Origin of the sequence: Pseudomonas fluvialis (assembly GCF_002234375.1) — a bacterium.
Taxonomy (GTDB): Bacteria; Pseudomonadota; Gammaproteobacteria; order Pseudomonadales; family Pseudomonadaceae; genus Aquipseudomonas; species Aquipseudomonas fluvialis.
In genome coordinates, this window is sequence record NZ_NMQV01000002.1 from 1 (window position 1) to 56,340 (window position 56,340).

At 64.1% G+C, this 56,340-nt stretch carries 50 protein-coding genes and 1 pseudogene (1 of these 51 only partly in view); 29 read left to right on the forward strand and 22 right to left on the reverse strand.

The window, feature by feature from the left end:
• Positions 1–35: 35 nt before the first annotated feature.
• On the reverse strand, positions 36–1,460 hold the full coding sequence (locus CFY91_RS00665) for an aspartate ammonia-lyase (RefSeq protein ID WP_093984414.1): 1,425 nt from the start codon (positions 1,458–1,460) through the stop codon (positions 36–38).
• A 228-nt stretch (positions 1,461–1,688) separates the two neighbouring features.
• Between CFY91_RS00665 and glsB the strand changes: the two genes are divergently transcribed.
• Positions 1,689–2,597: a glutaminase B gene (gene glsB / locus CFY91_RS00670; protein WP_093984415.1), complete on the forward strand. Its 909-nt coding sequence runs from the start codon at positions 1,689–1,691 to the stop codon at positions 2,595–2,597.
• Here the strand turns inward: glsB and CFY91_RS00675 are convergent.
• On the reverse strand, positions 2,594–3,592 hold the full coding sequence (locus CFY91_RS00675) for an asparaginase (RefSeq protein ID WP_093984416.1): 999 nt from the start codon (positions 3,590–3,592) through the stop codon (positions 2,594–2,596). The genes glsB and CFY91_RS00675 overlap by 4 nt on opposite strands.
• An 81-nt stretch (positions 3,593–3,673) precedes the next feature.
• A complete protein-coding gene (locus tag CFY91_RS00680) occupies positions 3,674–5,071 on the reverse strand; it encodes an alanine/glycine:cation symporter family protein (RefSeq protein ID WP_093984417.1) in 1,398 nt (465 codons plus the stop codon).
• A gap of 172 nt (positions 5,072–5,243) precedes the next feature.
• On the opposite strand from CFY91_RS00680, the gene CFY91_RS00685 reads away from it, so the two are divergent.
• A complete protein-coding gene (locus tag CFY91_RS00685) occupies positions 5,244–6,059 on the forward strand; it encodes a helix-turn-helix domain-containing protein (RefSeq protein WP_093984418.1) in 816 nt (271 codons plus the stop codon).
• 53 nt (positions 6,060–6,112) lie between these two features.
• On the opposite strand, the gene CFY91_RS00690 is transcribed toward CFY91_RS00685, so the two are convergent.
• From CFY91_RS00690 to CFY91_RS00705, 4 genes are all read right to left on the reverse strand, one after another.
• Positions 6,113–7,453, reverse strand: a complete 1,341-nt coding sequence (locus tag CFY91_RS00690) for an MATE family efflux transporter (RefSeq protein WP_093984419.1) — start codon at positions 7,451–7,453, stop codon at positions 6,113–6,115.
• A gap of 7 nt (positions 7,454–7,460) precedes the next feature.
• The gene (locus tag CFY91_RS00695) at positions 7,461–7,886 is read right to left on the reverse strand and encodes a MarR family winged helix-turn-helix transcriptional regulator (protein ID WP_188390259.1); all 426 of its coding nucleotides are present in this window, start codon (positions 7,884–7,886) and stop codon (positions 7,461–7,463) included.
• A 125-nt stretch (positions 7,887–8,011) separates the two neighbouring features.
• On the reverse strand, positions 8,012–9,340 hold the full coding sequence (locus tag CFY91_RS00700; RefSeq protein WP_093984420.1) for an NAD(P)/FAD-dependent oxidoreductase: 1,329 nt from the start codon (positions 9,338–9,340) through the stop codon (positions 8,012–8,014).
• Between the two features lie 101 nt (positions 9,341–9,441).
• Positions 9,442–9,930 (reverse strand): winged helix-turn-helix transcriptional regulator, encoded by a 489-nt coding sequence (locus tag CFY91_RS00705; RefSeq protein WP_093984421.1) that lies wholly within the window; start codon positions 9,928–9,930, stop codon positions 9,442–9,444.
• A 248-nt stretch (positions 9,931–10,178) separates the two neighbouring features.
• Here CFY91_RS00705 and dadA point away from each other — a divergent pair, with 248 nt between their 5' ends.
• The 5 genes from dadA to CFY91_RS00730 all read left to right on the forward strand — a co-directional run bounded on the left by dadA (position 10,179) and on the right by CFY91_RS00730 (position 14,098).
• Positions 10,179–11,477, forward strand: a complete 1,299-nt coding sequence (gene dadA, locus CFY91_RS00710; RefSeq protein WP_093984422.1) for a D-amino acid dehydrogenase — start codon at positions 10,179–10,181, stop codon at positions 11,475–11,477.
• On the forward strand, positions 11,452–11,799 hold the full coding sequence (locus CFY91_RS00715; RefSeq protein ID WP_093984423.1) for a RidA family protein: 348 nt from the start codon (positions 11,452–11,454) through the stop codon (positions 11,797–11,799). Before dadA ends, CFY91_RS00715 begins: the two co-directional genes overlap by 26 nt.
• Positions 11,800–11,827: 28 nt before the next feature.
• Positions 11,828–12,901, forward strand: a complete 1,074-nt coding sequence (gene alr, locus CFY91_RS00720; RefSeq protein ID WP_093984424.1) for an alanine racemase — start codon at positions 11,828–11,830, stop codon at positions 12,899–12,901.
• Positions 12,902–13,015: 114 nt separating this feature from the next.
• Entirely contained in the window at positions 13,016–13,564 is a 549-nt protein-coding gene (locus CFY91_RS00725; RefSeq protein ID WP_093984425.1) for a cupin domain-containing protein, read from the forward strand.
• A 108-nt stretch (positions 13,565–13,672) separates the two neighbouring features.
• Complete coding sequence (locus CFY91_RS00730) at positions 13,673–14,098, forward strand: c-type cytochrome (protein WP_093984426.1); 426 nt, start codon at positions 13,673–13,675, stop codon at positions 14,096–14,098.
• 75 nt (positions 14,099–14,173) lie between these two features.
• Here CFY91_RS00730 and CFY91_RS00735 read toward each other — a convergent pair whose 3' ends face one another.
• Together CFY91_RS00735 and rep are read right to left on the reverse strand one after the other, a co-directional pair.
• Positions 14,174–16,723: an SEL1-like repeat protein gene (locus tag CFY91_RS00735; RefSeq protein ID WP_093984427.1), complete on the reverse strand. Its 2,550-nt coding sequence runs from the start codon at positions 16,721–16,723 to the stop codon at positions 14,174–14,176.
• Positions 16,724–16,794: 71 nt separating this feature from the next.
• Positions 16,795–18,804 carry a DNA helicase Rep gene (gene rep, locus CFY91_RS00740; protein WP_093984428.1) on the reverse strand — a complete coding sequence of 670 codons (2,010 nt, stop codon included), beginning with the start codon at positions 18,802–18,804 and terminating at the stop codon, positions 16,795–16,797.
• Positions 18,805–19,039: 235 nt separating this feature from the next.
• Between rep and CFY91_RS00745 the strand changes: the two genes are divergently transcribed.
• Positions 19,040–20,707 carry a putative bifunctional diguanylate cyclase/phosphodiesterase gene (locus tag CFY91_RS00745; RefSeq protein ID WP_371870512.1) on the forward strand — a complete coding sequence of 556 codons (1,668 nt, stop codon included), beginning with the start codon at positions 19,040–19,042 and terminating at the stop codon, positions 20,705–20,707.
• Here CFY91_RS00745 and CFY91_RS00750 read toward each other — a convergent pair.
• Positions 20,699–21,343: a TetR/AcrR family transcriptional regulator gene (locus tag CFY91_RS00750; RefSeq protein ID WP_093984429.1), complete on the reverse strand. Its 645-nt coding sequence runs from the start codon at positions 21,341–21,343 to the stop codon at positions 20,699–20,701. The two genes, CFY91_RS00745 and CFY91_RS00750, sit on opposite strands and share 9 nt — an antisense overlap.
• A gap of 62 nt (positions 21,344–21,405) precedes the next feature.
• Positions 21,406–22,785: a glutamine synthetase family protein gene (locus CFY91_RS00755; RefSeq protein WP_093984430.1), complete on the reverse strand. Its 1,380-nt coding sequence runs from the start codon at positions 22,783–22,785 to the stop codon at positions 21,406–21,408.
• Between the two features lie 267 nt (positions 22,786–23,052).
• Here CFY91_RS00755 and CFY91_RS00760 point away from each other — a divergent pair, with 267 nt between their 5' ends.
• From CFY91_RS00760 to CFY91_RS00800, 9 genes are all read left to right on the forward strand, one after another.
• Positions 23,053–23,802, forward strand: coding sequence for a gamma-glutamyl-gamma-aminobutyrate hydrolase family protein (locus tag CFY91_RS00760; protein ID WP_093984431.1), 750 nt, complete (start codon positions 23,053–23,055; stop codon positions 23,800–23,802).
• A gap of 41 nt (positions 23,803–23,843) precedes the next feature.
• On the forward strand, positions 23,844–25,202 hold the full coding sequence (locus CFY91_RS00765; RefSeq protein WP_093984432.1) for a glutamine synthetase family protein: 1,359 nt from the start codon (positions 23,844–23,846) through the stop codon (positions 25,200–25,202).
• A 57-nt stretch (positions 25,203–25,259) separates the two neighbouring features.
• The gene (locus CFY91_RS00770; RefSeq protein WP_093984433.1) at positions 25,260–26,636 is read left to right on the forward strand and encodes an aspartate aminotransferase family protein; all 1,377 of its coding nucleotides are present in this window, start codon (positions 25,260–25,262) and stop codon (positions 26,634–26,636) included.
• A gap of 114 nt (positions 26,637–26,750) precedes the next feature.
• On the forward strand, positions 26,751–27,851 hold the full coding sequence (locus tag CFY91_RS00775) for a polyamine ABC transporter substrate-binding protein (RefSeq protein ID WP_093984434.1): 1,101 nt from the start codon (positions 26,751–26,753) through the stop codon (positions 27,849–27,851).
• 176 nt (positions 27,852–28,027) lie between these two features.
• Positions 28,028–29,122 carry a polyamine ABC transporter substrate-binding protein gene (locus CFY91_RS00780; RefSeq protein ID WP_093984435.1) on the forward strand — a complete coding sequence of 365 codons (1,095 nt, stop codon included), beginning with the start codon at positions 28,028–28,030 and terminating at the stop codon, positions 29,120–29,122.
• A gap of 50 nt (positions 29,123–29,172) precedes the next feature.
• Positions 29,173–30,327: a polyamine ABC transporter ATP-binding protein gene (gene potA, locus CFY91_RS00785; RefSeq protein ID WP_093984436.1), complete on the forward strand. Its 1,155-nt coding sequence runs from the start codon at positions 29,173–29,175 to the stop codon at positions 30,325–30,327.
• Between the two features lie 23 nt (positions 30,328–30,350).
• A complete protein-coding gene (locus tag CFY91_RS00790) occupies positions 30,351–31,232 on the forward strand; it encodes an ABC transporter permease subunit (RefSeq protein WP_165765286.1) in 882 nt (293 codons plus the stop codon).
• A gap of 82 nt (positions 31,233–31,314) precedes the next feature.
• Complete coding sequence (locus tag CFY91_RS00795) at positions 31,315–32,154, forward strand: ABC transporter permease subunit (protein WP_093984438.1); 840 nt, start codon at positions 31,315–31,317, stop codon at positions 32,152–32,154.
• A gap of 636 nt (positions 32,155–32,790) precedes the next feature.
• Complete coding sequence (locus CFY91_RS00800; protein ID WP_423812478.1) at positions 32,791–33,897, forward strand: methyl-accepting chemotaxis protein; 1,107 nt, start codon at positions 32,791–32,793, stop codon at positions 33,895–33,897.
• Here CFY91_RS00800 and CFY91_RS00805 read toward each other — a convergent pair whose 3' ends face one another.
• Together CFY91_RS00805 and CFY91_RS00810 are read right to left on the reverse strand one after the other, a co-directional pair.
• Positions 33,898–34,851: a homoserine kinase gene (locus CFY91_RS00805; RefSeq protein ID WP_093984439.1), complete on the reverse strand. Its 954-nt coding sequence runs from the start codon at positions 34,849–34,851 to the stop codon at positions 33,898–33,900.
• Between the two features lie 6 nt (positions 34,852–34,857).
• Positions 34,858–35,139, reverse strand: a complete 282-nt coding sequence (locus tag CFY91_RS00810; RefSeq protein WP_093984440.1) for a DUF2782 domain-containing protein — start codon at positions 35,137–35,139, stop codon at positions 34,858–34,860.
• A 74-nt stretch (positions 35,140–35,213) separates the two neighbouring features.
• Between CFY91_RS00810 and polA the strand changes: the two genes are divergently transcribed.
• Positions 35,214–38,006 (forward strand): DNA polymerase I, encoded by a 2,793-nt coding sequence (gene polA / locus CFY91_RS00815; protein WP_093984441.1) that lies wholly within the window; start codon positions 35,214–35,216, stop codon positions 38,004–38,006.
• Between the two features lie 286 nt (positions 38,007–38,292).
• On the opposite strand, the gene CFY91_RS00820 is transcribed toward polA, so the two are convergent.
• Both CFY91_RS00820 and CFY91_RS00825 read right to left on the reverse strand, forming a co-directional pair.
• Positions 38,293–39,060 (reverse strand): hypothetical protein, encoded by a 768-nt coding sequence (locus CFY91_RS00820; RefSeq protein WP_165765281.1) that lies wholly within the window; start codon positions 39,058–39,060, stop codon positions 38,293–38,295.
• A gap of 204 nt (positions 39,061–39,264) precedes the next feature.
• Entirely contained in the window at positions 39,265–41,547 is a 2,283-nt protein-coding gene (locus CFY91_RS00825) for a putative bifunctional diguanylate cyclase/phosphodiesterase (protein ID WP_093984442.1), read from the reverse strand.
• A 224-nt stretch (positions 41,548–41,771) separates the two neighbouring features.
• On the opposite strand from CFY91_RS00825, the gene CFY91_RS00830 reads away from it, so the two are divergent.
• The 7 genes from CFY91_RS00830 to CFY91_RS00860 all read left to right on the forward strand — a co-directional run bounded on the left by CFY91_RS00830 (position 41,772) and on the right by CFY91_RS00860 (position 46,894).
• Positions 41,772–42,104: an ArsR/SmtB family transcription factor gene (locus tag CFY91_RS00830; RefSeq protein ID WP_093984443.1), complete on the forward strand. Its 333-nt coding sequence runs from the start codon at positions 41,772–41,774 to the stop codon at positions 42,102–42,104.
• On the forward strand, positions 42,105–42,536 hold the full coding sequence (locus CFY91_RS00835; RefSeq protein WP_093984444.1) for a YeeE/YedE family protein: 432 nt from the start codon (positions 42,105–42,107) through the stop codon (positions 42,534–42,536).
• Positions 42,537–42,538: 2 nt separating this feature from the next.
• Positions 42,539–42,955 (forward strand): DUF6691 family protein, encoded by a 417-nt coding sequence (locus CFY91_RS00840; RefSeq protein ID WP_093984445.1) that lies wholly within the window; start codon positions 42,539–42,541, stop codon positions 42,953–42,955.
• Positions 42,956–42,968: 13 nt separating this feature from the next.
• On the forward strand, positions 42,969–43,190 hold the full coding sequence (locus CFY91_RS00845; protein ID WP_093984446.1) for a YgaP family membrane protein: 222 nt from the start codon (positions 42,969–42,971) through the stop codon (positions 43,188–43,190).
• A gap of 30 nt (positions 43,191–43,220) precedes the next feature.
• On the forward strand, positions 43,221–44,084 hold the full coding sequence (locus CFY91_RS00850) for an MBL fold metallo-hydrolase (protein ID WP_093984447.1): 864 nt from the start codon (positions 43,221–43,223) through the stop codon (positions 44,082–44,084).
• Positions 44,084–45,814, forward strand: a complete 1,731-nt coding sequence (locus CFY91_RS00855; protein ID WP_093984448.1) for a SulP family inorganic anion transporter — start codon at positions 44,084–44,086, stop codon at positions 45,812–45,814. The genes CFY91_RS00850 and CFY91_RS00855 overlap by 1 nt, the downstream gene beginning before the upstream one ends.
• 87 nt (positions 45,815–45,901) lie before the next feature.
• Entirely contained in the window at positions 45,902–46,894 is a 993-nt protein-coding gene (locus tag CFY91_RS00860) for a cytochrome-c peroxidase (RefSeq protein ID WP_093984449.1), read from the forward strand.
• 248 nt (positions 46,895–47,142) lie between these two features.
• Here the strand turns inward: CFY91_RS00860 and CFY91_RS16335 are convergent, their stop codons facing one another.
• The 5 genes and pseudogenes from CFY91_RS16335 to CFY91_RS00880 form a co-directional block, all read right to left on the reverse strand.
• Positions 47,143–47,688: a methyl-accepting chemotaxis protein gene (locus CFY91_RS16335; protein ID WP_268237295.1), complete on the reverse strand. Its 546-nt coding sequence runs from the start codon at positions 47,686–47,688 to the stop codon at positions 47,143–47,145.
• A pseudogene (locus CFY91_RS16340) lies at positions 47,686–48,459 on the reverse strand (PAS domain-containing protein); the annotation flags it as partial. The pseudogene CFY91_RS16340 and the gene CFY91_RS16335, both read right to left, overlap by 3 nt.
• Positions 48,460–48,660: 201 nt before the next feature.
• The gene (aguA, locus tag CFY91_RS00870) at positions 48,661–49,761 is read right to left on the reverse strand and encodes an agmatine deiminase (protein WP_093984451.1); all 1,101 of its coding nucleotides are present in this window, start codon (positions 49,759–49,761) and stop codon (positions 48,661–48,663) included.
• Between the two features lie 59 nt (positions 49,762–49,820).
• Complete coding sequence (gene aguB, locus CFY91_RS00875; RefSeq protein WP_093984452.1) at positions 49,821–50,702, reverse strand: N-carbamoylputrescine amidase; 882 nt, start codon at positions 50,700–50,702, stop codon at positions 49,821–49,823.
• Positions 50,703–50,799: 97 nt separating this feature from the next.
• A complete protein-coding gene (locus CFY91_RS00880) occupies positions 50,800–52,218 on the reverse strand; it encodes a NorM family multidrug efflux MATE transporter (RefSeq protein ID WP_093984453.1) in 1,419 nt (472 codons plus the stop codon).
• A 115-nt stretch (positions 52,219–52,333) separates the two neighbouring features.
• Here CFY91_RS00880 and CFY91_RS00885 point away from each other — a divergent pair, with 115 nt between their 5' ends.
• Positions 52,334–53,254, forward strand: coding sequence for a LysR substrate-binding domain-containing protein (locus CFY91_RS00885; RefSeq protein WP_093984454.1), 921 nt, complete (start codon positions 52,334–52,336; stop codon positions 53,252–53,254).
• A gap of 11 nt (positions 53,255–53,265) precedes the next feature.
• Here the strand turns inward: CFY91_RS00885 and CFY91_RS00890 are convergent, their stop codons facing one another.
• Both CFY91_RS00890 and CFY91_RS00895 read right to left on the reverse strand, forming a co-directional pair.
• Positions 53,266–54,750, reverse strand: coding sequence for a YifB family Mg chelatase-like AAA ATPase (locus CFY91_RS00890; protein ID WP_093984455.1), 1,485 nt, complete (start codon positions 54,748–54,750; stop codon positions 53,266–53,268).
• A 57-nt stretch (positions 54,751–54,807) separates the two neighbouring features.
• A complete protein-coding gene (locus tag CFY91_RS00895; RefSeq protein ID WP_093984580.1) occupies positions 54,808–55,068 on the reverse strand; it encodes an accessory factor UbiK family protein in 261 nt (86 codons plus the stop codon).
• 380 nt (positions 55,069–55,448) lie between these two features.
• On the opposite strand from CFY91_RS00895, the gene glnK reads away from it, so the two are divergent.
• The 3 genes from glnK to CFY91_RS00910 all read left to right on the forward strand — a co-directional run.
• Complete coding sequence (gene glnK / locus CFY91_RS00900) at positions 55,449–55,787, forward strand: P-II family nitrogen regulator (RefSeq protein WP_093984456.1); 339 nt, start codon at positions 55,449–55,451, stop codon at positions 55,785–55,787.
• A 40-nt stretch (positions 55,788–55,827) separates the two neighbouring features.
• Entirely contained in the window at positions 55,828–56,010 is a 183-nt protein-coding gene (locus CFY91_RS00905; protein WP_093984457.1) for a hypothetical protein, read from the forward strand.
• A 67-nt stretch (positions 56,011–56,077) separates the two neighbouring features.
• Positions 56,078–56,340: the 5' portion of an ammonium transporter gene (locus CFY91_RS00910; protein ID WP_093984458.1), read on the forward strand. The gene runs 988 nt beyond the window's last position; only the first 263 of its 1,251 coding nucleotides appear in the window; its start codon is at positions 56,078–56,080; its stop codon lies off the right edge, out of view.

Consider the following 56,340-nt stretch of genomic DNA (forward strand, 5'->3'; position numbering starts at 1 on the left):
GGGTGCTGGGTTGCGTACATGGGGGTTCTCCTCGATCAGGCCTGCAGGGGTACCAGGCGTGGCGCGATCATGTTTTCCGGGCGCAGGATGTCGGCCAGGGTGGTGTCGTCCAGCAGTTGTTCTGCACGGACCAGTTCCAGTACGCCACGCCCGCTGTCCAGCGCGGCCTTGGCGATACGTGTGGCGTTTTCATAGCCAATGTAGGGGTTCAGCGCGGTGACCAGGCCGATGGAGTTCTCCATCAGCTCGCGGCAGCGCTGCTCGTTGGCGCTGATGCCGTCGATGCACAGCTCGCGCAGCATGTCCATGGCGCGGGTCAGCAGGCGGATCGAGTCGAGCACCTTGTAGGCGATCAGCGGCTCCATCACGTTCAGCTGCAGCTGGCCGCCCTCGGCGGCCATGGTCAGCGCCAGGTCGTTGCCGATCACTTCGAAGGCGACCATGTTCACCGCCTCGGGGATCACCGGGTTGACCTTGCCGGGCATGATCGAGCTGCCCGGCTGGCGCGCCGGCAGGTTGATTTCGTTGATGCCGGTGCGCGGCCCGCTGGACAGCAGGCGCAGGTCGTTGCAGATCTTCGACAGCTTGACCGCGGTGCGCTTGAGCATGCCGGAGAACAGCACGAAGGCGCCCATGTCGCTGGTGGCTTCGATCAGGTCGGCGGCTGGCTTGACCGGGTGGCCGCTGATCACCGCGAGGCGTTCTACGGCGAGCTTCTGGTAGGCCGGGTCGGCGTTGATGCCGGTGCCGATGGCGGTGCCGCCGAGGTTGACCTCGTGGAGCAGGGTGGGGGCCAGCATCTTCAGGTGCTGCAGGTCTTCGCCAAGGGTGGTGGCAAAGGCGCGGAACTCTTGGCCGAGGGTCATCGGCACGGCATCCTGCAGCTGGGTGCGGCCCATCTTCAGTACATGGGCGAATTCCAGGCCCTTGGCGGCCAGTGCCTGGATCAGCTTGTCCAGTGCGTTGAGCAGGCTGTCGTGGCCGAGCAGCAGGCCGACACGAATGGCCGTGGGGTAGGCGTCGTTGGTCGACTGCGCCATGTTCACGTCGTTGTTCGGGTGCAGGTACTGGTATTCGCCCTTGTCATGGCCCATGGCTTCCAGGGCGATGTTGGCGATGACCTCGTTGGCGTTCATGTTGGTCGAGGTGCCGGCGCCGCCCTGGATCATGTCGACCACGAACTGTTCGTGGAACTCGCCCTGGATGATGCGCGCGCAGGCCGTGCTGATTGCCGTGTGCTTGGCCGCCGAAAGGTGGCCAAGGCTGCGGTTGGCGTCAGCGGCGGCCTGCTTGACCATGGCCAGGCCGACCACCAGTTTCGGGTAGTGCGACAGCGGCACGCCGGTCAGGCGGAAGTTGTGCAGGGCGCGCAGGGTCTGGATGCCGTAGTAGGCGTCGGCGGGTACTTCGAGGGTGCCGAGCAGGTCTTTTTCAACCCGGCAGGATGCAGCAGAGGACATGATGAGCAAGGCTCTTGAGGGAACGGCAAATGCCGCGATGCCCCATAGGCTAGGGCCTGCAGCGATGCAGGGCCAATGCCGTTATCCGCTGACCCATGCCGAATCGGCATAACGCTGTTGTGACTTGCCGGTTCCCTGTAGCGTGCGCGCCCTGCCCGTGCCGCCCGGCCGCAGACGGGCGTCTACCAGTCACTATCCGGGCCAGCCGGCCGCCGTTGCGAGTGCTGCATGCAAGAGCTGCTCAATGACATTCTCGAGGAAGTCCGTCCGCTGCTTGGCCAGGGACGGGTTGCCGACTACATTCCGGCGCTGGCGGCGGTCGCACCCGGCCAGCTGGGGATTGCCGTGTACAGCAATGACGGCCAGCTGACGTATGCCGGTGATGCGCAGACGCGCTTTTCCATCCAGAGCATTTCCAAGGTGTTCAGTCTGGTGCAGGCCATCCAGCACAGCGGCGAGGCGATCTGGCAGCGCCTCGGCCACGAACCGTCGGGGCAGCCCTTCAATTCGCTGGTGCAGCTGGAGTTCGAGCGCGGCAAGCCGCGCAACCCGTTCATCAATGCCGGCGCGCTGGTGATCTGCGACATCAACCAGTCGCGCTTTGCTGCGCCGGCGCTGTCCATGCGCGACTTCGTGCGGCGCCTGGCCGGTAACCCACTGGTGCAAGTCGACCCGCGCGTGGCCGAGTCGGAGTACCAGCATCGGGCCCGTAACGCCGCGGCGGCCTACCTGATGCAATCCTTCGGCAATTTTCACAACGAGGTCGAGGCGGTGCTGCGCAGTTACTTCAGCTGCTGTGCGCTGAGCATGAGCTGTGTCGATCTGGCCCGGGCCTTCTGCTTCCTGGCCAACCAGGGGTTCTGCAAACACAGCGGCGAGCAGATCCTCAGTGCCCGCCAGGCACGCCAGGTCAATGCACTGATGGCCACCAGCGGGCTGTACGACGAGGCTGGTAACTTTGCCTACCGCGTCGGCCTGCCCGGCAAGAGTGGGGTGGGTGGCGGTATCGTGGCGGTGGTGCCGGGGCGCTTCAGCGTGTGCGTGTGGTCGCCGGAGCTGAATGCAGCCGGCAACTCGCTGGCCGGCATGCGGGCGCTGGAGTTGCTCAGTGAGCGCATCGGCTGGTCGGTGTTCTAACTGGCCGTGTCGTCGCGGCGTTCGCCGCACAGGTCGAGGCTCAGCCAGTGCTCCACGTCGGCCTGGCCGAGGCCGGCGCCGAGCAGGGCGAATAGCTTGCCGAGCGCCGCTTCACGGGTCATGCCGCCACCGCTGAGCAGGCCGCAGGCGGCCAGCTGGCTGCCGGCGGCATACACGGCGAAGTCGATATGTCCGTGCAGGCACTGGCTGATGGCCAGCAGCACCACGCCGCGAGCGTGGGCTTCGCGCAGCACCTCTAGCAGCAGCGGATCGTCGGCCGGGCCGGTGCCGCTGCCATAGCACTCCAGCACCACGCCGCGCACGCCATTCTCGAGCAGGGCGCGCAGCAGGCTGGCGTCGAAGCCGGGATGCAGCGGCAATACGGCCAGGCGCACCGGCTGGCGCGGCTGGCGATAACTCAGGCTGGCTGGCCAGGCACTGGCGTGTGCACCCTGGCGCAGGCGTGGCAGTTCGGCAAAGGCATCGAAGGCGTCACTGCTCAGTTTGCTGGCGCGTGCGCCATGCAGCAGGCGATCGTGGAAGTACAGGTAGACCCCTGGGGCGATACCTGCCTGCAGGCGGCGCAGCGCACCAAACAGATTGCCCCAGGCATCGCTGCCGCTGCTGCTGACCGGCAGCATGGCGCCAGTCAACAGCAGCGGTACGGGTAGGCCGAGCAGCAGGAAACTCAGGGCTGCCGCACTGTAGGCTAGGGTGTCGGTGCCGTGCAGCAGCAGCACGCCGTCGCAGCCGTCCTCATCCACCGCCTGGCGCACCGCGTCCGCCAGGGCCAGCCAGTTCGCCTGGGTCATGTTGGCGCTGTCCAGCAGCGGTTGCAGCTCGCGAAAGCGCCAGTGCGGCAACCCGTCATGCTGCTCGGCCTGCCGAGCGCGCAGCAGCGCTTCCAGGCCTGAGGCCGGGGCCAGCCCTTCGGCGGTCATCTGCATGCCGATCGTACCGCCGCTATACAGGACCATGAGATTGTTGCAGGCCATGCTGGATACTCTCTTGCCTTGGGTAATGAACGAAGGGGCCGCAGCCCCTTCGTGATCGCATCGTTTCAGTGTACTGCGCTATCAGTCGGCCTGCCGTGCCGGCCATGCCTGCGGATCGAGATCGAGGTCAGCGAACTGCCGGGGATCCAGCACGGGAGACGGGATGCCGGCACGGATCTGCTGGTCGTAGTCGCGCATCAGGCGCAGGCCGACCTTGAACAGCAGGGCCAGGGCCACCAGGTTGGCGATGGCCAACAGGCCCATGGTCACGTCGGCAAAGGCGAAGACTGTGCCGAGGTCCTGTACCGAGCCCCATAGCACCAGCAGCACGACCAGCACGCGATAAACGATGATGGGTGTGCGCTGCTGGCTGAAGAAACCCAGCGCGTTCTCGCCCAGATAGTAGTTGTAGATCAGCGTGGTGAAGACGAACAGCAGCAGCGCCAGGCTGACGAATACCCGGCCCCACTCGCCGACCACGCTGGCCATGGCGGTCTGCGTCAGGACCACGCCGGCGACCTCGGTGCCTGGCTGGAACACCCCGGAGAGCAGGATGATCAGCGCCGTGCAGCTGCACAGCACGATGGTGTCGATGAAGACGCTGAGCGATTGCACGATGCCCTGGGCGACCGGGTGCTTGACCTCGGCCACGGCCGCCACGTTGGGCGCACTGCCCAGCCCGGCCTCATTGGAGAACAGCCCGCGCTTGACGCCCATCAGGATGGCCGCGCCAATGCCGCCGGCAAATGCCGGCTCCAGGCCAAAGGCACTGTTGAAGATCAGCGCGAAGGCCTGCGGAATGGCATCAAAGCGGCTGACGATGACGAACAGGGCCATGCCCAGGTAGGACAGTGCCATCAGCGGGACCAGTACGTCCGCCCATTTGGCGATGCGGCGAATGCCGCCGAAGATGATCAGACCGATCACGGCGGTCAGCGCCAGGCCGCTGGCCAGGGTCGGTACGCCGAAGGTGTCGTGCAGCGAGGTAGCCACGGTATAGGACTGTACGGCGTTGAAGCCGAAGCCGAAGGTCACCAGCAGCAGGATCGACACCAGGATGCCCAGCCAGCGCTGACCCAGGCCGTGCTGGATGTAGAAAGCCGGGCCGCCGCGATAGGTGCCGTCTGCTTCGCGGCGCTTGTACAGCTGGGCCAGCGAACATTCGAAGTAGCTGGTGGCCATGCCCACCAGGGCGACCACCCACATCCAGAAGATGGCGCCCGGGCCGCCAAGCATGATGGCCACGGAAACGCCGGCAATGTTGCCGGCACCTACCCGTCCGGCGACCGAGAGCATCAGCGCCTGGAACGAGCTGAGCTGGCCACGCTGGCGCTGAAAGGCTTCGGCGAAGATATGAAACATGCTGCCGAAGTAGCGGAACTGTACGAAGCGTGAGGCGAGGGTGAAATACAGACCAAGGCCGATCAGCATGACGATCAGCAGCTTGCTCCAGATCAGGTCGTTGAGAATGTCGAGCATGGCGGGTGAGTCTCTCTTGTTGTTGTGTGGTAGGGCGTACGGCGCCAACCGCAATGGTTGGCCAGGCGGTGGGCGCCCGGCAATTTCGCGGGTTGCGGCGCGATGATGCGAGTTGATGCTAGAGTCGCATCATATGCATCACTTTTCTGCCGCATGCCACGGGAGCCACGCCATGTCCGAATACCTGGGCAGCAATCTCAAGCTGTTGTGCAGCCACTACCGCTCGATTGCCGAGGTGTGCCGCAAGCTGGCCATCAATCGCGCCCAGTTCAATCGCTACCTGGCCGGACACAGCCAGCCGACGGCGCACAACCTCAAGCGTATCTGCGATTTCTTCGGCGTCGAGCCTTACGAGCTGGGTCTGCCGGGCGAGCAGTTCGCGGCGCTGCTCGGCGTGCGCCATGGCCAGGTCGGCAAGGCACCGCGCGACCCCCTGCTGGAGCTGCTGCAACCGTTGAGCGAACTGGGCGGCGATCTGTCGCGCTACTGTGGCTACTACTTCGAATACGCCCACTGCATGTCGGTGCCGGGTCGCATCCTGCTGTCGCTGGTGCAGCTGCGCGAGGAGCGTGGGCGTTTCCTGTTCGAGCGCCAGGAGCGCCAGGCACCCTCGCGGGCCAGCGATGAGCAGAACGACGAGTGGGTGCGTTGTCGCTACCTGGGTGCCGCGTTCTACCTGCAGGACCGCCTGTTTCTCATGGACTACGAATCGCTGACTGGCAACGAAATGAGCCAGACCATCCTCATCCCCAGCTTCAAGAGTCGGATCACCCGGCTCAATGGCCTGAAAACCGGTGTGTCCAGCGGCGACCGGCGTACCCCAGCCTGCACCCGGGTGGTCTGGGAGTACCTTGGGCCGCAGATCAACCGGGTCAATGCCTACCGCCAGGTGATGCTCTATGCGCCGGACGATCCACGCATCGACGACGACATCCGTCAGCGCCTGGCCGGTGCGCAGATCCGCCACGGGCTGTTCGAGATCGAATAGCGCGCAGGCGTTGTATCCATGGTCCTGCGTTATGTGCCTTGTGCACCGATGCGTTAAGTAGGGTCTGCTGTTCCCGGTGGTTGCTGGAGGGCGTGTAGTTGCTGTTTGAGCATCCAGATCACTATCAGGCTCAGGCAAATGTTAGACAGCGGCAGGGCCAGCCACACGCCATTGAGCCCCCAGAGGAGTGGCAGTAGCGCCAAAAAGGGCAGCTGGATCAGCATATTGCCTGCCGTGACCAGTGTGGCGTATCGAGCCTGGCCCATGGCCTGGAAGAAACTGGCAGCGAGGATGATAAAACCATCGAGAAACATGGCGAACAGATGCAGGCGAATGCCTAGCGCGCTGGCCTCAAGCAGGGCCTGGTCGTTGCCGCTGAAGATGCTGGCAAACAGCCTGGGCAGCATGAGCAGCGCCGCAGTCATCAGTACACCGCTACCCACAGCGGTAAGCAGCCCCAGGCGCAGTACTCGGCGAACCTTGTCTGGCTCGCGGGCGCCGTGGAAGTAGCTGACCAGCGGCTGCATGCCGCCACATACGCCTTCGGCAAACAGGTAGTAGAAGGCCATCAGATAGCCGGCAATGGCGTAGGCGGCTACCTGAAGAGGACTTCCGTAATGCATGAATAGCAGGTTGTGCAGTACCACTACCAGGCTCATGTACAGATACATCAGCATGCTCGAGAAGCCGGTGGCGAGTAGCTGCAGGCTTTTGGCTGGGTTGAAGACAGCGTGTCGCCAACGCATAGGCAAAGGGTTGTGTCGGCTCAGAATAAAGCCCAGGCAGATGAGCACAGACAAGCTTTCACCGAGCACCGTAGCGAGGGCTGCGCCATGCAGGCCCCACTGCCACTCGATGATGAACAGGTAGTCGAGGCCCACGTTAGCAAGAGCGCCAGTCAGCATGGCCAAGGTTGCCAGACGTGGTGCACCCAGATTGCGGACCAACAGCGGCAGGGTGATGCTGGCCAGCACCAGCGGTGCCGCGTAACCAATCACCCTCAGGTAATCGCTGCCCAGCTGTGCCAGGCTGTCTTCAGCGCCCTGCCAGGCCATAAATGCCGGTCCGAGCACCACCACCAGTATGCCGCTTGGAATGCCCAGCAGAATCAACAGCCACAGTGCCTGTGCCAGGTAGCTGCGGGCCTCCTGCCATTGCGAGGCACCTTGCGCCAGGGAGCATTGGGCTCCGCCGCCCATGCCGAGCATCATGCCGGCGGCAAGCAAGACGCCGGACAATGGCCAGGCCATATTGACTGCCGACAGGCCGGTCGCACCCATGGCATGCCCAATGAAAATGCCATCGACGACCATGTACAGGCCGCTGATCATCAGTGCTGCAATGGCCGGGATACTGTACCGCCAGAAGGTGCGAGTAAGGCTTTGCGTATTCATGGCCGGATTAATCGATTGTGAGGTTTTGACAGGCCTTGTTGAGTAGATGCGCCAGTTGCTGCATTTCTTCGGCATTTAGATGCTGTGCCAGGCTGGCGGCTGTTTGCAGGTATACGTCGCGCTCTTCCTGCTCCAGAGCGGTGGATTTGCCGGTAGCCAGCAAGCGCATGGCTCGGCCGTCGTCAGTGCAGGGCAGTCGCTGCAGATAGCCGCGGGCTTCCAGCTTGCTGGCCATGGCGCTGGCGCTGGCCTTGCTGACGCTCATGCGCTCGGCCAGCTCGGTCAGGCGCAAGCCGTTTTTCGCAGACATCAGTGCATAGAGATAATCCAGCTCGCTATTGCTCAGCTCCATGCTGCCGCTGCGCTGTGCGTATTGCCGCCAGTGATGCCACATGTGCCACTGCAGGCGCTTGAGGCTTTCGGTAATGAGCATGGAACTCTCCTGATCTTCAGGTTTGTTAGTCTAACTAACTAATAATCAGGAAGCAATTTGCCTTTGCCGCAATACGCCTGCGGGGAGCAGTGCGACGCTCCCCGCAGGCGCAAGTGGTGCGCCGTTTAACGGCGCAGGTATTCGCGCAGGCGGTACCAGCTCATGCCCAGCGCCAGCAGGGGCGAGCGCAGCAGCTTGCCGCCAGGGAAGGTGATGTGCGGTACCCGGTTGAACAGCTGGAAGTCGCTGTCGTCTTCGCCGGCGATGGCCTGGGCGAGCAGCTTGCCGGCCAGGTGGGTGGCGTTCAGGCCGTGCCCGGCATACGCCTGGGCGTAGAACAGGTTGCGCTGCTGCGGGTGGCAGCCGATCTGTGGCAGGCGGTTGGCGCCGATGCCGATCATGCCGCCCCAGTGGTAGTCGATGGCCACGTCGGCGAGCTGCGGGAAGACCTTGAGCATCTTCGGCCGCATGTAGTCGCTGAGGTTGGCCGGGTCGCGGCCGGAGTAGTGGCAGGCGCCGCCAAACAGCAGGCGGCGGTCGGCGGACAGCCGGTAATAGTCGAGGGCCACGCGCTGGTCGCACAACGCCATGTTCTGCGGGATCAGCTCGCGGGCCAGGGCTTCCGGCAGCGGCTCGGTGGCGATCACATAGCTGCCGGCGGGCAGCACCTTGCCGCCCAGGTAGGGTTCCAGATCATTGAGGTAGGCATTGCAGGCGATGATCAGCTGGCGTGCGCGGACCTCGCCGCTGGCGCAGTGCACGCGTACCTCGCTGCCGGACTCGATACGGGTTACCGGCGACTGCTCGAACAGGCGCACCCCCAGGCTGGCGGCAGCGGCGGCTTCGCCCAGGGCCAGGTTGAGCGGATGCAGATGGCCGGAGCCCATGTCGATCAGTCCGCCGCAGTAACGGGGCGAGCCGACCACCTCGTGCATCTCGTGCGCTTGCAGCAGGCGCAGGTTGTGCCGGTAGCCGAGGCTGTGCAGGTGTTCGTAGTCTTCGACGAAACCGGCCAGGTCGGCCGGGGTGTTGGCCAGGTCGCAATAGCCCCAGGTCAGGTCGCAGTCGATGGCGAACTCCGCGACCCGCTGGCGCACCAGCTCTACAGCCTCCAGGCCGAGCTGCTGCAGGCGGCGCACACCGTCGCTGCCCAGCACATCGTTGAATTGTTCGAGGCCGTGGCCGACGCCGCGAATCAGCTGCCCACCGTTGCGTCCGCTGGCGCCCCAGCCGATCTGCCGGGCTTCCAGCAGCACCACCGAGAGGCCGCGCTTGGCCAGTTCGATGGCGCTGTTGAGGCCGGAGAAGCCGCCGCCGATGATGCACACGTCGGCTTCTTCGCGACCCTCTAGCGTCGGCAATACCAGCTGGCGGTTGGCCGTGGCAGCGTAGTAGGAGGCGGCGTGGTGGGCGCTGTGCACGGGTTGCGGGGACGGCTGGCGAACGGGGCGCATGTGCATAATCCTGATTTTATTGTTTTGAAAAACGAACGAAGCATAGGCGCAGCCCGCCCTCCTCGACAAGCGGCCAGGGCAGGTAGTGCTGCGATGATCCTCTAGTCGGCAATCGGCAGGCTGAGCGACTCCTTGACCTCTTCCATGACGATGTAGCTCTTCGACTCGCGCACGTGCGGCAGCTTGAGCAGGATGTCGCCGAGCAGCTTGCGATAACTGGCCATCTCGTTGATACGCGCCTTGACCAGGTAATCGAAGTCGCCGGATACCAGGTGGCACTCCAGCACATGGGGCAGCTTGAGTACGGCGCGGCGGAACTCCTCGAAGGTGTCGCCGGACTTATAGTCCAGGCTGATCTCCACGAACACCAGCAGGTTGGCCTTGAGCTGTTGCGGGTTGAGCCGGGCGTGGTAGCCCATGATGATGCCTTCGCGCTCCAGGCGGCGGACCCGCTCGGTGCAGGGGGTGGTGGACAGGCCGACCCGCTCGCCCAGCTCGGTGAAGCTGATGCGTCCGTCCTGCTGGAGAATGCGCAGGATGTTGCGGTCGATCTTGTCCAGTTCGCGGCGACTCTGGTGCTGGGTACGCATGGGCTCGTGCTCCTGGCCCTGCGACAGGCTGGCGCAGGGTGCTGTTTAAACAAGAAAATCCACTGGCTAGAAAGCCATTCTTACCGGAAATGGCCTGTTTCTGCTGGGGTGAAAAGGCTTTTCTGGCGGATTTAATCGCAAAAGGCCCGCGTTAAACAGTGAAAATCCCTGCCTGCGCTTTCCTATACTGCCCTCACGTGCAAAATAACAAACGTCAGCCCGCACGCGGGGCCGACGGGGAGGCAGTCATGCGGGTGCTCGTTCTGGGTGGTGGAGTGATCGGTACGGCCAGCGCCTATTATCTGGCGCGTGCCGGGTTTCAGGTCAGCGTGCTGGAACGGCAGCCGGGGGTGGCGCTGGAGACCAGCTACGCCAACGCCGGCCAGGTATCGCCGGGCTATGCCTCGCCCTGGGCGGCCCCGGGTATTCCGCTGAAAGCCATCAAGTGGCTCCTGCAGCGCCACGCACCGCTGGCCATCAAGCTGACTGGCGATCCGCAGCAGTACTTCTGGATGCTGCAGATGCTGCGCAACTGCACGGCCGCCCGCTATGCGGTGAACAAGGAGCGCATGGTGCGTCTGTCCGAGTACAGCCGCGACTGCCTCGACGAACTGCGTGCCGATACCGGCATCGATTACGAAGGCCGCCAGCTGGGCACCACCCAGCTGTTCCGTACCCAGGCGCAACTGGATGCGGCGGCCAAGGACATCGCCGTGCTGGAGCGCTCCGGTGTGCCCTATGAGGTGCTGGACCGCGCCGGCATTGCCCGCGTCGAGCCGGCCCTGGCGGGTGTCGCAGACAAGCTGGCCGGAGCCTTGCGCCTGCCCAACGACCAGACCGGCGATTGCCAGCTGTTCACCAGCAAGCTGGCGCAGATGGCCAGGGAGCTCGGCGTGGAGTTTCGCTTTGGCTGCACGATCGAGCGCCTGGATATCGCCGGCGACCGTATCAACGGCGTGTGGGTGGATGGTCAGCTGGAAACCGCCGACCGCTACGTGATGGCGCTGGGCAGCTACAGCCCGCAACTGCTCAGGCCGCTGGGCATCAAGGCGCCGGTCTACCCGCTGAAGGGCTACTCGCTGACCGTACCGATCAGCAATCCGGCCATGGCCCCGACCTCGACCATTCTTGATGAAACCTACAAGGTGGCCATCACCCGCTTCGACCAGCGCATCCGTGTGGGTGGCATGGCCGAGATCGCTGGTTTCGACCTGTCGCTCAACCCGCGTCGTCGCGAAACCCTGGAGATGATCACCAACGATCTCTACCCGCAGGGCGGCGACCTGGCGCAGGCCGAGTTCTGGACCGGCCTACGCCCGGCGACCCCGGACGGCACGCCGATTGTTGGTGCCACGCCCTATCGCAACCTGTTCCTCAACACCGGACACGGTACCCTTGGCTGGACCATGGCCTGCGGCTGTGGACGCTTCCTCGCCGACCTGATGGCCAGCAAGCGTCCGCAAATCAGCCCCGACGGCCTGGATATCTTCCGTTACGGCCACAGCAAGGAGAACACCCGGCATGTCCATCCAGCGCCTGCACACTGAAAAGCGCTACAGCGAAATCGTCATCCACAACGGCACGGTGTACCTCGCCGGGCAACTGGCGGATGACTATGCCGGCGATATCCGCCAGCAGACCCGTGAAACCCTGGCCAACATCGACCGACTATTGGCCGAGGCAGGTAGCGACAAGTCGAAGATCCTCGGCCTGACTATCTTCCTGCGTGACATGGCCGACTATGCGGCGATGAACGAGGAGTGGGATGCCTGGGTGGCCGAAGGCGCCGCCCCGGCGCGTGCCTGTGTCGAGGCGCGGCTTTACGACCCGCGTGTGCGCGTGGAAATGACCCTGACCGCCGCGCTGTAGCGCGGCCCTGCCTGGAAAGCCTGCCGCCATGCGTCCCGCTCGTGCGCTGATCGATCTCCAAGCCCTGCGCCACAACTACCGGCTGGCCCGTGAACTGAGCGGTGCGCGGGCCCTGGCGGTGATCAAGGCCGATGCCTATGGGCATGGCGCGTTGCGTTGTGCCGAGGCGCTGGCCGGGTTGGCCGACGGCTATGCGGTGGCCTGTATTGAAGAAGCCCTGGAGTTGCGCAACGCGGGCATCAGCGCACCGATCCTGCTGCTCGAGGGCTTTTTCGACAGCAGCGAGCTGGCACTGATTGACCAGCATCGCTTGTGGTGCGTGGTGCATGCCCCCTGGCAGTTGGCGATCATCGAGCAGGCGCGTCTGCAACAGCCGCTCAACGTATGGCTCAAGCTGGACAGTGGCATGCACCGCGTCGGCCTGCATGCCGCCGAGTACGCGGCGGCCTATCGTCGCCTCAAGGCCTGCGGGCAGGTCGGTGAGGTGGTGTTGATGAGCCACCTGGCGCGTGCCGATGAGCTGGACTGTTCGCGCACCGAGGAGCAGCTGGCGCTGTTCAACCAGGCGCGCAGCGGCTTGCCCGGCGCGATCAGCCTGTGCAACTCGCCGGCCATCCTCGGCTGGCCGCAGCTGCCCAGCGACTGGGTGCGCCCCGGCATCATGCTCTACGGCGCCACGCCGTTTGCCGGTGCACAGCCTCAGGCGGCACAACTTCGCCCGGTGATGACCCTGGAGTCGCGGATCATCAGCGTACGCGAGCTGCCTGCCGGCGAGCCGGTGGGTTATGGCGCACGCTTCGTCTGCCCGCGCGCGACGCGGATTGGCGTAGTGGCCATGGGGTATGCCGATGGCTATCCGCGTCACGCCCCGGACGGTACGCCAATCCGCGTCGATGGGCAGCCGGCGCGCCTGGCCGGCAGGGTCTCCATGGATATGCTCTGCGTGGATATCAGCGACCTGCCGCAGGCCGGCCTGGGCAGCCGGGTCGAACTGTGGGGCGGGGCGGTTGCCGCCAGCGAAGTGGCCCAGCTCAGTGGCAGCATTCCCTACCAGCTGTTCTGTAACCTCAAGCGGGTGCCACGTGTCTATTGCGGGGTCTGACGGCTGGGCGTGGCGGTAACGGCGGCGATCATGTCGGTAAGCATGTTGTAAATACTGAACACTGTTGCCATCATACTTGCAATGCACGCATTCCTGCCGAGGAGGAAACCCGCATTGGACGTCGGTGTTCGACTGCAAACCATCCGTAAACTCAAGGGGCTGTCGCAACGTGAGCTGGCCAAGCGGGCCGGTGTCACCAACAGCACCATTTCCATGATCGAGAAGAACAGCGTCAGCCCGTCGATCAGCTCGCTGAAAAAGGTGCTGGCCGGCATTCCCATGTCCTTGGTGGAGTTCTTTTCCCTGGATGTCGATGATGAGCAGCCCACCCAGGTGGTCTATCGCGCCGATGAGCTGACCGATCTGTCCAGTGGGGCGGTGAGCATGAAGCTGGTCGGGCGGGCCCTGCCGGGACGGCACATCGCCTTTCTCGACGAAACCTATCCGCCGGGCTCGGATACCGGTGTCGAGATGTATAGCCACGAGGGTGAGGAAGCCGGCCTGCTGGTCGAGGGGCGGCTGGAGCTGACGGTGGGCGAAGAAGTGTTCGTTCTCGAGGCGGGTGACAGCTACTACTTCGACAGCACGCGTCCGCACCGTTTCCGCAATCCGTTCGAGGTGCCGGCGCGGCTGATCAGCGCCACCACGCCGGCCAACTTCTGATCGCCTGCTGCGCGGCGCTGCAGCGTGTTGGTATGCTTTTCGGTATACTGCGCGACGCTCCGGCAAGCCGTGGCCGCGAGCGATACTAGCCACGATGAGGGTTTAAGGGTGAAGCTGACTAACAAGATGCTGGTAGCCAAGGCTGCCGTATTGGCCCTGTGGGCTATGGGCGCCCAGGCGACTACCGATGAAGCCGTTGCCGAGCGCATCAAGCCGGTCGGTCAGGTGTGTGTCGCGGGCCAGGAGTGCGCCGGTGTAGCCGCCGCGGCTACGGCGTCTGCCGGTGCTGCAGCGCGTAGCGGTGACGATATCGTTGCCAAGCACTGCAACGCTTGCCATGGCACGGGCCTGCTGAACGCGCCGAAAGTGGGCGACAGCGCCGACTGGAAAGCCCGCGCCGATGCCAAGGGCGGCCTGGACGGCATCCTCGCCACCGCCATTTCCGGTATCAACGCCATGCCGCCGAAAGGCACCTGCTCGGACTGCTCGGATGACGAGCTGAAGGCTGCGATCAAGGTCATGTCTGGCCTGTAAGCGCCTGGCTTGCCCACAAAAAAACCGCCTTCGGGCGGTTTTTTTGTGCTTGCCATTGGCTGTGCGGGCTGCGGTTTATTGTCGCAGTCGGTCGAGCAGGCGCGCCAGCGGGCCGGACTGGCGGCGCTGCGCCAGCAGTCCCTCGGCGCGTTCGCGGGCGCCGGCGACACCCGCGTCGAGTGCCTTGCGCAGCCACTCCAGCGCCTGTTCCTGGTCGGCCTCGTTGCCGAGCAGTAACTCGGCCAGGTCCAGATAGGCGTCCTCGTACTGCTCGGCGCAGGCCTGCTGCAGGTGCTCGCGGGCCTTGCCCGGATCGGCTTTGCCGCCCAGGCCATGCAGGTACTGGCGGCCCAGGCGCCAGTGCGCGTAGCCGTCGCCATTGCGCAGGCTGTGCTGGTAGTAGCGCCGCGCCTGGGCATAGTCCTCGCGCTGCTCATGCAGCCAGCCCAGGTAGTTGGCGCTGGCATCCTTGTCGCCGTAGCGCCAGGCGGCCGTGAAGTGCTGCAGGGCCAGGTCGTAGTCGGCTTCCTCGTCGAGCAGCAGCTGGGCCAGCTCCAGGTGGGCCGGGCGGTGGCTGCGCTCGGTGGCCAGCTGCAGGTAGTGGCGCGCCAGCGCCCGGTCCTGGGTGCAGCCGCGGCCCTGGCGGTAGCAGTCGCCCAGGTTGCGCGCGGCCAGCGCCGAGCCGGCATCGCTGCCGCGCTGGAAACAGGCGAGGGCGCCGGCATGGTCCTGGTCGGCATGGTCCAGCAGGCAGCCGAGGTCATTGAGTGCATCACTGTTGCCGAGCTCCACGGCGCGCAGCAGTAGCGGCCGGGCCTTCTCGTAGTCCTGCGCTTCGAGGGCGGTCAGGCCGCGGCGGTGTGTGTCCAGGGCCAGCCAGAGATCGCCGGCGCTGCGCTGCAGGCAGGCCTGCTGCACCTCGCTGAGGCCGAACTGGGCGTAGCGGTCGACGATCTGCAGGGCGCGCTCGGCCGCCAGCGGCTGGCTGCTGCCGTCTGCCTGAAGGAGCCAGGCCCGGTCGTCGCGGAACACCAGCGCACGCTCCTCGCTCTGCACGAAGCGGTGCTCGGCACGCGCCTGGTCGAGTGGCTCGCGCAGCCACTGGCCGTCGCTGTCGAGGATGCCCCAGCGGCCTTCCAGGCAGGCGCTGAAATACTGGTCATAGAGGCTTTCCAGGCGCTCGAAGCGTGGCTCCGCGCTCCAGCCGGGCTGCGCGCCGCCGCGATACAGGCCCCAGTGCTGACCCTCCTGGACCCGGCAGTAGTAGCTGCCGTCGGCGCTCCGGCAACCGAGCTGCAGCTCGATCCGGGTGTAGGCGCAGGGCAGCAGCCAGCGCTGTTGCTGATGGCGATAGAGGCCGTACAGACGGTTGTCGCGCACCAACCAGGCCTGCATGTCGTGCAGGTAGTCGAGCGCCTGGTACTCGCCGGGCAGCAGCGCCTGGCCCTGATCGTCGAGCGCACGCCAGCGCCACTGCTGGCCGTCGCGGCGACGAATCAGGTAGGTCTCGCGGCCATCTAGGTCGAAGCTCTGCAGGTTGTCGATGCCGATGGCGCCGAGATCGTGGAAGCGCGTGGTGAACAGGTGCTGCGGGCCCTTCGCCGGTCTGGCGGCGTAGTAGCCCTCGTACGCCTGGATCTGCCGGTACTGCGCGGGCAGCAGCCAGTTGCCCTGCGGGTCGATCACCCCCCACAGCTCGCCCTGTTGCACGGCCCAAGTGGCACCGGTGTGATCCAGTGGCTCGCCGGCTTTGAACTGGCAGGGCACGGTCAGCCGCCCCTGCAGGTCGATCAGGCCGAACTTGCCGCTCTCGGCGACCAGCGCGTGGCCGCCGGCGAAGTCGAAGGCGTCCTCGAACTGGCAGGCGATCACCTCGTGGCCCCGGCGGTCGACATAGCCGAAACGCCCGTCCAGATGTACGCAGGCCCTGTCGCTGAGCCGGTCGAAGTCGAAGAAGGCCTGATAGCGGGGCTCGATCAGCACCCGGCCGTCTGCCGCACGCAGGCCGTAAAGCTGGTTCTCGCAGAAGATCTGTGGCGCATCTTCATCCTGCAGCGGCAGCATCGAGCCGAGCGGTTCCCAGCCGTAGTCGTAGCCGCTGTGGTTGAGCAATGCCCGGAAACTGCCGGCCCAGGGCGCATCGACGGCGGGACTGTTGTCCAGCAGCAGCGGATTGTCGTTGTCGATGGCCTCGCGGATGCAGGCGTTGTTGCGCGCGATCTCCTCCAGCAGGGCGTCGGCCTGGGCGCGGCGGTCGTCGTCGCGCATGTTGAACAGGTCCCAGGCGTCCAGGTGGAACCAGGCATGTCGGGCGCGGCCGTCGAGCAGCTGGAAGATTCTCTCGCGGGCGTTGCGGAAGGCCTCGACATCGTCCAGCAGGCTGCCGGCGTGGCGCTCGATGAAGGCATAGAAGGCACGTAGCGCCTCGATGCCGGCGGGCGCCTCGGCGTACAGGCCTTCTTCGCTGTGCGGGTCGTTGTAGCAGTTGTGTCCGACGCAGCCGCCTTGGGCGAACAGCGGATGCAGCAACAGGGGCAGCTCGTAGCTCCACTCCATCAGCGCCAGGCAGTCATCCTCGCTGCTGCCGATTTCGGCTTTATTGTACAGGTACAGGCGATGGGACATGGTGCGCTTCCTTGCGAGACGACGGAAGCGAGCAGTCTAGCCGGGAAGCCGCTTTGCGGCTGTGCGCTTGGTCAGCGCTTGAGCAGGGCGCGCATGCTGGCCAGGGCGTCGTTGCCGCGCGCTGTCTTGACCTCCACCGGGGTGTCTTCCTGGCCTTCCCAGACCAGGTCCTCCGGCGGCAGTTCGTCGAGGAAGCGGCTCGGTGTGCAGTCGATGACTTCACCGTACTGCTTGCGCTTGGCGGCGAAGGTCAGGGTTAGATTGCGCTTGGCGCGGGTGATACCGACGTAGGCCAGGCGGCGCTCCTCCTCGATGGTGTCGGCCTCGATGCTGGAGCGGTGCGGAAGAATCTCTTCCTCGAAGCCGATGATGTACACCGAGGGGAATTCCAGGCCCTTGGAGGCATGCATGGTCATCATTTGCACGCCTTCGGCGCCTTCTTCCTCTTCCTGCTGGCGCTCGAGCATGTCGCGCAGCACCAGCTTGCCGATGGCGTCCTCGATGGTCATGTCGCCTTCTTCGTCCTTGTCGAGGGTGTTCTTCAGCGCCTCGACGAGGAACCACACGTTACCCATGCGCGCCTCGGCGACCTTGTCGCTGGAGGCGTTCTGGCGCAGCCAGTTTTCGTAGTCGATATCCATGATCATGCTGCGAATGGCACCGATCGGGTCGTTGCCGGCGCAGAGTTCGCGGATCTTGTCGATGTAGCGCTTGAAGCGTGACAAGCGCTCCGTGTAGCGGCTGTCCAGATGCTCGGCCAGGCCCAGCTCGTCGCTGGCGGCATACAGGCTGATCTTGCGCTCGCTGGCGTAGTTGCCGAGCTTCTCCAGGGTGGTCGAGCCGATCTCGCGGCGCGGTACGTTGATCACCCGCAGGTAGGCGTTGTCGTCGTCCGGGTTGACCAGCAGGCGGAAGTAGCTCATCAGGTCCTTCACTTCCTGGCGGGCGAAGAAGCTGGTGCCACCGGACAGGCGATAGGGAATCTGGTGGTGCTGCAGCTTCAGCTCCATCAGCTTGGCCTGGTAGTTGCCGCGGTAGAGGATGGCGAAATCGCTGTACGGGCGCTGGGTGCGCAGGTGTTCGGTGAGGATTTCCAGGGCCACGCGCTCGCACTCGGCTTCCTCGTTGCGCGTACGGATCACACGGATCTCGTCGCCGTGGCCCATCTCCGACCAGAGCTGTTTCTCGAATACGTGCGGGTTGTTGGCAATCAGCACGTTGGCGCACTTGAGGATGCGGCTGGTGGAGCGGTAGTTCTGCTCGAGCATCACCACCTTTAACGAGGGGTAGTCTTCCTTCAAGCGCATCAGGTTTTCCGGGCGCGCGCCCCGCCAGGCGTAGATCGACTGGTCGTCGTCGCCAACCACGGTGAACTGGCAGCGCTGTCCGACCAGCTGTTTGACCAGCAGGTACTGGCTGGTGTTGGTGTCCTGGTATTCGTCGACCAGCAGGTAGCGGATGCGCTGCTGCCATTTTTCCAGGATGTCGGCGTGCTCCTGGAACAGCTTGACCGGCAGCAGAATCAGGTCGTTGAAGTCCACCGCGTTGTACGCCTTGAGCGTGCGCTGATAGTGCAGGTAGACGATGGCGGCGGTCTGCTCCTTGGGGCCGCGGGCGTTGGCCAGCGCCTCGTCGGGCAGGATCAGGTCGTTCTTCCAGCTGTCGATGTACTGCTTGATTTCGTCGACGCCGTCATCGCCAGCGTATTCCTTTTGCATGATGTCGGTGAGCAGGGCCTTGATATCGCCGTCATCGAAGATCGAGAAGCCTGGCTTGTAGCCCAGCCGTGCGTATTCCTTGCGGATGATGTTCATGCCCAGGTTGTGGAAGGTCGACACCGTCAGGCCGCGTGCCGCAGCCCCCTTGAGCAGGCTGCCGACGCGATCCTTCATCTCCCGTGCAGCCTTGTTGGTAAAGGTCAGGGCGACGATGTGGCGGGCCTGGATGCCACAGTGCTGCACCAGATAGGCGATCTTGCGGGTGATCACGCTGGTCTTGCCGGAGCCGGCACCAGCCAGCACCAGCAGCGGGCCACTGATGTAGTTGACGGCTTCCTGCTGACGGGGATTGAGTCGGGACATGCGCTTACCTCACAACGGGGCGGCATTCTAACAGGCTGACCGGGCGGCGGCGCTGCGCGGCGGGGTGGCACTGCGCCAGCCTTGGCGAATGCGCAGAATCCGGTAGGCTTGTGCAGCCTGCCGCGAGGTGGCGGGCCGGGCCGCACCGGATGAGTTGCCCGCATAGACGCCGCAAAACGGCGCGTACAGGCCGAGGAATGGCACTTTTTTGCTGTAGTCCCCGGGGAAGGTTCAGGTGCTGGCTCGCGACTATCCACTGCGTGTGCTGCTGCTGGCCAGTGAAGATCACTGGCTGGTGTCGCTGCGTGCCTGCGTGCAGGCGTTGCAGGGGCAGGTGCAGCTGATCAGTGCGCCGTCCTGGAGTGCCGCCTGTGCCCTGTGCGTGGACGAAGACCTATCGCCGCTGGCGCAGGTATTGTTGGCCACGCCTGCGTTGCAACCGCCTGCCGGCCGCTGCAGCTTGCCGCTGATCCAGTTGCTGGAGGCTGACCAGCCGCCACCTGTGCAGGGCGACTGGTTGTACCGCAAGGAGCTGAGCGCCAGCCTGTTGCAGCGCAGCCTGCAGCATGTGGTGGAGCGCCACGCGCTGAGCCGGCGTTTGCAACAGCTCACCGAGCAGGATGCGCTGACCGGGATTGCCAACCGCCAGGGCTTTCATCGCCTGCTGGGGCTGCGTTTGGCGGCGGCACCGGGCCAGGTGCTGTTGGGCTTTCTCGATCTGGACAATTTCCGCTATGCCAATGACAGCCTGGGCCAGCAAGCCGGTGACCGGCTGATCCAGCAGGTGGTGGCACGCCTGAGCAGCCAGTTGCAGCCGGGCGAGCAACTGGCGCGGCTCGGCGGTGACGAATTTGCCCTGTTGCTGCAGGGGGGGGCGGATAGTCAACGTGCCCAGCAACTCGGCGAGCAGATCACCGCACAACTGGCCGAGCCCTACTGGCTGGATGGCGAGACCCTGTTGCTTGGCTGCAGCCTGGGCCTGGCCCAGGCGCGCGCCGGACAAAGTGCCGATCAGCTGCTCTGGCATGCCCAGCTGGCCATGCAGCAGGCCAAGGCCAGCCAGGGCTGTACCTACCAGTTGTATGACGAGCGCAGTGTGCTGGGGCGGCGCAGCCAGGCCGAGCGTGAAAGCGAATTGCGCCGAGCCCTGCGGCGTGATGAGCTGCAGCTGCATTACCAACCGCGCCTGTGTCTGCACAGCCAGCAGGTGGTGGGTCTGGAGGCGCTGGTGCGCTGGCAGCACCCGGAGCTGGGCCTGCTCGGCCCCGACCAGTTCGTGCCGCTGGCCGAGGAAAGCGGCATGATCGTGCCGCTGGGCTACTGGGTGATGGCTCGTGCCATGCGCGACATGCAGTGGCTGTTGGGGCGCGGCCTGGCGCCGTTGCACATGGCGGTCAATCTGTCGTTCCGCCAATTCCAGGACAGCCAGCTGCTGGCCACCCTGCGCCGCCTGCTCGATGAGCGTGGCGTGGATGCACGCTGGCTGGAGTTCGAACTGACCGAGACCGCAGTGATGCGCCGCAGCGATCAGGTGCGGCAGACCATGGATGCCCTGGGCGAGCTGGGCGTGCGCTTTGCCCTGGATGACTTCGGCACCGGTTTCTCGTCCTTCCAGCACCTGGCCAGCCTGCCGATTGCCCTGCTGAAGATCGACAAGGGCTTCGTGGCCGGGCTGCAGGAGCATGCGGAAAAGCGCCGCCTGCTGCAGGCGATGATCAACCTGGCGCACAACCTTGACCTGCAGGTGGTAGCCGAAGGTGTCGAACTGCCGGCGCAACTGGAGTTGTTGCGCCAGTTTGGCTGCGATCAGGTGCAGGGCTATCTGATCAGTCGCGCCTTGCCGCTGGCCGAGCTGGCGCGCTTCCTGGTGTTTCGTCCGCGCCAGGGGCTGGCGTCAGTCTGACAGCGGCGCGCTGCGCCGCGGCAGCGCCGCCGGCAGGTACAGGCCCAGATAGGCTTCAAACACCCGCATGCCCTCGCTGGCCAGGCGCGGAGTGATCTGCCCGTGCAGTTGTACCGAGCGTGCATACACACGGTCACCCAGCTCCATGGCCAGGGCGAACACATCCACCTCATCGGGTAGCTGGGGCAGCGGGAAGTGACGGTTGAACAACGCCTGCAGGCGTTGGCCCAGCTCCAGGTCGTGCTGCTGGTCAGCCAGGGTCAGTTCGGCCAGGCCGTGCTGGGTGAGGATCAGCTGGCGCGCGGCGCTGTCGGTCGCATAGATGGCCAACATACGCTGCTCGACGATGCGCGCCAGGTCATGCCAGCTGTGCAGTGTGTCATGCGCCACGGGCTGTTCCAGGCAGCCGCGAAAGGCCGCATGCACCTCGCGGGTCAATGCTTCGAGGAGCGCCGGTACGCTGGCGAAGAAGTGGTACACCGAGGAGGGTGGGATGCCCGCACGCTCGGCCACGGCATAGATGGTCAGCGCCGCCACGCCCTGCTCGGCGAGCAGGCTGCGGGCTGCGTTGAGGATCGTGGCGATGCGTGCCTGGCTGCTGGCGCGCGGCTTGCGTGGTGAGCTGGAACGGGACATGCAAGGCTCCGGGGCAACGGCCTGCTATTGGACGCCAGGCCGGTGCCACAGGGCAAGTCACCCTATACGGTGTGCAGGTACCAGTTGTACTCGAGGTCGGAGATGGTGGTCTCGAACTCCTGCAGTTCGGCTTCCTTGCAGGCGACGAAGATATCAATGTACTTCGGATCGATGTACTGGTTGAGCACTTCGCTGTCGTCCAGTTCGCGCAAGGCGTCGCGCAGGTTGTTGGGCAGGCTCTGCTCCAGCTGCTCGTAGGAGTTGCCCTCGATCGGTTCGCCCGGGTCGATCTGCCGGGTCAGGCCGTGGTGCACGCCAGCGAGGATAGCCGCCATCATCAGGTAGGGGTTGGCATCGGCGCCGGCCACGCGGTGCTCCAGGCGAATTGCATCGGCACTGCCGGTCGGTACGCGCAGGGCTACGGTGCGGTTGTCCAGGCCCCAGCTCGGCGCGTTGGGCACGTAGAACTGCGCGCCGAAGCGGCGGTAGGAGTTGACGTTGGGGCAGAGGAAGGCCATCGAGGCGGGCAGGGTCTCCAGCACGCCGCCGATGGCATGTCGCAGCGCGGTGTTTTGCAGGGGGTCTTCGCTGGCAAAGATGTTCTTGCCGGTCTTCTTGTCGATCAGCGAGATGTGCACATGTAGGCCGTTGCCGGCCTGGCCCGGGTAGGGCTTGGCCATGAAGGTGGTATCCATTTCATGGTCGTAGGCGATGTTCTTGATCAGGCGCTTGAGGAGCAGGGCGTGGTCGCAGGCCTTGATGGCATCCGGCACGTGGTGCAGGTTGACCTCGAACTGCGCCGGAGCACTTTCCTTGACGATGGCGTCAGCCGGGATGCCCTGTTCCTTGGCGGCTTCGAGGATGTCCTGCAGGCAGTCGGCATATTCGTCGAGGTCGTCGATCAGGTACACCTGGGTCGACTGCGGGCGCTTGCCCGACAGCGGTGAGCGTGGCGGCTGCGGACGGCCGTTCACGTTCTCCTGGTCGATCAGGTAGAACTCGATTTCGAAGGCGGCGCAGATGGTCAGGCCCAGCGCGTCGAACTTCTCCACGACCTGGCGCAGGACTTCGCGCGGGTCGGCGAAGAAGGGTGCGCCATCCAGCTCGTGCATGGTCATCAGCAGCTGGGCGGTCGGACGCTTCTGCCAGGGTTCGTTGCTCAGGGTGTTGGGGATGGGAAAGCAGACCCGGTCGGCATCGCCGATGTCCAGGCCCAGTCCGGTGCTTTCTACTGTAGAACCATTGATGTCGAGGGCAAAGATCGAGGCGGGCAGGTTGATGCCCTTGGCATATACCTTGTGCAGGCTGGCGCGTTCGATGCGCTTGCCGCGCACCACGCCGTTCATGTCTGCAATAAGCAGGTCGACGAACTGCACCTCAGGATGTTCCTTAAGGAACTCGTTCGCTTCATTGAGCGTAACGGCACTCGGGGGTACCGACATGATGCAACACCTTTCTTGTTAAAAATATCAATCACGCACTGCTGATGCAGTGAGTCAATCTTAAAGCCCCTAGGCTGTCAATAGCGCCCTGTTTTGCTCTTTTTTGGTGCGTTGCGGCCTTTTATGGGGCGTCCAGGGTCGTGCAAAGGCGGCTGTCATGCGTTGCTCAGTGGCCTGTGTTTGATTTTTTACAGCCCTATTGTGTAAAAAAATGAACAAGGCTACTCTCGGTCGCAGCCCATAACAGCAATAAAACGGGTAAAGCCCATGGCCGTCATGCCAGTCATCGGGGTCGTCGCCTGCATTCGCCAGGTCGGCCTGCACCCCTACCATATCGCCGGCGACAAGTACCTGCAGGCCATTCTCGCGGTCGGCGGACTGCCGTTGATTCTGCCGGCCCTGGGGCATGCCGTGAGTAGCGAAAGCCTGTTGGCGCAGGTGGATGGCCTGCTGCTCACCGGCTCGCCGAGCAATATCGAACCCCATCACTATAGCGGGCCTGCCGACAGCGCGCAGGGCTGCAGCGATCCGGCCCGCGACCACACCACCTTGCCCTTGATCCGTGCGGCCTGTGCCGCTGGTGTGCCGCTGCTGGGTATCTGCCGTGGTTTCCAGGAAATCAACGTGGCGCTGGGCGGCAGTCTGCATCCCGCCCTGTATCGGCTGCCTGGGCTGCTCGAGCACCGTGAGCCGGCCGAGGCAGATGCGGCGCTGCAGTACGCCGCGCGTCATGCGCTGCAGGTGCAGCCGGGCGGGCTGTTGGCTAGCCTGGGATTGCCTGTGGAATTTCCGGTCAATTCGCTGCACGGCCAGGGTATCGACCGCCTGGCGCCCGCGCTGCGGATTGAGGGGCGTGCTCCGGACGGCCTGATCGAGGCCGTGGCGCTGGATCCGACGCAGGGCTTTTTGCTCGGCGTACAGTGGCACCTGGAATGGCAAATGCAGTCCAATCCGCAGTCCCTGGCTATTTTTCAGGCGTTTGCCGAGGCCTGCCGGATGCGTCAGAAACAACGCTGAGGAACCGCGCAGGGCGGTTTCTCTTTCCAACCGAGGTTTGTATGAGCGCCAAGCTTGACCAGCTGACCAGCTGGCTGAAAGAACGCAAGATCACCGAAGTCGAGTGCCTGATCAGCGACCTGACCGGGATTGCCCGCGGCAAGATCTCGCCCACCAACAAGTTCCTCGACGAGAAGGGCATGCGCCTGCCGGAGAGTGTGCTGCTGCAGACGGTGACCGGCGACTACGTGGAGGACGACATCTACTACGACCTGCTCGATGAAGCCGACATCGACATGTTCTGCCGTCCTGATCCGGCGGCCGTATTCCTGGTGCCCTGGGCGGTGGAGCCGACCGCCATGGTCATTCACGACACCTTCGACAAGCAGGGCAACCCCATCGAGCTGTCGCCGCGCAACATCCTCAAGAACGTGCTCAAGCTGTATGCCGACAAGGGCTGGAAGCCGATTGTCGCGCCGGAAATGGAGTTCTACCTGACCAAGCGCTGCGCCGACCCGGATTTCCCGCTGGAGGCGCCGGTGGGCCGTTCCGGGCGTCCGGAAACCGGCCGGCAGAGTTTTTCCATCGATGCCGCCAACGAGTTCGACCCGCTGTTCGAGGACATGTACGACTGGTGCGAGCTGCAGGGCCTGGATCTGGATACGCTGATCCACGAGGAAGGTCCGGCGCAGATGGAGATCAACTTCCGGCATGGTGATGCGCTGCACCTGGCCGATCAGATCCTGGTATTCAAGCGCACCATGCGTGAGGCGGCGCTCAAGCACGACGTGGCGGCGACCTTCATGGCCAAGCCGATCACCGATCAGCCCGGCAGTGCCATGCATATCCACCAGAGCGTGGTGGATCTGAAAACCGGCAAGAACATCTTCTCCAATGACGACGGCAGCATGAGTGAGCTGTTCCTCAACCATATCGGTGGTCTGCAGAAGTACATCCCCGAGTTGTTGCCGCTGTTCGCCCCCAACGTCAACTCGTTCCGCCGCTTCCTGCCCGACACCTCGGCGCCGGTGAACGTCGAGTGGGGCGAAGAGAACCGCACCGTAGGCCTGCGTGTGCCCGAAGCCAACCCGCAGAACCGCCGGGTGGAAAACCGCCTGGCCGGGGCCGATGCCAACCCTTATCTGGTGCTCGCTGCCACCCTGCTGTGTGGCTACATCGGCATGGTCGAGGGTGTGCGCCCCAGTGCGCCGGTCAAGGGGCGCGGCTACGAGCGGCGCAACCTGCGCCTGCCGCTGACCATCGAGCAGGCCCTGGAACGCATGGAAGCCTGCAAGGATGCCGAGAAGTACCTCGGCGAGAAGTTCCTGCGTGGCTATGTAGCGGTCAAGCGTGCCGAGCACGAGAACTTCAAGCGGGTCATCAGCTCATGGGAGCGTGAATTCCTCCTGTTGTCGGTGTAACGCGCCAGCCATTCCAACCGCGGGCCACAGGGCCTCAGTCGTATAGGTGCCACAAGCATGCAAGCGAGCAATTCCCAGCAAACCCAGGCGTGGCAGGCCATGAGTCGTGCCCATCACCTGGCTCCGTTCAGCGACTACCAGCAGCTGGCCGAAAAGGGCCCGCGCATCATCACCAAGGCCGATGGTGTGTACCTGTGGGATAGCGAGGGTCACAAGATCCTCGATGGCATGGCCGGGCTGTGGTGCGTAGCGGTCGGCTACGGACGCGAGGAGCTGGTCGAAGCGGCCGCCGCGCAGATGCGCGAGCTGCCCTTCTACAACACCTTTTTCCAGACGGCCCACCCGCCGGTACTGGAGTTGGCCAAGGCGATTGCCGAGATTGCCCCGCCGGGCATGAACCATGTGTTCTTCACGGGGGGCGGTTCGGAAGGCAACGACACCATGCTGCGTCTGGTGCGCCATTACTGGGCAGCCAAGGGCCAGCCGCAGAAGAAGGTAATCATTGCCCGCGAGAACGCCTACCACGGCTCTACCGTGGCGGGGGCCAGCCTGGGCGGTATGAAGTACATGCATGAGCAGGGTGACCTGCCGATTCCCGGCATCGTGCATATCCCGCAGCCTTACTGGTTCGGCGAGGGCGGCGAGATGACCCCGGATGAGTTCGGCATCTGGGCCGCCGACCAGCTGGAGAAGAAGATTCTCGAAGTAGGTGAGGACAAGGTCGCCGCCTTTATCGCCGAGCCGGTGCAGGGCGCGGGTGGCGTGATCATTCCACCGGACAGCTACTGGCCGCGTATCCGCGAGGTGTTGGCGCGCTACGACATCCTGTTCGTTGCCGACGAGGTGATCTGTGGGTTTGGTCGGACTGGCGAATGGTTCGGCAGCGACTACTACGGCAACCAGCCCGACTTGATGACCATCGCCAAGGGCCTGACCTCCGGCTATGTGCCGATGGGCGGGTTGATCGTCAGCGACAAGGTATTCGAAGTCATCAACCAGGCCGGTGATTTCAACCATGGCTTTACCTACTCCGGGCATCCCGTGGCGGCGGCGGTGGCCTTGGCCAACCTGCGCATTCTCCGTGACGAGGGGGTAGTGGCCCGGGTCAAGGCAGAAACGGCACCGTATTTGCAGGCTCGTTTGCGTGAGCTTGCCGACCATCCGCTGGTGGGTGAGGTGCGTGGTTTGGGCCTGCTCGGTGCCATCGAGCTGGTGCAGGACAAGGCGCAGCGTAAGCGTTACCCGGCGGACTGGGCAGTGGGCATGATCTGTCGTGGGCATTGTTTCGCCAATGGCCTGATCATGCGCGCTGTAGGCGACACCATGATCATTGCCCCGCCGCTGGTGATCAGCCCGGCGGAAATCGATGAACTGGTGGCCAAGGCGCGCCTGTGCCTGGATCTGACCTTGGCCGAGGTGCAGGCGCGGGCTTGAGTGGGCGGGCATTGCTTGCCAGACTTGACCCCGTGCCTTGGCTAGGCTCACCGGAGGGTGTGTCGCCATCTGGCGCACCCCTGGATACTTCCAATGACAATGGAGCTACCCCGCATGACCAAGACTTTTGCTAAGACCCTGCTGGCCCTCGGCCTGGCGGCTGGTGTCAGTGCCATGGCGCAGGCCGATGGCAAGGTGCTGCACGTATACAACTGGTCCGACTACATCGCCCCGGACACCCTGAGCAAGTTCGAGAAGCAGAGCGGCATCAAGGTGGTCTACGACGTCTTTGACAGCAATGAGGTGCTGGAAGCCAAGCTGCTCGCCGGTAGCTCCGGCTATGACCTGGTAGTGCCGTCCAACCCCTTCCTGGCCAAGCAGATCAAGGCCGGTGTGTTCCAGAAGCTCGATCGCAGCAAGCTGGCGAACTGGAAGAACCTTGACGAGAACCTGCTCAAGGCGCTGGAGCCCAGCGATCCGGGTAACCAGTACTCGATCCCCTACATGTGGGGCACCATCGGCATTGGTTACAACGTCGACAAGGTCAAGGCCGTGCTGGGCGACAGCGCGCCGGTGGATTCCTGGGACCTGGTGTTCAAGCCGGAAAACATGGCCAAGCTGAAGGAATGTGGGGTGTCCTTCCTCGACTCGCCGACCGAAATCCTCCCGGCGGCTCTGAACTACCTGGGTTACAGCCCGACCAGCGAGAAACCGGCCGAGCTGAAGAAGGCCGAGGAGCTGTTCCTCTCCATCCGCAAGGACACCGCCTACTTCCACAGCTCCAAGTACATCGGCGACCTGGCCAACGGCAACATCTGCGTAGCGATTGGCTATTCGGGTGACCTCTATCAGTCCAAGTCGCGCGCCGAGGAGGCCAAGAACGGCGTGAACATCCAGTATGTGATTCCCAAGGAAGGTGCCGGCAGCTTCTTTGACATGCTGGCCATCCCCGCCGATGCCAAGAATGTCGCGGGCGCACATGCCTTCCTCGATTTCCTGATGCAGCCGGAAATCATGGCCGAGATCACCAACTACGTGCAGTTCCCCAACGGCAATGCCGCGGCGACCCCGCTGCTTGACGAGGCGATCCGCAACGACCCGGGCATCTACCCGGATGCGGCAACCATGGCCAAGATCTACACCTTCCCGGACCTGCCGGCCAAGGTGCAGCGCCAAATGACCCGTAGCTGGACCACCATCAAGTCCGGCAAGTAACCCGCGACAGGCCTGGCGGGTCTGTCCCGCCAGGGACAACCCGCACGGCCCGGGGTTAGCCCGGGCCGAGGAGGCCGCATGCTGCAGTCCATCCGTCTGGATACCGCCCGTGCGTGGCGGCAGGCCGGTCTGTTGCCGCGGTTTTCCCCGTATTCCTACAACAAGAGGGCAACTCCATGATCACTCGTATCGGCAAGCAACTGCTGGGGTTGCTGACAGGCCTCGGCCTGGCAGTCGGCGCACAGGCAGCCTCCAGCGTGCATGTGTACAACTGGAGCGACTATATCGGCGAGACCACCCTGGAGGACTTCGAAAAGGCCACCGGGATCAAGCCGGTATACGACGTGTTCGACTCCAACGAAACCCTGGAAGGCAAGTTGCTGGCTGGCCGCAGTGGTTATGACGTGGTGGTGCCCTCTAACCATTTCCTCGGCAAGCAGATCAAGGCGGGTGCCTTCCAGGCGCTCGACCGCAGTCTGCTGCCCAACTGGCAGCATCTCGATCCGCAGTTGCTCAAGCAGCTGCAGGTCAATGACCCGGACAACCGCTATGCGGTGCCCTATTTGTGGGGAACCAATGGCATTGGTTACAACGTGGCCAAGGTCAAGGAAGTCCTCGGTGTCGACGAAATTGATTCCTGGGCGGTGGTCTTCGACCCGGCGAATATGGCCAAGCTGGCCAGTTGCGGCGTGTCCTTCCTCGATTCCGCCGACGAGATGATTCCCGCAGCGCTCAACTACCTGGGGCTGGACCCCAACAGCCACGCCGCTGCCGACCATGCACGGGCTGAGCAGTTGCTGCTGGCTGTACGTCCGCATGTGCGTTATTTCCACAGCTCCAAGTACATCGGCGACCTGGCCAACGGCAACATCTGCGTAGCCGTCGGCTTCTCCGGTGACGTGTTGCAGGCCGCCGACCGCGCCGAGGAGGCCGGCAAGGGCGTGGAGATTGCTTTCAGTATCCCCCGCGAAGGCGCCAACCTGTGGTTCGACTTGCTGGCCATTCCGGCGGATGCCAGCAACGTGGCCGAGGCCCATGCCTTTCTCAATTACCTGCTGGAACCCAAGGTGATTGCCCAGGTGAGCGACTATGTCGGCTATGCCAACCCCAACCTGGCTGCCGGTGAGTTCATGGATCCGCAGCTGAAAAGCAACGAGTCCGTTTACCCTCCGCAAGCGGTGCTGGATAATTTGTACATCTCCGCCGAGCTACCGCCCAAGGTACAGCGCCAGATGACCCGCGCCTGGACCAAGGTCAAGTCGGGCAAGTGACAGTGTTGCCCGGCCATGGCCGGGCCGTATTTCTTCGGGAGTTCCAATTCATGGCTGTTGCCTCCAGTGCCTACAAGAAAGCCCTCGAGGGCGCCCAGCAACCCAAGGAGGTGCTGGTCAAGATCGAGCGGGTGACCAAGAAGTTCGACGAGACGGTGGCCGTCGAGGAAGTCTCGCTGACCATCAACAAGGGCGAGATCTTTGCGCTGCTGGGTGGCTCGGGTTCAGGCAAGTCGACCCTGCTGCGCATGCTGGCCGGCTTCGAACGCCCTACCGAGGGACGTATTTTCCTTGATGGCGAGGACATTACCGATCTGCCGCCCTATGAGCGGCCGATCAACATGATGTTCCAGTCCTATGCGCTGTTCCCGCATATGAGCGTGGCGCAGAACATTGCTTTCGGCCTCAAGCAGGACAAGCTGCCACAGGCCGAGATCGATGCGCGCGTGGCGGAGATGCTCAAGCTGGTGCACATGACCCAGTACGCCAAGCGCAAGCCGCACCAGCTGTCCGGCGGCCAGCGTCAGCGCGTGGCCCTGGCCCGCTCGCTGGCCAAGCGCCCCAAGCTGCTGCTGCTCGATGAGCCGATGGGCGCGCTGGACAAGAAGCTGCGCTCGCAGATGCAGCTGGAGCTGGTGGAGATCATCGAGCGGGTCGGCGTGACCTGCGTGATGGTGACCCACGATCAGGAAGAAGCCATGACCATGGCCCAGCGTATCGCCATCATGCACCACGGCTGGATTGCGCAGATCGGCAGCCCGGTGGATATCTACGAGACACCGGCCAGCCGGCTGGTTTGCGAATTCATCGGCAACGTCAACCTGTTCGAAGGGGAGATCACCACCGACGATGCGGACCACGCGATCATCAACTGCCCCCAGTTGGACCAGCCGATCTATATCGGCCATGGTATTTCCACGCGTGCCGAAGACCGGCATCTCACCTATGCCCTGCGCCCGGAAAAACTGCTGATGGCCACCAGCTTGCCGGCTGAGCATGAGCATCCGCAGTACAACTGGTGCGCGGGCCACGTGCACGATATCGCCTACCTGGGCGGCCACTCGGTGTACTTCGTCAAGCTGGGCTCGGGTCAGGTCGTGCAGTGCTTCATCGCCAATGCCGAGCGCCGTGGCAAGCGTCCGACCTGGGATGATCCGGTGGTGGTGTACTGGGAAGACGACAGCGGCGTGGTACTGCAATCATGAAACTGAGCAAGCTCAAGCGCTATCTGCCCAAGGGGCGGCATGCGGTGATCGGCGTGCCCTTCGTCTGGCTGTTCCTGTTCTTTCTGCTGCCGTTCTTCATCGTCCTGAAGATCAGCTTTGCCGAAGCAGATGTGGCCATTCCCCCCTATACCGACGTGTTCAGCTGGGCCGATAACCAGCTGACCATCCTGCTCAACTTCGGCAACTACGTATTCCTCAGCGAGGACGCACTGTATCTGGCAGCCTACCTGGGGTCGCTGAAGATTGCCTTCGTCAGCACCCTGCTCTGCCTGTTGATCGGCTACCCGATGGCCTATGCCATTGCCCGGGCGCCCAAGGAAATGCAGACCGTCTACCTGTTGCTGATCATGATGCCGACCTGGACGGCCATCCTGATCCGTGTCTACGCCTGGATGGGCATTCTCAGCAATAACGGTCTGCTCAACAGCCTGTTGATGGGCTTGGGACTGATCAGCGAACCGCTGCAGATCCTCAATACCAACCTGGCCGTGTATATCGGCATTGTCTACTCGTACCTGCCGTTCATGGTGTTGCCGCTGTATGCCAACCTGGTCAAGCATGACCAGAGCCTGCTGGAGGCGGCGGCTGATCTCGGTTCGCGCAACTTCAACAGTTTTTGGCGTATCACCGTGCCGCTATCGAAGAACGGCATCATCGCCGGCTGCATGCTGGTGTTCATCCCGGTGGTGGGTGAGTTCGTCATCCCCGAGCTGCTTGGCGGGCCGGAGACGCTGATGATCGGCAAGGTACTGTGGCAGGAGTTCTTCAACAACCGCGACTGGCCGGTGGCATCCGCCCTGGCGGTGGTCATGCTGGCGATCCTGCTGGTGCCGATCATCCTGTTCAACCGTAACCAGGCCAAGGAAATGGAGGGCAGAGCATGACTGCCATGAAGTCGCCGTACCGTAGCCTCGGTTCAACCGGCTCTCAATCCTCACGCCGGGCCAAGGACATGGAGGAGCGCGCATGAAACGCTGGAGCTTCTCCTCCACCATGCTGTGGGTCGGGTTGCTGTTCATCTACCTGCCCATGCTGATCATGGTCATCTACTCGTTCAACGCCTCCAAGCTGGTGACCGTGTGGGGTGGCTGGTCGATGAAGTGGTACTTCGGCCTGCTCGACAACAGCCAGTTGATTGGCTCGGTGTTGCGCTCGCTGGAAGTGGCTCTGTACACGGCCGTCGCCGCCACCGCGCTGGGCACCCTGGCAGCCTTCGTGCTGACCCGGGTGACCCGCTTCAAGGGCCGCACGCTGTTCGGCGGCCTGGTCACCGCACCGCTGGTCATGCCGGAAGTGATCACCGGTCTGTCGCTGCTGCTGCTCTTCGTGGCCATGGCGCAACTGATCGGTTGGCCGGCGCAGCGTGGCCTGCTGACCATCTGGATTGCCCACACCACCTTCTGCTCGGCGTATGTCGCGGTGATCGTCTCGGCGCGCCTGCGCGAGCTGGACCTGTCGATCGAGGAAGCGGCCATGGACCTCGGTGCCAAGCCGTGGAAAGTGTTCTTCCTGATCACCATTCCGATGATCGCGCCATCGCTGGCGGCCGGGGCCATGATGTCCTTTGCCCTGTCGCTGGATGACCTGGTGCTGGCCAGCTTCGTGTCCGGCCCTGGTGCCACTACCCTGCCGATGGAGGTGTTCTCTGCCGTGCGTCTGGGGGTCAAGCCGGAGATCAACGCGGTGGCCAGTCTCATCCTGCTCTCGGTTTCGCTGTTCACCTTCGTGGCCTGGTACTTCACCCGGCGCGCCGAGGAGCGCCGCAAGCGCGCTATCCAGCAAGCCATGGCGGAAGAGGCGGTGTGAGTCATGCCGTCCTGGGCGATGCAAGGTCGCCCAGGACTGCTCTACGACTGAGGCAGGGTTCAGTTTGCCGCTGCCTGACCGTTACAGTGGTGTCTATGCTTAGCAGGCCCGGGTGTTGATCGTTGCCGGGCTGCTTGCGCTCCTGGCACTGCGAGGTATCCGATGCGTTCGGCGTTTGTCCGCTACCCCTGGTCCTGCCTGATTCATGCCCTGGCTTTGGCTGGGTTGATGCTGCTTTACCTGCAGTTCCAGTTGCCCTGGTATGTCAGCCTGCCGTCCTACCTGCTGCTGGCCCTGTGGCCCTGGCTCGGGCCCTGGCAGCGTCACGAGGAGGGATGTGTCGAGACGCCGGTACCGGCCGAAGAGGGTGCCCTGCAGCAGCTCAGTCGCAGCCTGTCGCAGAGCACCAGCCGCAATGCCCTGGCGGCCGCGGAACTGGCTTTTATTGCCCAGCAGCTGGCGGTGCGCAGCCAGCAACAGGTGCAGCAGGCCAGCGAGGCCAGTGGTGTGGCCGATCTACTGTCCCAGAGCGGCCTGTTGCAGGCAGATAATGCGGCCACGGCGGCGCGCCAGGTTGAGCAGGTCAGCCTACAGAGTGATGCGGCCCGTCAGCTGTTGCAGCAGGCCAGCCAGAGTATGCAGCATCTGGCCAGCCAGAGCGGGCAGAGTGAAGGATTGATTGGCGAGCTGACCGAGCGTAGCGGGCAAATTCGTGAGCTCACTGCACGGATCGGCGCGATAGCCAGCCAGACCAACCTGCTGGCGCTGAACGCGGCCATCGAGGCGGCCCGGGCCGGTGACCTGGGGCGTGGCTTCGCCGTGGTGGCGGACGAGGTGCGTAGCCTGGCCGGGCATACCAGCGCTGCCAGTGCCGAGGTGGCCCGCATGAGTGCGGCGATTAGTGAGCAGAGTGCGGCAGTGGCCGCGCATATCCAGGCGCAGGGTAGTGCTTTGTCGCAGGCGGCGCAGGAGGTAGGTGTGGCCAGCCAGCAATTGCTGGAAATAGCCGAGCACGGCCAGGCGCTGCAAGGTGAAGTGGCCGGTATCGCGCAGGCCAGCGCGGATAGCCAGCGGCGCCTGCAGCAACAGGGGGAAAACCTCCGCCTGTTGCGCGAGGACAGCACTGCCAGCCGCACCCAGATCAGCCAGTTGGCCGAGGCGGCGCAGCGCTTGCTGGATGCTGCCGAGCAGAGCAGTGAACAGTTGGCAGCGGTGGCCCTGGATGACTATCACCAGGGCATGCTGGAGCTGGCCGAACAGGCTGCCCGAGCCATCGCAACACGCTTCGAGGCTGATCTGGCGAGTGGTCGGATCAGTGCGGCGGAGCTGTTTGATCGCCAGCTACAGGCAATTCCCGGTAGCCAGCCGGCCCGCTTCCACAGTCGTTTCGATGCCTATACCGATGAGGTGCTGCCTGCCTTGCAGGAGCCGTTGCTGGACCGCCATCCGGCGCTGGTCTATGCCATCGCCACGACGCCAGAAGGCTATGTGCCGACCCATAACCAGGCCTTTGCCCAGCCACCAACGGGTGACCTGGCGCAGGATATGCTGCGTTGCCGGAGCAAGCGCCTGTTCAATGACCGAACCGGACGGCGCTGCGGCAGCCACCAGCAGCGTCTGCTCCTGCAGACCTACAGCCGCGATACCGGCGAGCTGATGCACGATCTGTCGGTGCCGCTGTGGGTCAACGGGCGTCACTGGGGCGGCGTACGCCTCGGCTATCGGCCGCAGAGCGCCGGTTAGTTACAAGGCCAGCGGCAGGTTGGGCGGGGCGCTGGCAAAACGTTGCGCCAGGCGTTGCTGGAACTCTGCCGGGTCCTTGACCAGCACCGCCGCGCTCCTGGGTTGCTCCGCAGCCAGCAGACGGGAGAGCCAGAAACGCAGGCAGGCCAGGCGCAGCATGCGCGGCCAGTACGTGACCTCGTCGCTGTGCAGGGGCCGTACAACGGCATAGCCGGCCAGCAGGGCCTGGCTCAGGGCGTGATCGAGGCTGCCGTCGGCGCGACTGCACCAGTCATTCAGGGCGATGGCCAGGTCGTAAAGCATCGGGCCGCTGCAGGCGTTGTAGAAATCGATAACCCCGGACAGCTGGTTGCCGTCGAACAACACGTTGTCGCGGAACAGATCGGCATGCAGGTTGGCCTGCGGCAGTTCACCCAGCACGCTGGCCAGGCCCGGCAGTTCGGCCAGGCTGTCTTGCAGCAGTGAGCGGGCCTGGCCTGACAGCTGTGGTAGCCGCTGCAGGCCTGCTGCGTGCATCCAGTTCAGGTCGCGGTCGCTGGGTTTGTGCAGCGGCGCTGTGGCAGTAGCCAGGTGCAGGCGTGCGAGAAAACCACCGATTTCCCTGCAGTGCTGGGCATTGGCCTGTTGCACGTGGCGTCCCGGTAGGCGTGGCTGGAGCAAGGCCGGCTTGCCGGCCAGTTCGCGCAGTGCCTGGCCGTCAGCGGCAGGGATGGCAAAAGCTACCGGCAGATGTGCCTGGTGCAGGCGGGCGAGCAGCGCGACCACGAAGGGCAGATCGTGCTGCTCGCCGCGCTCGACCAGAGTCAGCACGTATTCGCCGGCCTCCAGGCTGACGAAGAAATTGCTGTTCTCGGTGCCTTCGGCGATACCGCGGAACGCTTTCAGCCGGCCAAGCCGGTAGGGCGCGAGAAACGCTTCCAGCACATCACGCTGCAGGGGGGTGTAAACCGACATGCGCCATTACCAGCTGAAGATTTCCCATTGCGGGATCAGCATGTCCGGCTTGTCCGAGCGCATCCAGTGTGCTTCACCATCGGCGCGTACCAGGAAATAGGGCTTGCCGCCTTTCGGCGTGACTTTGATGGCGTAGAGGAAGCCATTGACCCGGTATTCCTGGATGGTCTTGTCGCCTTCCTGGCGGATGGTGACCTCCGGCTCGCCGCTGGGGGCGTCTTCGGCGAGCAGCGGCAGCGGGCTGCAGGCCAGCAGGGCGGCGAGAGTCAGGCGGTGGAGTGTGCGCATGGTAACCTTGTCCCTTTCTGTGGCTGATATGCTGATTCTAGCGCCAAGCCCCTGCCAATAGGTTGATTCTTCGCATGTCCCACGCTCCGCTTGTTCTGGTCGACGGCTCCTCCTACCTGTACCGCGCCTTCCACGCCCTGCCGCCACTGGCCAACTCCAAGGGCCTGCAAACCGGCGCGGTGAAGGGCGTGCTGAACATGCTCAAGAGCCTGCGCAAGCAGTACCCGGACAGCCCCTTCGCCGTGGTGTTCGACGCCAAGGGTCCGACCTTCCGCGACGCGATGTTCGAGCACTACAAGGCGCATCGCCCGCCGATGCCCGAGGAGCTGCGCGGCCAGGTCGAGCCGCTGCATGCCGCTGTACGCGCCCTCGGTTACCCGCTGCTGTGCGTGGAAGGTGTGGAGGCCGACGACGTGATCGGCACCCTGGCCCGGCAGACCGCCGCGCTGGGCCGTGACGTGGTGATTTCCACCGGCGACAAGGACATGGCCCAGCTGGTCTGCCCGCATGTCACCCTGGTCAACACCATGACTGGCAGCGTCTACGACATCGAGGGTGTGCGCGAGAAATTCGGCGTCGGCCCCGAGCTGATCATCGACTACCTGGCCCTGATGGGCGACAAGGTCGACAACATCCCCGGTGTGCCGGGTGTCGGCGAGAAGACCGCGTTGGGCCTGCTGGTCGGCGTCGGCGGCGGCCTCGACGTGCTCTACGCCAGCCTGGACAAGGTCCCCGAGCTGCCGATCCGCGGCGCCAAGACCCTGCCGGCCAAGCTCGCCGAGCACAAGGAGATGGCCTTCCTGTCCTACCAGCTGGCGACCATCAAGACCGATGTCGAGCTGGACGTCGGCGTCGACGACCTGCACCCCGGCGAACCGGACCGTGCGGCGCTGGTAAACCTGTATAGCGAACTGGAGTTCAAGGGCTGGCTCGACGAGCTGCAGCGCCAGCAGCCCAAGGCCCGTCCGGCCACGGTGCCGGCGCCGAGCGGTGGCCTGTTCGATGCGCCCGAGCCTGCTGCGGCTGAGAGCTCCGTGGCACCGGCCAGCGAATCGCGCTACGAGACGGTGCTGGAGCAGGCGCGCTTCGACGCCTGGCTGAAAAAGCTGGAAGCCGCCGAGCTGATCGCCTTCGACACCGAGACCACCAGTCTCGATCCGCAGCAGGCCCAGGTGGTCGGCGTGTCCTTCGCCGTTGAGGCGGGCGAGGCCGCCTACGTGCCGCTGGCCCACGCCTACATGGGTGTGCCGGCGCAGCTGGACCGCGACGCCGTGCTGCGCGCGCTCAAGCCGATTCTCGAAGACCCGGCCAAGGCCAAGGTCGGCCAGCACGCCAAGTACGACATCAATGTACTGGCCCACGCGACCACGCCGATCGAGGTGCAGGGCGTGGCTTTCGACACCATGCTCGAATCCTATGTGCTCGACGCCACGGCGACCCGTCACGATATGGACAGCCTGGCGCAGAAGTACCTGGCGCACAGCACCATCCGCTTCGAGGACATTGCCGGCAAGGGTGCCAAGCAGCTGACCTTCGACCAGATCGCCCTGGAACAGGCCGGGCCCTATGCGGCAGAAGATGCCGACGTGACCCTGCGCCTGCACCAGACGCTGTGGCAAAAGCTGCAGGCCACGCCAAGCCTGAGCAAGGTGCTCAAGGACATCGAGATGCCGCTGGTGCCGGTGCTGGCGCGTATCGAGCGCAACGGTGCGTTGGTGGATGCCCGGCTGCTTGGCGAGCACAGCGTCGAGTTGGGCGAGCGCCTGGTAGCCCTGGAACGTGAGGCCTTTGATCTGGCTGGCCAGGAGTTCAACCTCGGCTCACCCAAGCAGCTCGGCGCGATCCTCTACGACAAGCTCGGCCTGCCGGTGCTGAGCAAGACGGCCACCGGGCAGCCATCCACCGCCGAGGCGGTACTTGCCGAGTTGGCCGAGCAGGAGCACGCCTTGCCCAAGCTGCTGATGGAGTATCGCTCCCTGAGCAAGCTGAAGAGCACCTACACCGACCGCCTACCGGAGCAGATCAACCCGCGCACCGGGCGCATCCACACCAGCTACCACCAGGCGGTTACGGCCACCGGGCGCCTGTCATCCAGCGACCCGAACCTGCAGAACATCCCGATCCGCACCGCCGAGGGCCGGCGTATCCGCCAGGCCTTCGTCGCGCCCAAGGGCTACAAGCTGCTGGCCGCCGACTATTCGCAGATCGAGCTGCGCATCATGGCTCACCTGGCGCAGGATGAAGGCCTGCTGGATGCCTTCCGGCATGGCCGCGACGTGCACAAGGCGACCGCCGCCGAGGTGTTTGGCGTGCCGCTGGAGCAGGTCAGCAGTGACCAGAGGCGCAGTGCCAAGGCGATCAACTTCGGTCTGATCTACGGCATGAGTGCCTTCGGCCTGGCCAAGCAGATCGGCTGTGACCGCAAGCAGGCGCAGGCCTATATCGACGTGTATTTCCACCGCTATCCCGGCGTGCTGGCCTACATGGAGCGTACCCGCGAGCAGGCCAGCCAGCAGGGCTATGTCGAGACCCTGTTTGGCCGTCGCCTGTACCTGCCGGACATCCGTGCGAAGAACCCGGCCCTGCGCAAGGGCGCCGAGCGCACGGCGATCAACGCGCCGATGCAGGGCACCGCGGCGGACATCATGAAGCGTGCGATGGTCGCCGTGGACAGCTGGCTGCCGCAGTCAGGCCTGGATGCGAAAGTCATCCTGCAGGTGCACGACGAACTGGTGCTGGAGGTGCGCGAAGATCAGGTCGAGGCACTCAGGGCCGGGCTGCTGCCGTTGATGAGTGGTGCCGCCGAGCTGGACGTACCGCTGGTGGTCGAGGCCGGGGTGGGCAACAACTGGGACGAGGCACACTGAAAACGCTTCTTTGCATAGGGTGCGGATGTTTAATAACCAATTGATTTAAACATTCGCTGAACCAATGCGTTGTCAGGCCGTCTGATTCACTGAATGCCTTTGGTGAAGGCCTTCGATGCTCCTGGCAGTGTTTTTAGTGTTGGCAGAATCTGGGCCACGCCCTAGCGGTCCAGAGTTAAACCCTGAGCTTCCCTCTCCCCATAGAAGCTTGGGGTTTTTTTTGCCTGTCTGAAACAGGCAGCCCGCCGGACGGCGGGCTGGAGACTGGCTGGCTTGCAACGGTCTGTTAGTAGCCGTTGTTGGCAAGCACCGGTTGCAGGCTGAGCCACTGGTTGGTCAGCGAGCGGGCATGGCGGTCAACCACCATGGGGGCGAAGGGCCGTCCGGAGCTGCTCACCAGGGCGTTGCTCTGGCTATTCATGTCGCCCAGGGCGTTCTTCAGGAAGTGCCAGCGGGTCTTCAGCTTGGCGACTGCCGGATTGCTCTTGGCATCCAGTTCAGCCAATTCGCTTTCGATGGCTGGCAGCAGTATGCGCTCATCCTGGCCGAGGTAGTTATCCGGTTGCTCGCGGGCAATTTCAAAGTTACCCAGGTAGGCACGGCTTAGGTACTGCACGGCCAGGTATTCGACCTTGATGGCGGCTTCCGGTGGGGTGCCATCCACATATTGACTGCGGGTGGCGGTGAGGAAACCACGCAGGGCTCCGGCCAGTTCTTCCGGATAACGCCAGGGCATATCGTCTTCGCTGTGGCCAAAGGAAACACCGCGGCGTAATTGGGTAACAAGTTCCTGATGGCTGGCACGCAGTGCCTGGGGCTGTTCAGGGAGCGCGGAAAGAGCCCGAGTGAGGGCGTTGAGGTCTTCTTCCATGCGCTGGGCGTGTTCCTTCTGGAAGCCTTCGCCGCGGTACAGCAGCAGACTGCTGGTGGCGCGGCAGGCATTCACCTGCATCAGTTCCAGCGTACCGTTGTTGCTGGCAAAGGCTTGTCCCAGACCGCCTAGCAGGGCGATGCCAAGCCATAGCAGGGGGCGGGTGAAGGTAGACAATTGCATGCCGCGTTACTCCTGTGCGTTCCATGTTCTGCGGAGGTTGGGGCAGTCACCGCAGTAGGCTTTGGACCGTGTGGCAGCCACCGCAAAGGGGGGGTACTGCATCGAACGGTTCGTTTCATGCTGCGATTTCTGTGCCAATAGCCTATCTCCGGCAAATTGCCAGGCCATGACACTAAAGAGTGATTTGTTGTGCGCCGGGCACGTTCAGCGTGTGCAGTGCGCCACGTCGGTGCTGTTGACCAGTTGACTAGCCGGCAGGGGGCGACTGAACAGGTAGCCCTGGCCGATGTCGCAGCCGAGTTGCTGGAGGAACAGGCGCTGGCCGGTGGTTTCCACGCCTTCGGCGACTACCTTGAGTCCCAGGCTGCGGCCCAAGGCAATCACGGCGCTGGCAATCGCCGCGTCGTCGGCGTCTTCCGGCAGGCCACGAATGAAGCTCTGGTCGATCTTCAGCTTGTGTACCGGAAGGTTTTTCAGGCGCTGCAGCGATGAATAGCCGGTGCCGAAGTCGTCGATAGCCAGTTGCACGCCCAGTGCGCGCAAGCGCTGCAACATCTGCAGCGCCTGGTCCGGATCGTCCATGACGGCGCTCTCGGTGACCTCCAGTTCCAGGCAATGTGGTGCCAGGCCGGTGCGCTGCAACACCTGGGCGACCCGTTGGTCAAGGGAGCCGCGACTGAACAGCCGGCTGGATACGTTGACGGCAATGAAGGCGGGTGCCACGCCTTCGGCCTGCCATTGGCACATCTGCTGGCAGGCGTGTTCCAGTACCCAGGCATCGATGCTGCCGATCAGGCCGCTGTCCTCGGCTACCGGGATGAACTCGCCGGGGGGTACCAAGCCACGCTGCGGGTGCTGCCAGCGTACCAGTGCCTCTACACCCAGGCGCGCACCGCTGTCCAGGTCGTGCAGTGGCTGGTAGTGCAGGCACAGCTGGTTGCTCTGCAGGGCCAGCTGCAGGGCTGCGACCAGCTCGATGCGATGCTGCGCCTGTTCGGTGAGCTCCTGGCTGTAGAAGGAATAGGTTTCACGACCGCTGCCCTTGGCCTTGGACAGCGCCGAGTCGGCGTTGCGCAGGACTTGTTCGACATTCTCGGCATCGCCGGGGAACAGGCTGATGCCGAAGCTGGCGCTAATGCTGATGCGTTGCCCCTGCAACTCGAAGGGCTGGCTCAGCTCGGCGATCAGCTGACGGGCCAGCAAGGCTGCGCCAGCGGCCTGGATGTTGTCCTCGACCAGTACACCAAACTCATCCCCTCCGAGGCGGGCCAGGGTCATGCCGGCACGCAGGCTGCCGAGCAGGCGCATGGCCACTTCCTTGAGCAGCTGGTCGCCAAAGGTGTGGCTGAAGCTCTCGTTGATGTACTTGAAGTGATCAAGGTCGAGCAGCAGCACGGCGGCGTGGCTGTTTTCGCGCTGGCAGCGTTCCAGCGCCTGGCGGGTCCGCTCGCTGAACAGCAAACGGTTGGGTAGCTGGCACAGCGGGTCGTAGTGGGCCATGTGGTCCAGCTCGCTTTGCGAGCGTTTCAGCGCGCTGATGTCGGAAAACACGGCGACGTAGTGGCTGATCAGACCGTTTTCATCGAATACGCTGCGGATACTTTGCCACTGCGGGTAGATCTCGCCGTTCTTGCGGCGGTTCCACACTTCGCCGCTCCAGCTGCCGCGCTTTTCCAGTGCCTGCTGCAGGCTCTGGTAGAACTCCATGCCGTGTCGACCTGACTTCAGCAGGCGCGGTGTCTGCCCCAGCACTTCGCTTTCGCTGTAGCCAGTGATGCGTGTGAAGGCTGGATTGACGTGAACGATACGTTGCTCGGTGTCGGTGACCAGTACGCCTTCCTGAGTGCTGTCGAACACCGCAGCGGCCTGGCGCAGGCTCTCTTCGTCGGCGCGCCGCTGGGTGATGTCGCGTGCCGTGCCAATGAAGCGTTGCGGCTTGCCCTGTTCATCCACCAGTAGGTGGCCGCGACTGAAGATCCAGCGATAGCTGCCGTCGGCGTGGCGCATGCGATAGGTGGCTTCGTAGCGACGCTCTTCGCCGCTGAGCAGGCGTTCCAGACGGCTGCAGGCCGCCCGCAGGTCGGCCGGGTGCAGGCGGGTTTGCCAGGCCTGGCGGGTGTTGCCGAAGTGCGCCTGGGCGTAACCGAGCATGGCGCTGTAGCCGGGTGAGAAAAATACCTGCTGGCTACCCAGATCCCAGTCCCACAGGCCTTCCTGTGCAGCATCCAGGGCCAGGTCGAGCCGTTCGCGGCTAGCGCGCAGATCGCGGCGCAAGCGTCGCTGGATATTCTCATGAAGCAACAGCAACGCCAGCAGCAGGAGGCTGCTGAACAACACAAAGCCCAGCCCCTTGTAGAGCTGGTAGTGCGCCAGTTGCTGGACATCGCCGATCAGGGCCTGCAGGGCCAGATCGCTGCCCAGCACCCAGCCGCCGGCCAGCAGCAGGTAGGCCAGGGTGTAGGCGGTGGCGCAGCGCAATGAGGTCATGAAGGGCAGGCAGTGATGGCAAAGAGCCGCATGCTACTACAGTGGGCGATGCGCGCCATCTTGCCGAAAAATGTGATGGGGTTAACTGATTTGGATCAGGATTCGCCTGGCTCAGCGGGCAGATGCTGACTGGTTATTCAGGCTGAGAGGTGAAGTGCAGGGCGTTGGCTTGCCAGTCATTATATTTAAATATATATTGTTTAAAAGTAGATTGAGGCGCGCGCATGAACCCTCCTGAGAACGAAAGCCTGGCGCTGGATATCCAGCAGCTGCGAGACAACGCCGCTGCTGCCGGCCAGTTGCTGAAGACCCTGGGCAATCCGGATCGCTTGCTGCTGTTGTGCCAGCTGGCTCAGGGGGAGCGGCATGTCAGCGAGCTTGAGGCGTTGCTGGGGATTACCCAGCCGACGCTGTCGCAGCAGTTGGCGGTGCTGCGCCGCGAGGGGCTGGTGGATACCCGGCGCGAAGGCAAGCAGATCTATTACCGGATCAGCAGCCATGAGGCGCTGGCGGTAATCCAGACGCTTTACCAGCTGTTTTGTGCGAAGGAGGTCTGAATGAGCATTGATTGGTTGCATTTCACGCCTTGGTCGGCGCTGGCAGGCGGCGCGTTGATCGGCCTGGCGGCCAGCCTGCTGATTGCCCTCAACGGACGTATCGCCGGTATCAGCGGTTTGCTGGCCGGTGCCCTGGAGGGCGGCGAGGGACGTGGCGAGAAGGCGTTGTTCATCCTGGGGCTGCTGCTGGCACCGCTGCTCTGGCAGGGCTTTGCCGAGTTGCCGGCCGTGCAGCTCGATAGTTCCGCTGTGCTGCTTGGTCTGGCCGGCCTGCTGGTCGGCTTTGGCAGTCGCTATGGCGCCGGCTGCACCAGTGGCCACGGCGTGTGCGGCCTGGCACGGCTGTCGCCGCGCTCGCTGTTGGCGACCTTGTGCTTCATGGCCAGTGGCTTCGTCACGGTGTTCATCCTGCGACATGTCTGGGGAGTTTGATGATGCGTGGACTGACAGCGTTTCTGGCGGGCCTGTTGTTCGGCATGGGCCTGCTGCTGGCCGGCATGGCCAACCCGGCCAAGGTGCAGGCCTTTCTTGACCTGGCGGGGGCTTGGGATCCCTCGCTGGCGCTGGTCATGGTCGGCGCGATCGCTGTTGCCCTGTTGCCCATGCAGTGGGCCCGAGGCCAGTCGCAGGCGCTGCTCGGCGGAGCCATGTGCCTGCCAGGCAAGCGTGCGATCGACCGCCCGCTGATCGTCGGTAGCCTGTTGTTCGGCATGGGCTGGGGGCTGGCGGGTATCTGCCCGGGACCCGCGCTGGCCCTGTTGCTCACCGGCCAGGCCGGCATTTTCCTGTTCATTGCGGCCATGTTGGCCGGAATGGCGCTGCATACCTTGCTGCAACGGCAGCCCAACTGACCTGGAGGTCATCATGAAAGCCAATGTAGGTACTCTCGACCGCGCCCTGCGCATCGCTGCCGGCTTGCTGCTGCTCGGCCTGACCCTGGCCGGTGTCATCGGCGTCTGGGGCTGGATCGGCCTGCTGCCGCTGGCTACCGGCCTGTTCCGCTTCTGTCCGGCCTATCCCCTACTGGGGATCAGCACCTGCGGACGCGCGGATAGCTGTTGTGGCAAGGACAGCTGCAAGAAATAAGGCTTGGTTTACCGGCAAGAGGATGTCTCGATGCAACCCTTGGTTCAGGCGTTTTTCGACGCGGCGAGCAATACCTTCAGCTACGTGGTGCGCGACCCACAGAGCAGTGCCTGCGCGCTGATCGACCCGGTGCTGGACTATGATCCGGCCTCCGGGCGCACTGCCACCCTGGGTGCCGACCGGCTGATCGACTACGTGCGCACGCATGACCTGACGGTGCAGTGGTTGCTGGAAACCCATGTGCATGCCGACCACCTGTCTGCTGCGGCCTATCTGCAGCGGCAGCTGGGCGGGCGCCTGGGCATCGGCGCGCAGATTACCCAGGTGCAGCAGACCTTTGCGCGCCTGTTCAATGTCGAGCCGGCCTTCATCTGCGATGGCAGCCAGTTCGACCACTTGTTCAACGATGGCGAGCGTTTTCAGATCGGTAGCCTGCAGGCGCAGGCCCTGCATACTCCGGGGCATACGCCGGCCTGCATGAGCTACCTGATCGGTGATGCGCTGTTTGTTGGTGACACGCTGTTCATGCCGGACTACGGTACGGCGCGCTGTGACTTCCCTGGCGGCGATGCGCACAGCCTGTATCGTTCCATCCAGCGCCTGTTCAGCCTGCCGGATGCGACACGGGTATTTCTTTGCCACGACTACCTGCCTGCCGGACGTAGCCAATATCAGTACATGACCACCCTGGGCGAGCAGCGGGCGCATAACGTACATGTCCATCAGGGCGTTGCGGAGGCACAGTTTGTCAGCCTGCGTCAGGCGCGGGATGCCACGCTGGGCATGCCGACCCTGCTCCTGCCTTCGGTACAGGTCAACATGCGGGCCGGGTGCTTGCCGCCTGCCGAAGACAATGGCGTGCGCTACCTGAAGATTCCGCTGGACGCGCTCTGATGCCGGCCTGGCTGCGCGGCTACAACCGCCGGCTGGCTGCCGCCGATGGACTGGCGGCGCTGATCGTCAGCCTGTTGCTGGTGCCGCAGAGCCTGGCCTACGCGATGCTGGCGGGCTTGCCGGCGGTGCATGGCTTGTACGCGAGCATCCTGCCTTTGCTCGCCTATGCGTTGTTCGGGTCGAGCCCCAGCCTGGCGGTCGGTCCGGTGGCGGTGTTGTCGCTGATGACCGCTGCCAGCCTCGGCCCGTTGTTTGCGGCCGGTAGTGCCGAGTATGCCAATGCCGCCCTGCTGCTGGCGCTGCTCAGCGGCTTGCTGTTATTGGGCATGGCCCTGCTGCGCCTGGGTTTTCTTGCCAACTTCCTCAGTCATCCGGTGATCTCCGGCTTTATCAGCGGCTCTGCGCTGCTGATTTGCCTTGGCCAGCTGCCGGCCCTGTTGGGTTTCTCGGCGGGTGGTGGCACCTTGCCGGCACAGGTACAGGCTTTGTTCCGGCAGTGGCCGGACAGTCACCTGGCAACCCTGGCCCTGGGTTTGGCCAGCCTGTTCTGGTTGTGGTGGGCGCGGCGCAGCCTGGCCGGCCTGCTGCGGCGCCTTGGCCTGGCAGATCACTGGGCAGACAACCTGGCGCGGACGGCGCCGCTATTGGCCGTGCTGGTCAGTAGTGCAGTGGTGGCCTTTGCACAGTTGGATCAGGCCGGCGTTCGGGTGCTGGGCCCGCTGCCGGTCGGGCTGCCCAGCCTAGCGCTGCCGCACGCTGACGGGTCCCTGTTACGCCAGCTGTTGCCAGCGGCCTTGCTATTGGCCCTGGTAGGCTTTGTCGAGTCGGTGTCGGTGGGACAGACGCTGGCGGCACGCCAACGCCAGCGTATTCGCGTCGAACGGGAGTTGCTCGGCCTGGGGGCTGCCAACCTGGCAGCGGCATGCAGTGGCGGATTGCCGGTGACCGGCGGATTTGCCCGCTCGGTAGTCAACCAGCAGGCGGGCGCACGCACGCCAATGGCTGGGGTGTTCAGCGCCGTATTGATTGCCTTGTGTGCACTGTATTGCACGCCCTGGCTGTACTACCTGCCCCAGGCGGTGCTGGCCGCGACCATCCTGGTGGCGGTGTGGGGGCTGATCGACCTGCGGGCGCTACAGCGCACCTGGCGCTATTCCATACAGGACGGCCTGGCGCAGGGTGCGACATTGCTCGGTGTGCTGCTGTTGGGCGTGGAGGCCGGCATCCTGCTGGGGGTTGCCTTGTCACTGCTGCTGTTCCTCTGGCGCACCAGTCGCCCGCACCTGGCCGTTGTTGGCCAGTTGCCGGGTAGCGAACACTTTCGCAATGTGCAGCGTTTTGCCGTGGTGCAGAGTGAGACGGTGCTGTCGTTGCGTGTCGATGAGAGCCTGTACTTCCCCAATGCGCGTTATCTGGAGGAGCGTATCGCCGGGCTGGTGGCCGAGCGTCCGGCGGTGCGCCATCTGGTGTTGATGTGTTCCGGGGTCAACCTGATCGACGCCAGTGCCCTGGAGTCACTGCAGGCGATTGCCGAGCGTCTGCGCGCAGCCGGGGTGTGCCTGCACCTGTCGGAGGTCAAGGGGCCGGTGATGGACCGCCTGCAGCGTAGCCAGCTGCTGGAGCAGTTGGGCGGGCAGGTATTCGTCAGCCATTTCCAGGCGCTGCAGTGCCTGGACCCGCAGAGCGTGGCAAGGGCGGCACACAGCGCGGCAAAACCGCACGGGGAGTAATGACATTGATCGATGTCAATAACGCCCCGTGTCAGTGGGGCAAGCTGCAGTAACTAACCGTGTGCACAAGAAATGAGGAACAACACCATGCATAAATTGCCACTCCTCGCCGGCGGACTCGCCTTGAGCTTCAACCTGATGGCCGCCGTACCCAACAACGAACCGGTGCAGCCGATCGAAGCAGCCAAGGCCACTGATCCGGCCAAGGTCGAACTGGGCAAGCAGCTGTTCTTCGATCCGCGCCTGTCGCGCTCGGGCTTCATTTCCTGTAACTCCTGCCACAACCTGAGCATGGGCGGTAGCGACAATCTGCCCACCTCGATTGGTCACAACTGGCAGCAGGGGCCGATCAATTCGCCCACGGTACTCAACTCCAGTCTCAACCTGGCGCAGTTCTGGGACGGCCGTGCCGCCGACCTCAAGGAGCAGGCAGCCGGGCCGATCGCCAATCCCAAGGAAATGGCCTTCACGCATACGCTGGCGCTGGACGTGCTCAACTCGATCCCGCAATACCGCGAGGCGTTCCGCAGCATCTACCAGAAGGATGAGATCACCCTGGATGCGGTCACCGATGCCATTGCTCAGTTCGAGGAAACCCTGGTCACGCCCAATTCGCGTTTCGACCAGTGGCTGAACGGCGATGCCAAGGCGCTGACGGCTACTGAGCTGGAAGGCTATCAGCTGTTCAAGAACACCGGCTGCGTGGCCTGCCATAACGGCCCGGCACTGGGCGGCAACTCGTTCCAGAAAATGGGCGTGGTCGAGGCCTACCAGACCGATAACCCGGCCGAAGGCGTAGCGGGGCTGACCGGTGCCGATGCCGATCGCTTCAAGTTCAAGGTGCCGACCCTGCGTAACGTCGAGCTGACCTATCCCTACTTCCACGATGGTGCCTACTGGAACCTCGAGGAAGCCGTCGATGTCATGGCGCGCCTGCAGTTGGGACGCAAGCTGCAGGATGAGGAAATCGCCAAGATCGTGGCCTTCCTCAAGACCCTGACGGGCGAGCAGCCAAGCTTCCAGCTGCCCATCCTGCCGCCCTCCACCGCGGCCACACCGCGCCCGCAGCCTTTCGAATAAACCGTCCGGGTGCTGCAGCAAGCGGCTGTGCGGGGTAACCCGCCCAGCCGCTTGTGCGTTGCGCAGGTTATAAGACGCCTGAGTGGGCATCGCCGCTGCTTGAGCGTGCTTGCGTAAGGCCCTGAAGGGGTGGGCGAAGCGAGTCAGCTACCCAGACAGCCCGGATAAACGGCGTTTCTGACTCGCGACGTTCGCCCTGCAGCCAGCCTGCGGCGGTTGCTGTGCTGCGCTGCGTTTTGCAGCGCCCGTTAGCGTTGCAGGGTCTCGGCGAAGTGACTGATTGCTTCGACGACCTGGCGCGCTTCACCCTGAATGGCCTGGATCAGCTGGCCAGCGTCCTGCACAAGATCCACACCCTGTTCGGCGCGCTGACGGTTGTTGTCCATGCCGCTGACGGCCGTTTGTGCCAGTTCGTGGTTGCGCTTGACCACCTCGACGATTTCCTCGGTGGCCTGGCTGGTGCGTGCCGCGAGACTGCGCACTTCGTCGGCGACCACGGCAAAGCCGCGCCCCTGCTCGCCGGCCCGCGCTGCTTCGATCGCGGCGTTGAGGGCCAGCAGGTTGGTCTGGTCGGCAATGCCGCGGATGGTCCCGACAATGCTGCTGATCATTTCCGATTGCTGGCTGAGCGCGGAAATGTCGGCTGCGGCCTGCTGCAGTTCGCCGGCAATGCCCTGCATCACGCTCACCGTGCGCTGCACGACGCTGGCACCTTTTTGTGCGCTGGCATCGGTTTGCTGGGCAATCTGGTAGGCCAGTTGGGCGGCCTCGCGCTCGGCACGAGCCTTCTCCACCTGTTCGGTGACATCGGTGGCCAGCTTGATGATCTTGTAGGGGCGATTGTCGGCATCCACCACCGGGTTGTAGCTGGCGCGTAGCCACAGGGTTCGCCCGTGCTTGTCGACACGCTGGAACAGGCCGCTGATGAACTCGCCGCGATTCAGGCGCTTCCAGAAAGCCTGATAGTCGCTGTGTTCGCTGATCTCGCGCGGGCAGAACAAGCGGTGATGCTTGCCATGGATTTCTTCCAGGCGATAACCCACGGCATGCAGGAAGGTGTCGTTGGCGTGCAACACCTCGCCCTGCAGGTTGAACTCAATCAGTGCGGTGGAGCGGTTGATGGCGCTCATCAGGTCGCGTAGTTGCTGGGCCGTCTCGACGCGTTCGGTAATGTCCTGGGCCAGTTTGATGACCTTGTACACCTGGCCCTGAGCATCGCGTACCGGAATGTAGCTGGCCTCCAGCCAGATGTCCTGGCCTTGCTTGGTGAGGCGCGGAAACTTGTCACTGATGCTCTCGCCGCGCGCCAGGCGCTGCCAGAACTGTCCGTAGGCCGGGCTGTTGCTCAGTTCGCTGCGGCAGAGCAGGCTGTGCGGCTGGCCCTGGAGCTCCTCCAGGCGATACCCCACTACGCGCAGGAACAGCGGGTTGGCATCGAGTATCCGGCCTTCCGGGCTGAATTCGATGAGTGCCATGGACTGGCTGAGTGCCTTGAGGATGTTCTGCAGTTGGTCGCGTTCCTGGCGACAGCTGGCGAGTTCACGCTTGATCCGGGTGTCAAACATGGCGCAATTCTCACTGTCAGGGGTGGCGCGTGGATGCCCGGCGGGCACACACGCGGATCTTGCCGAAGCTCCGGCAGGAAGTCATTGGCTATCGGCAAGGGGTGAAAAAACCTTAGCCTGATCAGGGCTTCTGGCTGGCCAGTCGCTCGCGCTCACCGGCCAGTTGTGTGCAGTGTAGTGGCCGGTGAGCGATCTGCGCGTTTAGCGGGCGGCGGGTTGCTGCTGGGTGATGCAATGGATGTTGCCGCCACCCAGGAGGATCTCCCGGCCCGGCAGCATGACCACGCGATGCGCGGGAAACAGCTGCTGCAGCAGGGCCTGTGCTTCAGCATCGCGCGGGTCGTCGAAGCACGGTGCGATGATGCCGCCGTTGACGATAAGGAAGTTCACATAGGAGCCGGCCAGGCGAATCGACGGGTCACGCGGCTGGCTGCCTTCGGCGCGGTCGACTCCGGCGCATTCCTCGGGCGTGGCGTATAGCGGGCCGGGAATCGGCATCTTGTGTACCTGCAGGCGCCGTCCGCGGGCATCGCGTGCTTCGCTGAGTACCGCCATGGCAGCCTGGCAGCGTGGGTAGTTGGGGTCTGCGGGGTCGTCGGTCCAGGCCAGCAGGACCTCGCCAGGGCGGACAAAACAGCAGAAGTTGTCGACGTGACCGTCGGTTTCGTCGTTGTACAGACCCTGCGGTAGCCAGATCACCCGTTCCACGGCCAGGTGGCGGGCCAACTGGACTTCGATATCCGCCCGGCTGAGGTGCGGGTTGCGGTTGCGGTTGAGCAGACACTCCTCGGTCGTGATCAGCGTACCCTGGCCGTCCACGTGGATTGAGCCGCCTTCCAGCACGAAGTCGGCGGTGCGATAGCGCGGGCAGCGCTCGATCTCGAGAATCTTGCGGGCCACCTGATCGTCGCGCTGCCAGGGCCAGTACAGGCCGCCGTCGAAGCCGCCCCAGGCGTTGAAGGACCAGTCCACTCCGCGCAGTTCGCCCTGTGCGTTGACCACGAAGGTGGGGCCGGTGTCGCGTACCCAGGCATCATCGTTACTGATTTCCAGCAAGCGGATCTGCCTATGATCGAGGTGCGCACGGGCGTTGTCGAACTGTGCGGCAGACACGCCGACACTCACCGGCTCGAACTCGGCGATGGCCTTGGCTACGGCCGCGAAGGCCGCTTGTGCGGGCTTGCCGCCGAGTCGCCAGTTGTCCGGGCGCTCGGGCCAGATCATCCAGGTCTGGCTGTGTGGCTCCCATTCGGCCGGCATGCGGAAGCCGTCGTCACGCGGGGTGCTGCTCAGGGTGGTCATCGCATGTTCTCCCAGGGTGGCCTGGCGTAGCGCTCAGGTGGCACGCCGTGAAGTGAGGGTTAGGCAGAGGGTGTTTCGCCGTCGAGGGTGGCGAGCGGCCAGTACAGGTTGGGCCGGCGATCACGGAATACCCCCCAGGCACTGCGGGTTTTCTCCAGGGCGTCGAGGTCGAAGCTGTGCACCAGGATGCCTTCCTCGCTCTGGTTCAGTTCGGCGACCTTGGCACCGAACTGATCGGCAATGAACGAGCTGCCGTAGAAGGTGATGTCGTAGCCGTCCTGTTCTTCCTTGCCGATGCGGTTGGAAGCAACCAGCGGCATCAGGTTGGCACCGGCATGGCCCTGCTGTACGCGCTGCCAGTGCTCGTGCGAGGTGATGCTCGGGTCATGCGGCTCACTGCCGATGGCCGTCGGGTAAAGGAGGATTTCCGCGCCCATCAGCGCCATGCTGCGCGCGCACTCGGGGAACCACTGGTCCCAGCAGATGCCGACGCCGATTTTGGCGTAGGCGGTATCCCATACCTGGAAGCCGGTATCGCCGGGGTTGAAGTAGTACTTCTCGTGGTAACCCGGGCCGTCGGGGATATGGCTTTTCCGATAAATGCCGAGGTTGCGCCCATCGGCGTCGATGATCGCGATACTGTTGAAGCGTGCCCGTCCGGCGCGTTCGAAGAAGCTGATCGGCAGGACCACCTGGAGTTCCGCGGCGATCTGCTGGAAGTGCGCAATGGCGGCGTTCTCGTCCACCGTGCTGGCCAGCTGGGTGTAGTCGGCGTTGGGCTTCTGGCAGAAATAGGGAGTTTCGAACAGTTCCTGAATAAGGATGATCTGCGCACCCTGGGCTGCGGCCTGGCGTACCAGCTTCTCGGCCGTGGCGATATTGGCGGCGCGATCCCAGGAGCAGGCCATCTGGGTGGCGGCGACGGTAACGATACGCGACATGGAGCACCTCGCTGTGCCCGCTAGGGGCGTGGGGGAGTGAATGTTGTTCTTTATAGTCGATATAAATCGATATTTGAAGGGTGTGGATTCTTTTGGATTAGCCTTTTAACGATTTTTCCGAATAAAAATCGGTTTTTTGTCTGTGGGATAGTGCCGGGCGTAGGCGGCGTTCAAAGGCTAGCACCAGGCCGAGGGCCGTGCCGGCCAGTCCGGCCGCCATGCCCCACCACACACCGCTGGCACCCCACGGGGTACTGAAGGCCAGGTACCAGGCAAGTGGCGCTCCCAGCCCGAGGTAACCGAGCAGGCCAATCAGCAGGGTGCTGCGTCCTTCGCCAAGGCCGCGCAGACAGCCCATGGCGATGGTCTGCAAGCCATCGAACAGTTCGAACCAGGCAGCGATGGCCAGCAGTGTCACGGCCTGACTGAGCAGGGCGGCGTGTTGCGTGGCATGCCGGTCGATATACAGGCCGACCAGCCAGGCCGGCGCTAGCCAGAACAGCAGCGCTATACCCAGCATGCACAGAGCGCCCAGAGCCAGGCCCAGGCGTCCGCTCAGGCGTGCCAGATGCAGCTGGCCGGCCCCCTGGTGCAGGCCGATCCGGAAGGTGCAGGCATAGGCAATGCCGGTGGGCAGCATGAAGGCCACATAGACCGTCTGTACGGCAATCTGGTGTGCGGCCAATTGCAGGTCGCCGAGGGCGCCCATGCACAGCGCGGCGACCACGAACAGCAGGGACTCCAGCGCATAGATGGCGCCGATCGGCAGACCCAGGCGCAGGTTGGCGCGTAGCGCTGCCCAGCCGGGGCGCAGGATGCCGCGCAGCAAGGCATAGCGCCGATAGAAGGGTTGCCAGGCGATGTACAGCACCATCAGCAGGGCCATGCCGTTCATTACCAGCGCGGTGGCCAGGCCTATGCCGAACAGGCCTAGACGGGGTAGGCCGGCCAGGCCATGGAGCAGTGCATAGTTCAAGGCGATGTTGGCCAGGCTGCCGCACAGGGTGATGGCCAGTACCGGGCCGGGCTTGCCGAGGGCCGCGCTGTAGCCGCGCAGCACCGTGAACAGCAGGTAGCCGGGCAAGGCGAATCGCAGGGCTTGCAGGTACTGCATGGCGGCCGCCACATTGTGAGCCTGTTGACCCAGGCCCAGCAGCAGGGGGGCCAACATGGACAGCAGCAAGCCGGCCAGCAGGCCCATGACCAGCGCCAGCCAAAGCCCGGCCTGGGTGACCTGGCGAACGCCGCGCTGATCGCCGGCGCCCAGGCGCATGGCCACCAGGCTGCCGGCGGCCACGCTGACCCCTACGCAACTGATGGAGATGAACGAATAGCTGGCGGCACCCAGGCCGCCGCCGGCCAGGGCGGCGGGGCCGAGCAGGCCCATCATCAGGGTGTCGGTGAACACCATCAGCACCTGCACCAGTTGCGTGGCCATCAGGGGCACGGCCAGGCGCAGCAGGGCGCTCAGTTCGTTGCGCCAGCCTATGGGCTGGTGTTGTTGCGTTACAGGCATGTTTGGCGAGTATCCCCGGGAGACTAGGCAGACGATCAGACTCGCGTATTCTCTGGGCTTTCCCGGAGTACGGGAAAAGGATAAAAGCCAGCCATTACATGAGTTTTAGTCATCCATGAGTGATCGCCTGCCTGCCCTGTATGCCTTGCGCGCCTTTGAAGCGGCGGCCCGCCATCGTTCCTTCACCCTGGCGGCCCGCGAGTTGTCATTGACGCAAAGTGCGGTCAGCCGGCATATCCGCACCCTGGAAGCCGACTTTGCCTGCCGGTTGTTCGAACGCGAGGGGCGCGGCCTACGCCTGACCGATGCCGGTGAGCAATTGCTGCCGGGGCTCACGGCGGGGTTTACCGCCTTGCAGCGCGCCTGCGCCGACCTGCGCGGCAGTGAGGGCGTGTTGCGCCTGAAGGCTCCTTCGACGCTGACCGTGCGCTGGCTGCTGGCCTGCCTGTCGCGCTTTCGTCAGGCTCATCCGACGCTGGACGTGCAGCTGACCAGTGCCTGGATGAATGTCGATCGGGTGGATTTCCAGCAGGAGCCCTTTGATTGCGCCGTGCTGCTCAGCGATGGCCAGTTTCCTGGCGACTGGCACAGTGTGCGGCTCTTCGAGGAATGGCTGATCCCGGTGTGTGCGCCTTCTGCAGTGGCTGCGGGCCCTTGGGATCTGGCGCGCCTGCGCGCGGCGCAACAGCTGCACCCGACACCGGACCGCCGCGACTGGCGGCGCTGGCTGGCGGCCATGCAGCTGGAAGAGCAGGTGCCGCTACAGAGTGGCCAGCTGTTCGACATGCTGGAACTGGGCATCGTGGCCGCCGCGCGTGGTTATGGCGTGTCGATTGGCGATCTGCTGCTGGTCGCCGAAGACGTCGCGGCTGGCCGCCTGGGCCTGCCCTGGCCGGAGGCGGTGGCCAGTGGTGATAGCTACTACCTGGTCTGGCCGCGCGCACGACGTGGCCAGCAGCGCTTCAGCCAGCTGGCGGCGTTTCTCCAGGCCGAAGTAGCAAGCCTGCCGTTGCCGGCGGTGGGTTACCGGCGCTGAAGACGGCCGCTTCAGGCCGGACGGTATTGCAGGGCCTCGGCCAGGTGCACCCTGGCGATGGCGTCGAGCTGCTCCAGGTCGGCCAGGGTGCGCGCCACCTTGAGCAGGCGGTGGGCGGCGCGCAGGCTCAGGCCAAGGCGCTCGCAAGCCTGTTCCAGCCAGAGACGGTCGCCTGACTCAAGGACGCAATGGCGCTGCACGCCGGCCAGATCGAGGCGTGCATTGCTACAGCCCTGGCGTTGCAGCTGGCGTTGCCGGGCCGCGGCGACCTGCGCGGCCAGCTCGGCGCTGCCCTGTGAGGGCGCGCCCGGCTGCAAGGCGGTTTGCTCGCGGGCCACGCTGACATGCAGGTCGATGCGGTCGAGCAGCGGCCCGGACAGCTTGCTGCGATAACGCTGCACCTGATCGCTACTGCAGCGGCAGCGGCCCGAAGGGTCGCCCAGGTAGCCGCAGGGACAGGGGTTCATCGCGGCCACCAGCTGGAACCGTGCTGGAAAGCGGATCTTGTCCTGGGCACGGGCGATGACAATTTCTCCCGACTCCAGCGGTTCGCGGAGCACCTCCAGAACCTTGCGGTCGAACTCGGGCAGCTCGTCGAGAAACAGCACACCCTGATGAGCAAGGGTGATTTCGCCAGGCCGCGGGCGACTGCCGCCCCCCACCAGGGCGGGTCCCGAGGCGCTGTGGTGCGGTTGGCGGAACGGGCGTTGTGGCCAGGCCTGCAGTGGCTGGACGCTGGCTACGGAGTGAATGGCTGCCACCTGCAGTGCTTCCTGTTCGTCCAGTTCCGGCAATAGCCCGGGCAGGCGGCTGGCCAGCAGCGTCTTGCCGGTACCGGGCGGCCCGACCAGCAGCAGGTTGTGCTCGCCGCTGGCGGCTACCAGCAGCGCCCGCTTGGCAGTGAGCTGCCCCTGGACTTCCGCCAGATCGGCATAGGGTTGGCGCTGGCGCAGCAGCCCGGAAGCCTGGAAGGGTTCGAGGAGAACTCGGGCGGCACAGTGATTGACCAGCTGCAACAGGTTGTCCACCGCCAGCACCTGCAGTCCCGAGGCCAGGCTGGCTTCCTCGGCGTTGGCGCGTGGCACGACCAGGCAGCGTCCGGCCGCCCGGGCGGCCAGGGCGGCTGGCAATACCCCCTGTACCGGGCGAATGTCACCGGAGAGTGCCAGTTCACCCAGGCATTCCAGCGAATCCAGGCTGGCCTGGCTGAGCAGGCCACTGGCGGCGAGGATGCCCAAGGCGATGGCCAGGTCGAAGCGGCCGCCGTCCTTAGGCAGGTCGGCAGGGGCCAGGTTGAGGGTAATGCGCCGGTTGGGGAAGTCGAAGCCGCTGTTGAGAATGGCGCTGCGTACGCGGTCCTTGCTCTCCTTGACGGCGGTTTCCGGCAGGCCAACCAGCGCCAGGGCTGGCAGGCCGTTGGCCAGGTGGGCTTCCACGGTGACACTGGGTGCTTCCACGCCCACCTGGGCGCGACTGTGCACGATGGCCAGGGACATTGATCACTCCTTGATCGAGGGCGACGCGCCTCCTGGCGCGCAGGGTTCAGCGGTGACTCAGGGCTGCTCGCCTTGCAGACGCGCCTCCAGTTCGGCCACGCGCTGCTCCAGGCTTTCCAGGCGGGCACGGGTGCGCTGCAGAACCACCATCTGGCTGTCGAACTCGTCGCGGCTGACCAGATCCAGCTTACTCAGGCCGCTTTGCAGGAGCATTTTCAGTTGGGCTTCCAGTTCCGCGCGGGGCAGCGGGCTGTCGGCACTGAACAGGCGCGACGCCTGGCTGGCGAGAAGGTCGATGACGGCTTTGGGCGGCAGCATGATCGGGTTCCACAGAAAAGTGGCAGGAGTGTAGCACGCGGCCTGCCTGGGCTGATGCGTTGCACGTGGCGCACGTTTTTGCAGCCAGCCGCTGGCGCTGCGCACCATTCTGGTGCTGCGCCCCTTTGAGGGCTGCGAGGTATCTCTTTTGGGTGCATATAACTAATTGATTTATATTGTTTTTTAATAACTGGCAAGGAAACTGCAAATGTTCTGGCGACGACTGCAGATATGCAGATCGGCTGGCTCGGTGGTCGCTTGGCGACCCTCTACAGCAGGGCGGTTGCCCGGCTGGAGCGTTACAAAGCCAGGCACTGCGCTTAGACTTGTGCTGGGTTCGTTTTCCTGGGGCAAGTCCACCTTAATCGGGAGAGAGTTTCATGAAGCTAGTCACAGCCATTATCAAGCCGTTCAAGCTCGACGACGTGCGCGAGTCGCTGTCGGAGATCGGCGTTCAGGGCATTACTGTCACCGAGGTCAAAGGCTTTGGCCGGCAGAAGGGTCACACCGAGCTGTATCGCGGTGCTGAGTATGTGGTCGACTTCCTGCCCAAAGTGAAGATCGACGTAGCGATTGCCGATGAGCAGCTGGATCGCGTCATCGAGGCCATTACCAAGGCGGCCAACACCGGCAAGATCGGTGACGGCAAGATCTTCGTCGTGCCACTGGAGCAAGCCATCCGCATCCGTACCGGCGAAACCGGCACCGACGCGGTTTAAGCAACACCCAACGAACCCCCAACGCCCCAGGAGAAACACCATGACTCTGCGTCTCTGCGCAGGGCTGGACGCCCTTTTGCCTCTAATCAGCAGCGACCCGTCGGTCGCACAGGCGTCCCTGGTTTCTGTAGTCGGTGCCCGGCAGCACCGGCAGCAGCCCTGGGATGCGCTGGTCGTGGTTGTGCCTGCCTCCTGGCAGCACGGCCACAACCCCAGTCGCTGAGTCGTTCGCCGTTATGGCGAAACCCGGCACGAATGACGCCTGCGTGCGTCCCGGTATGAGGTGAAACATGGAAAACACAGCCCTGATTCCAGTTCTATACGGCCTGGATACCTTCTACTTCCTGATTTGCGGCGCGCTGGTCATGTGGATGGCCGCCGGCTTTGCCATGCTCGAGTCGGGCCTGGTGCGCAGCAAGAACACCACGGAAATCCTTACCAAGAACGTGGCGCTGTATGCCATCGCCAGCGTCATGTACATGCTGGTTGGCTACCACATCATGTATTCCAGCCCGGAAGGTGGCATCCTGCCCAGCCTGGGCCTGTTGCTCGG

Excerpts from the sequence above, each read along its gene's own strand:
- CFY91_RS00665 (WP_093984414.1), bottom strand. The coding sequence starts at position 1,460 with ATGTCCTCTGCTGCATCCTGCCGGGTTGAAAAAGACCTGCTCGGCACC.
- glsB (WP_093984415.1), top strand. The coding sequence starts at position 1,689 with ATGCAAGAGCTGCTCAATGACATTCTCGAGGAAGTCCGTCCGCTGCTT.
- CFY91_RS00675 (WP_093984416.1), bottom strand. The coding sequence starts at position 3,592 with ATGGCCTGCAACAATCTCATGGTCCTGTATAGCGGCGGTACGATCGGC.
- CFY91_RS00680 (WP_093984417.1), bottom strand. The coding sequence starts at position 5,071 with ATGCTCGACATTCTCAACGACCTGATCTGGAGCAAGCTGCTGATCGTC.
- CFY91_RS00685 (WP_093984418.1), top strand. The coding sequence starts at position 5,244 with ATGTCCGAATACCTGGGCAGCAATCTCAAGCTGTTGTGCAGCCACTAC.
- CFY91_RS00690 (WP_093984419.1), bottom strand. The coding sequence starts at position 7,453 with ATGAATACGCAAAGCCTTACTCGCACCTTCTGGCGGTACAGTATCCCG.
- CFY91_RS00695 (WP_188390259.1), bottom strand. The coding sequence starts at position 7,886 with ATGCTCATTACCGAAAGCCTCAAGCGCCTGCAGTGGCACATGTGGCAT.
- CFY91_RS00700 (WP_093984420.1), bottom strand. The coding sequence starts at position 9,340 with ATGCGCCCCGTTCGCCAGCCGTCCCCGCAACCCGTGCACAGCGCCCAC.
- CFY91_RS00705 (WP_093984421.1), bottom strand. The coding sequence starts at position 9,930 with ATGCGTACCCAGCACCAGAGTCGCCGCGAACTGGACAAGATCGACCGC.
- dadA (WP_093984422.1), top strand. The coding sequence starts at position 10,179 with ATGCGGGTGCTCGTTCTGGGTGGTGGAGTGATCGGTACGGCCAGCGCC.
- CFY91_RS00715 (WP_093984423.1), top strand. The coding sequence starts at position 11,452 with ATGTCCATCCAGCGCCTGCACACTGAAAAGCGCTACAGCGAAATCGTC.
- alr (WP_093984424.1), top strand. The coding sequence starts at position 11,828 with ATGCGTCCCGCTCGTGCGCTGATCGATCTCCAAGCCCTGCGCCACAAC.
- CFY91_RS00735 (WP_093984427.1), bottom strand. The coding sequence starts at position 16,723 with ATGTCCCATCGCCTGTACCTGTACAATAAAGCCGAAATCGGCAGCAGC.
- rep (WP_093984428.1), bottom strand. The coding sequence starts at position 18,804 with ATGTCCCGACTCAATCCCCGTCAGCAGGAAGCCGTCAACTACATCAGT.
- CFY91_RS00750 (WP_093984429.1), bottom strand. The coding sequence starts at position 21,343 with ATGTCCCGTTCCAGCTCACCACGCAAGCCGCGCGCCAGCAGCCAGGCA.
- CFY91_RS00755 (WP_093984430.1), bottom strand. The coding sequence starts at position 22,785 with ATGTCGGTACCCCCGAGTGCCGTTACGCTCAATGAAGCGAACGAGTTC.
- CFY91_RS00760 (WP_093984431.1), top strand. The coding sequence starts at position 23,053 with ATGGCCGTCATGCCAGTCATCGGGGTCGTCGCCTGCATTCGCCAGGTC.
- CFY91_RS00765 (WP_093984432.1), top strand. The coding sequence starts at position 23,844 with ATGAGCGCCAAGCTTGACCAGCTGACCAGCTGGCTGAAAGAACGCAAG.
- CFY91_RS00770 (WP_093984433.1), top strand. The coding sequence starts at position 25,260 with ATGCAAGCGAGCAATTCCCAGCAAACCCAGGCGTGGCAGGCCATGAGT.
- CFY91_RS00775 (WP_093984434.1), top strand. The coding sequence starts at position 26,751 with ATGACCAAGACTTTTGCTAAGACCCTGCTGGCCCTCGGCCTGGCGGCT.
- CFY91_RS00780 (WP_093984435.1), top strand. The coding sequence starts at position 28,028 with ATGATCACTCGTATCGGCAAGCAACTGCTGGGGTTGCTGACAGGCCTC.
- potA (WP_093984436.1), top strand. The coding sequence starts at position 29,173 with ATGGCTGTTGCCTCCAGTGCCTACAAGAAAGCCCTCGAGGGCGCCCAG.
- CFY91_RS00795 (WP_093984438.1), top strand. The coding sequence starts at position 31,315 with ATGAAACGCTGGAGCTTCTCCTCCACCATGCTGTGGGTCGGGTTGCTG.
- CFY91_RS00800 (WP_423812478.1), top strand. The coding sequence starts at position 32,791 with ATGCAGCATCTGGCCAGCCAGAGCGGGCAGAGTGAAGGATTGATTGGC.
- CFY91_RS00805 (WP_093984439.1), bottom strand. The coding sequence starts at position 34,851 with ATGTCGGTTTACACCCCCCTGCAGCGTGATGTGCTGGAAGCGTTTCTC.
- CFY91_RS00810 (WP_093984440.1), bottom strand. The coding sequence starts at position 35,139 with ATGCGCACACTCCACCGCCTGACTCTCGCCGCCCTGCTGGCCTGCAGC.
- polA (WP_093984441.1), top strand. The coding sequence starts at position 35,214 with ATGTCCCACGCTCCGCTTGTTCTGGTCGACGGCTCCTCCTACCTGTAC.
- CFY91_RS00820 (WP_165765281.1), bottom strand. The coding sequence starts at position 39,060 with ATGCAATTGTCTACCTTCACCCGCCCCCTGCTATGGCTTGGCATCGCC.
- CFY91_RS00825 (WP_093984442.1), bottom strand. The coding sequence starts at position 41,547 with ATGACCTCATTGCGCTGCGCCACCGCCTACACCCTGGCCTACCTGCTG.
- CFY91_RS00830 (WP_093984443.1), top strand. The coding sequence starts at position 41,772 with ATGAACCCTCCTGAGAACGAAAGCCTGGCGCTGGATATCCAGCAGCTG.
- CFY91_RS00835 (WP_093984444.1), top strand. The coding sequence starts at position 42,105 with ATGAGCATTGATTGGTTGCATTTCACGCCTTGGTCGGCGCTGGCAGGC.
- CFY91_RS00840 (WP_093984445.1), top strand. The coding sequence starts at position 42,539 with ATGCGTGGACTGACAGCGTTTCTGGCGGGCCTGTTGTTCGGCATGGGC.
- CFY91_RS00845 (WP_093984446.1), top strand. The coding sequence starts at position 42,969 with ATGAAAGCCAATGTAGGTACTCTCGACCGCGCCCTGCGCATCGCTGCC.
- CFY91_RS00850 (WP_093984447.1), top strand. The coding sequence starts at position 43,221 with ATGCAACCCTTGGTTCAGGCGTTTTTCGACGCGGCGAGCAATACCTTC.
- CFY91_RS00855 (WP_093984448.1), top strand. The coding sequence starts at position 44,084 with ATGCCGGCCTGGCTGCGCGGCTACAACCGCCGGCTGGCTGCCGCCGAT.
- CFY91_RS00860 (WP_093984449.1), top strand. The coding sequence starts at position 45,902 with ATGCATAAATTGCCACTCCTCGCCGGCGGACTCGCCTTGAGCTTCAAC.
- aguA (WP_093984451.1), bottom strand. The coding sequence starts at position 49,761 with ATGACCACCCTGAGCAGCACCCCGCGTGACGACGGCTTCCGCATGCCG.
- aguB (WP_093984452.1), bottom strand. The coding sequence starts at position 50,702 with ATGTCGCGTATCGTTACCGTCGCCGCCACCCAGATGGCCTGCTCCTGG.
- CFY91_RS00880 (WP_093984453.1), bottom strand. The coding sequence starts at position 52,218 with ATGCCTGTAACGCAACAACACCAGCCCATAGGCTGGCGCAACGAACTG.
- CFY91_RS00885 (WP_093984454.1), top strand. The coding sequence starts at position 52,334 with ATGAGTGATCGCCTGCCTGCCCTGTATGCCTTGCGCGCCTTTGAAGCG.
- CFY91_RS00890 (WP_093984455.1), bottom strand. The coding sequence starts at position 54,750 with ATGTCCCTGGCCATCGTGCACAGTCGCGCCCAGGTGGGCGTGGAAGCA.
- CFY91_RS00895 (WP_093984580.1), bottom strand. The coding sequence starts at position 55,068 with ATGCTGCCGCCCAAAGCCGTCATCGACCTTCTCGCCAGCCAGGCGTCG.
- glnK (WP_093984456.1), top strand. The coding sequence starts at position 55,449 with ATGAAGCTAGTCACAGCCATTATCAAGCCGTTCAAGCTCGACGACGTG.
- CFY91_RS00905 (WP_093984457.1), top strand. The coding sequence starts at position 55,828 with ATGACTCTGCGTCTCTGCGCAGGGCTGGACGCCCTTTTGCCTCTAATC.